Annotated in this window: 54 protein-coding genes (1 of these 54 only partly in view); 39 read left to right on the top strand and 15 right to left on the bottom strand. The window is 64.8% G+C overall.

The window, feature by feature from the left end:
- The 9 genes from PV760_RS15710 to PV760_RS15670 form a co-directional block, all read left to right on the top strand.
- Positions 1 to 643 carry the 3' portion of a tripartite tricarboxylate transporter substrate binding protein gene (locus PV760_RS15710; protein ID WP_179128445.1) on the top strand. 314 nt of this gene lie to the left of the window's left edge, so only the last 643 of its 957 coding nucleotides appear in the window; its start codon lies off the left edge, out of view; its stop codon occupies positions 641 to 643.
- A 65-nt stretch (positions 644 to 708) separates the two neighbouring features.
- A complete protein-coding gene (locus PV760_RS15705) occupies positions 709 to 1,341 on the top strand; it encodes an RraA family protein (protein WP_193590259.1) in 633 nt (210 codons plus the stop codon).
- A gap of 52 nt (positions 1,342 to 1,393) precedes the next feature.
- The gene (locus PV760_RS15700) at positions 1,394 to 2,209 is read left to right on the top strand and encodes an NAD(P)-dependent oxidoreductase (protein WP_354628212.1); all 816 of its coding nucleotides are present in this window, start codon (positions 1,394 to 1,396) and stop codon (positions 2,207 to 2,209) included.
- A 79-nt stretch (positions 2,210 to 2,288) separates the two neighbouring features.
- Positions 2,289 to 3,626 (top strand): TRAP transporter large permease subunit, encoded by a 1,338-nt coding sequence (locus tag PV760_RS15695; protein ID WP_354628211.1) that lies wholly within the window; start codon positions 2,289 to 2,291, stop codon positions 3,624 to 3,626.
- A gap of 11 nt (positions 3,627 to 3,637) precedes the next feature.
- On the top strand, positions 3,638 to 3,892 hold the full coding sequence (locus tag PV760_RS15690) for a hypothetical protein (protein ID WP_110504753.1): 255 nt from the start codon (positions 3,638 to 3,640) through the stop codon (positions 3,890 to 3,892).
- On the top strand, positions 3,889 to 4,872 hold the full coding sequence (locus PV760_RS15685; protein WP_354628210.1) for a cyclase family protein: 984 nt from the start codon (positions 3,889 to 3,891) through the stop codon (positions 4,870 to 4,872). Before PV760_RS15690 ends, PV760_RS15685 begins: the two co-directional genes overlap by 4 nt.
- A gap of 59 nt (positions 4,873 to 4,931) precedes the next feature.
- Positions 4,932 to 5,903 (top strand): NAD-dependent epimerase/dehydratase family protein, encoded by a 972-nt coding sequence (locus tag PV760_RS15680; RefSeq protein ID WP_354628209.1) that lies wholly within the window; start codon positions 4,932 to 4,934, stop codon positions 5,901 to 5,903.
- A 67-nt stretch (positions 5,904 to 5,970) separates the two neighbouring features.
- A complete protein-coding gene (locus tag PV760_RS15675; protein WP_354628208.1) occupies positions 5,971 to 7,284 on the top strand; it encodes an LssY C-terminal domain-containing protein in 1,314 nt (437 codons plus the stop codon).
- A gap of 145 nt (positions 7,285 to 7,429) precedes the next feature.
- Positions 7,430 to 8,257, top strand: a complete 828-nt coding sequence (locus PV760_RS15670; RefSeq protein WP_354628237.1) for a polyprenol monophosphomannose synthase — start codon at positions 7,430 to 7,432, stop codon at positions 8,255 to 8,257.
- 171 nt (positions 8,258 to 8,428) lie between these two features.
- On the opposite strand, the gene PV760_RS15665 is transcribed toward PV760_RS15670, so the two are convergent.
- Genes PV760_RS15665 through PV760_RS15655 form a run of 3 tightly spaced genes read right to left on the bottom strand, consistent with a single transcriptional unit; the run spans position 8,429 to position 10,603 of the window.
- Positions 8,429 to 8,833 (bottom strand): RidA family protein, encoded by a 405-nt coding sequence (locus tag PV760_RS15665; protein WP_017197328.1) that lies wholly within the window; start codon positions 8,831 to 8,833, stop codon positions 8,429 to 8,431.
- On the bottom strand, positions 8,830 to 9,591 hold the full coding sequence (locus PV760_RS15660) for an IclR family transcriptional regulator (RefSeq protein ID WP_064722441.1): 762 nt from the start codon (positions 9,589 to 9,591) through the stop codon (positions 8,830 to 8,832). Before PV760_RS15660 ends, PV760_RS15665 begins: the two co-directional genes overlap by 4 nt.
- 4 nt (positions 9,592 to 9,595) lie before the next feature.
- Positions 9,596 to 10,603, bottom strand: a complete 1,008-nt coding sequence (locus PV760_RS15655; protein WP_354628207.1) for a sugar kinase — start codon at positions 10,601 to 10,603, stop codon at positions 9,596 to 9,598.
- 168 nt (positions 10,604 to 10,771) lie between these two features.
- Between PV760_RS15655 and PV760_RS15650 the strand changes: the two genes are divergently transcribed.
- From PV760_RS15650 to PV760_RS15635, 4 genes are read left to right on the top strand one after another with little or no spacing between them, the layout of a single operon-like run.
- Complete coding sequence (locus tag PV760_RS15650) at positions 10,772 to 12,091, top strand: alanine racemase (protein WP_354628206.1); 1,320 nt, start codon at positions 10,772 to 10,774, stop codon at positions 12,089 to 12,091.
- Between the two features lie 8 nt (positions 12,092 to 12,099).
- Positions 12,100 to 13,749 (top strand): N-acyl-D-amino-acid deacylase family protein, encoded by a 1,650-nt coding sequence (locus PV760_RS15645; RefSeq protein ID WP_354628205.1) that lies wholly within the window; start codon positions 12,100 to 12,102, stop codon positions 13,747 to 13,749.
- A complete protein-coding gene (locus PV760_RS15640) occupies positions 13,746 to 14,381 on the top strand; it encodes a bifunctional 4-hydroxy-2-oxoglutarate aldolase/2-dehydro-3-deoxy-phosphogluconate aldolase (RefSeq protein ID WP_354628204.1) in 636 nt (211 codons plus the stop codon). Before PV760_RS15645 ends, PV760_RS15640 begins: the two co-directional genes overlap by 4 nt.
- Before the next feature lie 23 nt (positions 14,382 to 14,404).
- Positions 14,405 to 15,796, top strand: a complete 1,392-nt coding sequence (locus PV760_RS15635; RefSeq protein ID WP_018779372.1) for a GntP family permease — start codon at positions 14,405 to 14,407, stop codon at positions 15,794 to 15,796.
- A 286-nt stretch (positions 15,797 to 16,082) separates the two neighbouring features.
- On the opposite strand, the gene PV760_RS15630 is transcribed toward PV760_RS15635, so the two are convergent.
- From PV760_RS15630 to PV760_RS15620, 3 genes are read right to left on the bottom strand one after another with little or no spacing between them, the layout of a single operon-like run.
- Positions 16,083 to 16,589, bottom strand: coding sequence for a universal stress protein (locus PV760_RS15630; protein ID WP_354628202.1), 507 nt, complete (start codon positions 16,587 to 16,589; stop codon positions 16,083 to 16,085).
- A 4-nt stretch (positions 16,590 to 16,593) separates the two neighbouring features.
- Entirely contained in the window at positions 16,594 to 16,953 is a 360-nt protein-coding gene (locus PV760_RS15625) for a CU044_2847 family protein (protein ID WP_018779370.1), read from the bottom strand.
- A complete protein-coding gene (locus PV760_RS15620; RefSeq protein WP_354628201.1) occupies positions 16,922 to 19,396 on the bottom strand; it encodes a CHAT domain-containing protein in 2,475 nt (824 codons plus the stop codon). Before PV760_RS15620 ends, PV760_RS15625 begins: the two co-directional genes overlap by 32 nt.
- A 123-nt stretch (positions 19,397 to 19,519) precedes the next feature.
- On the opposite strand from PV760_RS15620, the gene PV760_RS15615 reads away from it, so the two are divergent.
- Complete coding sequence (locus tag PV760_RS15615; RefSeq protein WP_018779368.1) at positions 19,520 to 19,720, top strand: hypothetical protein; 201 nt, start codon at positions 19,520 to 19,522, stop codon at positions 19,718 to 19,720.
- Between the two features lie 2 nt (positions 19,721 to 19,722).
- Here the strand turns inward: PV760_RS15615 and PV760_RS15610 are convergent, their stop codons facing one another.
- A complete protein-coding gene (locus PV760_RS15610; RefSeq protein WP_354628200.1) occupies positions 19,723 to 20,757 on the bottom strand; it encodes an LLM class flavin-dependent oxidoreductase in 1,035 nt (344 codons plus the stop codon).
- 106 nt (positions 20,758 to 20,863) lie between these two features.
- Entirely contained in the window at positions 20,864 to 21,283 is a 420-nt protein-coding gene (locus PV760_RS15605; RefSeq protein ID WP_354628199.1) for a CBU_0592 family membrane protein, read from the bottom strand.
- Between the two features lie 182 nt (positions 21,284 to 21,465).
- Here PV760_RS15605 and PV760_RS15600 point away from each other — a divergent pair, with 182 nt between their 5' ends.
- Positions 21,466 to 22,389, top strand: a complete 924-nt coding sequence (locus PV760_RS15600; RefSeq protein WP_354628198.1) for a LysR family transcriptional regulator — start codon at positions 21,466 to 21,468, stop codon at positions 22,387 to 22,389.
- A 43-nt stretch (positions 22,390 to 22,432) separates the two neighbouring features.
- On the opposite strand, the gene PV760_RS15595 is transcribed toward PV760_RS15600, so the two are convergent.
- From PV760_RS15595 to PV760_RS15585, 3 genes are all read right to left on the bottom strand, one after another.
- Positions 22,433 to 23,212: an isocitrate lyase/PEP mutase family protein gene (locus PV760_RS15595; RefSeq protein ID WP_354628197.1), complete on the bottom strand. Its 780-nt coding sequence runs from the start codon at positions 23,210 to 23,212 to the stop codon at positions 22,433 to 22,435.
- A gap of 40 nt (positions 23,213 to 23,252) precedes the next feature.
- Positions 23,253 to 25,754: a glycoside hydrolase family 3 C-terminal domain-containing protein gene (locus PV760_RS15590; RefSeq protein WP_354628196.1), complete on the bottom strand. Its 2,502-nt coding sequence runs from the start codon at positions 25,752 to 25,754 to the stop codon at positions 23,253 to 23,255.
- Positions 25,755 to 25,938: 184 nt separating this feature from the next.
- Positions 25,939 to 27,156: an MFS transporter gene (locus tag PV760_RS15585; protein ID WP_354628195.1), complete on the bottom strand. Its 1,218-nt coding sequence runs from the start codon at positions 27,154 to 27,156 to the stop codon at positions 25,939 to 25,941.
- A gap of 126 nt (positions 27,157 to 27,282) precedes the next feature.
- On the opposite strand from PV760_RS15585, the gene PV760_RS15580 reads away from it, so the two are divergent.
- The 5 genes from PV760_RS15580 (at position 27,283) to PV760_RS15560 (ending at position 31,461) form a co-directional block, all read left to right on the top strand.
- Positions 27,283 to 28,161: a helix-turn-helix transcriptional regulator gene (locus PV760_RS15580; RefSeq protein ID WP_018779361.1), complete on the top strand. Its 879-nt coding sequence runs from the start codon at positions 27,283 to 27,285 to the stop codon at positions 28,159 to 28,161.
- A 17-nt stretch (positions 28,162 to 28,178) separates the two neighbouring features.
- Positions 28,179 to 28,574 carry a (R)-mandelonitrile lyase gene (locus tag PV760_RS15575; protein WP_079582304.1) on the top strand — a complete coding sequence of 132 codons (396 nt, stop codon included), beginning with the start codon at positions 28,179 to 28,181 and terminating at the stop codon, positions 28,572 to 28,574.
- A gap of 125 nt (positions 28,575 to 28,699) precedes the next feature.
- Entirely contained in the window at positions 28,700 to 29,845 is a 1,146-nt protein-coding gene (locus PV760_RS15570) for a GGDEF domain-containing protein (RefSeq protein ID WP_354628194.1), read from the top strand.
- Between the two features lie 160 nt (positions 29,846 to 30,005).
- Positions 30,006 to 31,166: a WD40/YVTN/BNR-like repeat-containing protein gene (locus PV760_RS15565; RefSeq protein ID WP_039243451.1), complete on the top strand. Its 1,161-nt coding sequence runs from the start codon at positions 30,006 to 30,008 to the stop codon at positions 31,164 to 31,166.
- Between the two features lie 7 nt (positions 31,167 to 31,173).
- Positions 31,174 to 31,461 (top strand): MoaD/ThiS family protein, encoded by a 288-nt coding sequence (locus PV760_RS15560; protein ID WP_018779357.1) that lies wholly within the window; start codon positions 31,174 to 31,176, stop codon positions 31,459 to 31,461.
- Between the two features lie 39 nt (positions 31,462 to 31,500).
- On the opposite strand, the gene PV760_RS15555 is transcribed toward PV760_RS15560, so the two are convergent.
- Positions 31,501 to 31,737, bottom strand: a complete 237-nt coding sequence (locus tag PV760_RS15555) for a hypothetical protein (protein ID WP_018779356.1) — start codon at positions 31,735 to 31,737, stop codon at positions 31,501 to 31,503.
- Between the two features lie 274 nt (positions 31,738 to 32,011).
- Here PV760_RS15555 and PV760_RS15550 point away from each other — a divergent pair, with 274 nt between their 5' ends.
- Positions 32,012 to 34,735, top strand: coding sequence for an FG-GAP-like repeat-containing protein (locus tag PV760_RS15550; protein WP_354628193.1), 2,724 nt, complete (start codon positions 32,012 to 32,014; stop codon positions 34,733 to 34,735).
- Positions 34,736 to 34,875: 140 nt separating this feature from the next.
- Here the strand turns inward: PV760_RS15550 and PV760_RS15545 are convergent, their stop codons facing one another.
- Complete coding sequence (locus PV760_RS15545; protein WP_018779355.1) at positions 34,876 to 36,195, bottom strand: MFS transporter; 1,320 nt, start codon at positions 36,193 to 36,195, stop codon at positions 34,876 to 34,878.
- 205 nt (positions 36,196 to 36,400) lie between these two features.
- Here PV760_RS15545 and PV760_RS15540 point away from each other — a divergent pair, with 205 nt between their 5' ends.
- From PV760_RS15540 to PV760_RS15485, 12 genes are all read left to right on the top strand, one after another.
- The gene (locus tag PV760_RS15540) at positions 36,401 to 37,171 is read left to right on the top strand and encodes an IclR family transcriptional regulator (protein WP_193590248.1); all 771 of its coding nucleotides are present in this window, start codon (positions 36,401 to 36,403) and stop codon (positions 37,169 to 37,171) included.
- A 224-nt stretch (positions 37,172 to 37,395) separates the two neighbouring features.
- On the top strand, positions 37,396 to 38,313 hold the full coding sequence (locus PV760_RS15535; protein WP_079582309.1) for a shikimate dehydrogenase: 918 nt from the start codon (positions 37,396 to 37,398) through the stop codon (positions 38,311 to 38,313).
- Positions 38,313 to 40,184, top strand: a complete 1,872-nt coding sequence (locus tag PV760_RS15530; protein WP_018779352.1) for a bifunctional sugar phosphate isomerase/epimerase/4-hydroxyphenylpyruvate dioxygenase family protein — start codon at positions 38,313 to 38,315, stop codon at positions 40,182 to 40,184. Before PV760_RS15535 ends, PV760_RS15530 begins: the two co-directional genes overlap by 1 nt.
- Before the next feature lie 41 nt (positions 40,185 to 40,225).
- Positions 40,226 to 41,095 (top strand): protocatechuate 3,4-dioxygenase subunit beta, encoded by an 870-nt coding sequence (pcaH, locus tag PV760_RS15525; RefSeq protein ID WP_354628192.1) that lies wholly within the window; start codon positions 40,226 to 40,228, stop codon positions 41,093 to 41,095.
- A 4-nt stretch (positions 41,096 to 41,099) separates the two neighbouring features.
- Entirely contained in the window at positions 41,100 to 41,720 is a 621-nt protein-coding gene (gene pcaG, locus PV760_RS15520; protein WP_354628191.1) for a protocatechuate 3,4-dioxygenase subunit alpha, read from the top strand.
- On the top strand, positions 41,717 to 43,138 hold the full coding sequence (locus PV760_RS15515) for a lyase family protein (RefSeq protein ID WP_354628190.1): 1,422 nt from the start codon (positions 41,717 to 41,719) through the stop codon (positions 43,136 to 43,138). The genes pcaG and PV760_RS15515 overlap by 4 nt, the downstream gene beginning before the upstream one ends.
- Positions 43,131 to 43,940, top strand: a complete 810-nt coding sequence (locus PV760_RS15510) for an alpha/beta fold hydrolase (RefSeq protein WP_079582313.1) — start codon at positions 43,131 to 43,133, stop codon at positions 43,938 to 43,940. Before PV760_RS15515 ends, PV760_RS15510 begins: the two co-directional genes overlap by 8 nt.
- Positions 43,937 to 44,389, top strand: a complete 453-nt coding sequence (gene pcaC / locus PV760_RS15505) for a 4-carboxymuconolactone decarboxylase (protein WP_354628189.1) — start codon at positions 43,937 to 43,939, stop codon at positions 44,387 to 44,389. The genes PV760_RS15510 and pcaC overlap by 4 nt, the downstream gene beginning before the upstream one ends.
- Before the next feature lie 43 nt (positions 44,390 to 44,432).
- A complete protein-coding gene (locus PV760_RS15500) occupies positions 44,433 to 45,653 on the top strand; it encodes a thiolase family protein (RefSeq protein WP_354628188.1) in 1,221 nt (406 codons plus the stop codon).
- A 4-nt stretch (positions 45,654 to 45,657) separates the two neighbouring features.
- On the top strand, positions 45,658 to 46,341 hold the full coding sequence (locus tag PV760_RS15495) for a 3-oxoacid CoA-transferase subunit A (protein WP_354628187.1): 684 nt from the start codon (positions 45,658 to 45,660) through the stop codon (positions 46,339 to 46,341).
- A 2-nt stretch (positions 46,342 to 46,343) separates the two neighbouring features.
- Entirely contained in the window at positions 46,344 to 47,012 is a 669-nt protein-coding gene (locus tag PV760_RS15490; RefSeq protein ID WP_018779344.1) for a 3-oxoacid CoA-transferase subunit B, read from the top strand.
- Positions 47,013 to 47,264: 252 nt separating this feature from the next.
- Positions 47,265 to 48,068, top strand: a complete 804-nt coding sequence (locus PV760_RS15485) for an IclR family transcriptional regulator domain-containing protein (RefSeq protein WP_354628186.1) — start codon at positions 47,265 to 47,267, stop codon at positions 48,066 to 48,068.
- Positions 48,069 to 48,127: 59 nt separating this feature from the next.
- On the opposite strand, the gene PV760_RS15480 is transcribed toward PV760_RS15485, so the two are convergent.
- Positions 48,128 to 48,472, bottom strand: coding sequence for an iron chaperone (locus PV760_RS15480; protein WP_354628185.1), 345 nt, complete (start codon positions 48,470 to 48,472; stop codon positions 48,128 to 48,130).
- Between the two features lie 40 nt (positions 48,473 to 48,512).
- Positions 48,513 to 48,911, bottom strand: coding sequence for a RidA family protein (locus PV760_RS15475; protein ID WP_018779341.1), 399 nt, complete (start codon positions 48,909 to 48,911; stop codon positions 48,513 to 48,515).
- Between the two features lie 135 nt (positions 48,912 to 49,046).
- Here PV760_RS15475 and PV760_RS15470 point away from each other — a divergent pair, with 135 nt between their 5' ends.
- The 6 genes from PV760_RS15470 to PV760_RS15445 all read left to right on the top strand — a co-directional run bounded on the left by PV760_RS15470 (position 49,047) and on the right by PV760_RS15445 (position 56,824).
- Positions 49,047 to 49,895, top strand: a complete 849-nt coding sequence (locus PV760_RS15470) for a fumarylacetoacetate hydrolase family protein (RefSeq protein WP_354628184.1) — start codon at positions 49,047 to 49,049, stop codon at positions 49,893 to 49,895.
- A gap of 35 nt (positions 49,896 to 49,930) precedes the next feature.
- Complete coding sequence (locus PV760_RS15465) at positions 49,931 to 50,413, top strand: cupin domain-containing protein (RefSeq protein ID WP_055973957.1); 483 nt, start codon at positions 49,931 to 49,933, stop codon at positions 50,411 to 50,413.
- Between the two features lie 3 nt (positions 50,414 to 50,416).
- Positions 50,417 to 51,289: an acyl-CoA thioesterase gene (locus tag PV760_RS15460; RefSeq protein WP_110504729.1), complete on the top strand. Its 873-nt coding sequence runs from the start codon at positions 50,417 to 50,419 to the stop codon at positions 51,287 to 51,289.
- Positions 51,290 to 51,360: 71 nt separating this feature from the next.
- A complete protein-coding gene (locus PV760_RS15455) occupies positions 51,361 to 53,055 on the top strand; it encodes an AMP-binding protein (RefSeq protein ID WP_354628183.1) in 1,695 nt (564 codons plus the stop codon).
- 14 nt (positions 53,056 to 53,069) lie between these two features.
- A complete protein-coding gene (locus PV760_RS15450; protein ID WP_354628182.1) occupies positions 53,070 to 55,460 on the top strand; it encodes a bifunctional salicylyl-CoA 5-hydroxylase/oxidoreductase in 2,391 nt (796 codons plus the stop codon).
- A 2-nt stretch (positions 55,461 to 55,462) separates the two neighbouring features.
- Entirely contained in the window at positions 55,463 to 56,824 is a 1,362-nt protein-coding gene (locus PV760_RS15445) for an MFS transporter (protein ID WP_354628181.1), read from the top strand.
- Positions 56,825 to 56,943 lie beyond the last annotated feature (119 nt).

Genomic DNA, 56,943 nt, shown 5'->3' with positions numbered 1-56,943 from the left:
GTACACCCGGGACAGCTTCCAGCCGCTGGGCCGCCAGGTCATCGACCCCACAGTCATCGCGGTCCAGCCTGACAGCCCATACAAGACGCTCAAGGAACTCCTCGATGCGGCCAAGGCAAAGCCCAAGTCCATGACCGCGAGCACCACAGGCCTGCAGACCGGCGAGCACTTCGCCCTCGCCCAGGTGCAGGAGACCACGGGCGCCGAGTTCGCCCCCGTTCACTTCTCCGAGGGCGCTTCCCAGGCGACCACAGCTTTCCTGGGACGGCACGTGGACATCCTGGTGGCCAACGTGAGCGACGTAACGGACTTGACCAAGCAGGGAAAAGCCAGGGTCCTTGGTGTCATGACCGCCGAACGGGCGCCGTCGTTGCCTGACGTTCCCACGTTTAAGGAATCCGGCTATGAACTCGAAGCCGGCACCGTTCGCGGCTACTCCGCACCGGCAGGTTTGCCCGATGGTGTAGCCAAAAAGCTCGAAGCAGCCCTGCAGAAAGCGATCGAGGATCCCACCGTTGTCCAGAAGATGAAGGATCTCGGCCTGCAGACCAGCTACCTGAACGGTGCAGATTACAAGCAGTTCTGGACATCGCAGGAGGACGACTTCAAGAAGGTCCTGCCCCTGGTCCAGAAGAAGGACTGAACAGAAGAGAACTTGACCGGCGGTCGGAACGGCCGGGCAAAACCCCTCCAGAAAGTAGAGACACCATGACATCTCCCGTCCTCGAAGTCCTCGACGCGGACTTCCCACGGCCCGACAGGGACGTGCTTGAACGACTGGCCAAGCTCCCGGCAGCGAATATCGGCGACGCGATGGACCGTCTTGGGGTGGCCGACTCGGCCATCCAGGCTGTCTGGCCCGGTGCACGCCTGGCCGGGCCGGCCTTCACCGTCTGGACCCGCCCGGGCGACAACCAAGGCATCCACCGGGCGCTTCAGCTGGCCCAGCCCGGCGATGTGGTTGTTGTTGCCGGCGGAGGCGACGAATCCCGGGCATTGCTGGGTGAGCTGATTGGCGAGCGGGCCATCAACCTTGGGCTGGCAGGCTTCGCCCTGGACGGCGCGGCCCGGGACGCTGAGGCACTCGGCGAGATCGGGATGCCCGTCTTCGCCCGGGCAATAACTCCGGCTGGACCTTACAAGAACGGTCCTTCCAGGCTGGGTACACCGATCTCCTTCGGCGGCGTTCCCGTCATGCCGGGGGACGTCATCATCGGTGACTCGGACGGCGTCGTCGTTGTTCCCCGCGAGCAGGCAGCCGTCGTCGCCGACGCCGCCGAGGCGGTATTTGCCGACGAAACCAACCGCCGGACCGCCATCATCGCAGACCGCCGGAAGTAGCGGACCCGCTCCTGCCGTGCCCCTCCACGAACCACTCACGAAAGACACGATCATGACAGCATGCACCGTCATCGGCCTCGGCGAAGCCGGGGCAACCTACGCGGCGGCCCTCGTTGCCGCCGGACACCAGGTAACCGGGTTCGATCCCGTCGCACCGGACACCCCGGCGGGAGTCTTCCGTGCGACCACCGCGGCAGAAGCCTGCGTCGCTGCCGATATCGTCCTGGTCCTGACAGGTGCCGCAGCCGCCCGAAGTGTCGCCGAGGAGTGTCTTCCGGTCATGGCTGAAGGCAGCTGCTACGCAGACTTCACATCGTCCTCGCCGCACGTCATGCAGGAACTGGGACAGTTGCCAACGAACGCGGACTTCGCCGACGTGGCAATCCTGGGCCCGGTACCCACGCAGGGCGTCAAGACTCCGCTGATGGTCAGCGGGCCGGGGGCAGCCGCAGTGGCGGCGCTGCTCGCACCGATGGGTGCCGCCGTCGAAATTGCCGACGGCGAACCCGGAGCGGCCATGGCACACAAACTGCTGCGCAGTGTCCTCATGAAGGGCTTTGCTTCAGTAGTGGTCGAGGCCGTCACCGCGGGACGGGCAGCCGGCCTTGAGGACTGGATCCGCGGCCAGATCGCCCAGCAGCTGGCCGGCGACGGTCAAGCCGTCATCGACCGCTTCCTGGTTGGCACCGCAAAGCATGCCCGGCGCCGGTCGAAGGAAATGCAGGACACCGCCAGCTTCCTCCAGGACGACCTGAAGGTACCTGCGGAAATGACGACGGCGGCTGCCTCGGCTTTGGAGCGGATGGCAGTCGAGCCGGCGGACGAGCCCGCGGCCGAGCCGGCGGGAAAGGCCGGGGTATTGCGCTGAAGGGGGCATCGGGAAGAATCGGAACAAGGGCAATAATGAGTAACCGACCGGCAGGCACATTCCTGGCAGGAGCATCAACATGATCGGCATTTGGGCCTTGGGGGCCTACCTTGCCGTGATCCTGCTCTGGACCACACTGTTGAAGCGCAGCGTTGGCGAGGCAATGATGATCGGCTTCCTGGTGGTGCTGCCCTTTACCGGCGCAGCCGCTGTGGAAGTGGGCTGGGCGTCGTTGGCCTCGGCAATGACGGACGAAATTGTGTACGCCACTATGGCCTTCGTCTTCATGGGATACCTCCTCGATAAAACCGGGGTACTGGATAAGCTGATCGATCTCCTGAATTCGTTGATAGGCGGCGTGAAGGGTGGCCCCGCCTGGGTTTCGACGGTGGCTTCCGCCGGTCTGGGCGGCGTGGTCCACAACCAGGCCGCCATCGCGGCGACGGTAGGTTCCGTCACCATTCCCTGGATGGAGAAGTCCAAGCTCGACAAGCCTTCGGCTGCCACCCTTGTTGCCGGCAACGCAGGCATGGGCATCACCTTTCCGTTCAGTGCCTCCATGTTCGTGCTGGTGGGATCGGCCACTGTGGGTCCGCTGCTCAACGTCAACGATCTGGTCCTGCCGCTGCTCGTCGGAGGCCTGTGGTGCTTCCTGCACCGCTTGATCGTTACGTGGTTGCTGGTCCGCAAGAGCGGGATGACGCCGCTGGACAGCGCCCACCGCCTGGCTGTCGGCACGGCGTTCGGCCGGGGCTGGGCGACCCTGCTCCTGTTCGTCGTCGTGGCGGTTCCCCTCATCATCACCTCCGGTGCGATCGCCTCCGCGTTGTCTGACTGGACTGGTGGGGACATCACAAAGACAGTCAGCGTCATCGTCTGGATTCCCGTGGTGCTGATCATCACCGGCGCATTGCTGGGACGGAGGCAATTACCGCGGAGCGGCCGGGCATGGTGGGAACTGCTGCAGTCTTCCGCTCCACGGTTCGGCGTCGTGGGGATCACTGTGGTGTTCGCTTTCGCCGGCGCCAACGCCTTGGCCGCAACAGGACTGCCCAAGCAGATGACCACTTTGCTGGGCCAAATGAACCTGCCGCTGTGGCTGCTCGCCATTCTCATCGGGCTGATCGTCATCGCTGTGGCCGCGCCGCTGTCCGCGACGGCGACCATGGCCGCCGTCGGAACCGTTGGGGTCGCTACGCTCGTGGCAGCCGGCGTTCCGGCGACTACCGCCGCCGTGGCCGTACTCATCTTTTCCTCGTGCGAAGCCGCAGTTCCGCCCGGCGGTGCCCCGCTGTATGTCGCCTGCGGGATAGCGGACGTCAATCCAATCAAGACCTTCTCCAGGCTCCTCACCCACTACGCCCTGCCGCTGCTGGGCATTGGCGTGCTGGTCATCCTGGGCTTCCTGCCCATCTAAGGAACCATCCGATGCATAAGATACGACGAACCGTCCAGACAGTCTTCGTGATCACCCTCGCAGTGCTTCTTGCGGGAGGGGTGCTGTTCGTGGCCGGCCAGGCCCTGGGACTGGTCTTCGGTCAGGGCAGTTGGCTGAAGTTCTTCAACGACTACGTCAAACCGGGGATGTCTGTCGCAGCGTCCGTCTGCGCCGTCGCAGGCTTCCTGCTGAGCTACAAGAGCAGGCAGGACACGAACCTCAAAGAGGAGGCAGGCACGCGATGACCGCATCTCCGGGCACCTATCCGACATTTGCCGAGCTGTTGCGCCGGGAAGGAAAGCTTGCCGGCACGTCATGGGAGCTTTTCCCCGAAAAGGACCGTGGCACGCCGTCGTTCATCTCACGGGAGGCGGTTCTCGCGGCAAAGGACTGCATCCGCGAGGGGGTCTCGTTCGGGCTGGACTACGCGGCTGATGACTTCGACCCCGGCATGTCGCTCAAACGGGGAGCTCCCCGGCACATCATCTACTCGGCCCACCCCGCCCACCGCGATGACTACCTGGACGGCTACTACCTTCAGGGATCCACGCAGATCGATGGTCTCAGGCATCGCCGGGCGGACGACGTTGGCTTTTACAACGGCACCCCGGATTACTCCGTCCGCGAAGGCACACCCGAACTCGGCATCCAAGGGTGGGCGGACCGGCCCATCGTCGGCCGGGGCGTGCTGGTGGACCTCGATGGCTACAGCTCGGCCCACGTCGGGCCCATTGACCACACCTCGGGCCAAGCCCTTGGACTGGACCTGATCCTCGCCGCGATCAATGCCCAGTCCCTCACCCTCAAGCCAGGCGACATCCTCATGCTCCACACGGGCTGGTGCGAATGGTTCCTCGGCCTGGCCCAGGAGGACAAACAGGAAGTCCGAACCAGCAGGAAGGCATCAGGCGTGGAGCAATCCCAGGAGTTCGTCGCCTGGGCGTGGGACAACCAAATTGCGCTGCTGGCCGCCGACAACTTCGCCTTCGAATGCCTCCCGGCCGTGGCAGGCAGCCCGTTCCTGGAGGCGGCGCCGAATGACAACGGCATGATGCACCAGCAACTCCTCGCCAAACTCGGCATGCCCCTCGGTGAGCTTTGGCGACTGGGTCCGTTGGCCCGGCACATGAGGTCCAGCGGAAACTGGGACGCCTTTGTCAGCATCAAGCCGCTCAACATCGTGGGAGGCACGGGTTCGCCGGCGAACGCCATCGCGCTGCTGTAAACCACGAAGCCGGACTACGCTGGAACTCCCGGCCCCGGAGCAAAGGCGAAGTGGACACCATGAAGACAGTTGTCATCGGAGGCAGCGGCCACATCGGCTCCTTCCTCGTTCCCAGGCTCGTCCGTGCGGGGCATGAGGTGGTCAACATCAGCCGCGGAACCAGCACGCCCTACACGGATTCACCCGAATGGCAGCAGGTCCGCCAGGTCGCTGCGGACCGTGAGCAGGAGGACCGGGCCGGCACCTTCGGTGACAGGGTCGCGGAGCTGGGTGCCGACGTCGTGGTTGACCTTGTCTGCTTCACGCTCGACTCGGCCACCGCGCTGGTGAACCGTCTCCGTGGCGAGGTGGGACATCTCCTGCACTGTGGATCCATCTGGCGGTACGGCGAGAGCTTGAAGTTGCCGTTGGCGGAGGGTTCGGATTCCGCCCTCGAACCGACTGATGAGTACGGCATCCAGAAGCGCGACATCGCCCGCATGCTGAAGGAGGAGACGGCGTCCGGCGGCCTGGTCACGACGTCGCTGCATCCCGGGCATATCGTGGGGCCGGGCTGGCATCCGGTGGGGCCGCTTGGGAATTTCGATCCCACGGTGTGGCAGAAGATCTCCGGCGGGCAGACAGTTCTCATGCCGGGAAGCGGTGCGGAAATGATGCATCACGTCCATGCCGACGACCTCGCGCAGGCCTTTGAGAAGGCCATCGACCGCCGTGATGCGGCGGCCGGCGAAGACTTCAACATCGTCGCTCCCACGGCCCTGAGCGTTCGCGGCTACGCCAGGATTGCGGCGTCCTGGTTCGGCCAGGAGCCGCATCTTGAGACGGTCGGATGGGACGAATTCCGCCGGATTAGCACACCGGAACACGCTGACACTAGCTGGGCCCACTTGTCCCGCAACCATTGCCTCACCATCGAAAAAGCCAAATCCCTCCTGGGCTACGCACCGCGCTACGAGCCCGAACAGGCCGTGCACGAGTCCCTGCGCTGGCTCGTTGACCACGGGCAACTCAAGGTCAGCAGCCCCGACTGAACCTGAACGGTATCTGTACATCCCCCGCGCGAGGCCCGAAGCTTGAAGCAAGCAAAGGGGGCTCTCTGTGTACAAGGCGCCGAGCAGGGACGTGACTGACAGCCGGCTGGACCATGCGTTCTTCATCCTGGGCGGGGCGGCTGCGGTGTGGCTGGCGTTCCTGCTGGTGGCGGAGAGCTTCCATCTGGGGTGGGGCCAGGTGTGGTTCTACTTCTTCTTCTGGGCATTTCTTGCTTATCTGCTCCTGCCCCGCCTGCACCGCATCCTGACCACTATTTACGTTCCGGGCTATTTCATCGGGCGCGCCCGGACCAGTGACGGACTCCTGGGCGATCCCGTGAACGTCGCGTTGCTCGGCCACGAGCCGCAAATCCACGCCATCATGCGCGCTGCCGGCTGGACGCAGGCGGATGACGTTACGTTCGCCAGCAGTCGCCGCATCATCAGCTCCACCATCTTCAGGCAAAGCTATTCCGAGGCGCCTGTCAGCCCGCTCTACCTGTTCGACCGGCAACAGGATTTCGCTTACCAGCAGGAAGTGGACAACAACCCCGGCAAACGCCACCACGTCCGGTTCTGGCGCTGCCCCGAAGGCTGGCTCCTGCCGGGCGGACACAAGGTGGACTGGCTTGCCGCCGGAACCTATGACCGCAGCGTCGGTTTCTCGCTCTTCACCCTCCAGATCACGCATAAGATCGAGCAGAACACGGACGTTGAGCGTGACCACATCGTGCGGACAGTTTCCGACGCAGAGCCCGCGGTGGCCGTTCACGTCATCAAGGACTTCTCTACCGGGTACCACTCCCGGAACGGCGGCGGGGATTCCATCTCCACTGACGGCGACCTGCCCATTATCGACGCGCGGTCCGTGAACGTCCGGGCCGCTCAGCCGTCCCGTCCTACCGACAGCCGTGACAGGCGGCCGGCCCCCACCATGATGGGTGCCGCGTTGGTGGTGGCCAGGTCCATCGCGGCCTTCGCCCTCGCCTTGACCCTGCTGACTTCATCCGAGGTCTTCACGGACCTCACCGCCGACGGCGACCCCCTTGACCCGCAAACCACGACGGCGGTGGTCACCTTCGTTGCCATCGCGGTGCTGTTGTTCGGCCTGGGTGAGATTTTCCTTGCCTGGCGGATTTTCCTGGGCAGCAACGGAGCCCGGGTGATCGCAATGGGCCTCAGCTCCATTTCGGTGGTTGTCCAGGCCATTGACTACTTCACCGGAAGCACCAACATCACCCTCGAAGCCGGACTCTCTGGCCTGGCCACCGACATCCTGGTTCTCCTGGCACTTTCCAGCCAGCGGGCGAGGGTCTACGCCAAACGGCAGCGAATTCCGGCCGTGCCTGCCTCGGTCGTTGGGCGCCGCGTCTCTTCCTGACCCTCTTTCAAGCCGGGAGTGCCGGGACACGCCGTCGTTTCCGGCGTGTCGGGGGCGTTTCAAGTTCAAAGCGGGTCGTGGAGGTACAGCTTTCCACGATTCTTCAGCTTGGCTCAATAGACTGGCGGTGCCCGGGAGGCTGGCGGTGCCCGGGGCCGCGCATAGCAGCATTGAGCCCCGGCAATTATCGAACACCGAATTGGGGACCCTCGTTTTGACTGCTGTTTTTCCGAAAATTACCGTCGTTGTGCCTACCTACAATGAGCGCGAGAACCTGCCGGTTCTTGTCGCCCAGCTCCAGGCACTCAGTATTCCGAATCTGCACGTGCTGGTGGTTGATGACAGCTCACCTGACGGGACCGGGATGGTGGCTGATCAATTGTCGGCGGGATCCCGGGGAACAGTGTCCGTCCTGCACCGGAAGGAAAAGGATGGACTGGGCCGGGCCTATGTGGCGGGAATGACCGAGGCGCTGGCCGGGAACTCGGAGATCATCATCCAAATGGACGCAGATCTGTCCCACCCTGTAGCTGCAATCCACACCATGCTTGAACGGATCCAGGATTCCGGGGCGGCGCTCGTGATTGGTTCGCGCTACGTCACTGGCGGCTCCACTGCGGCCGAATGGCCCTGGCACCGCAAGGCCCTTTCGGCGTGGGCCAACTTCTATGTCGGCGCAATCCTGGGGTTGAAGGTCAAGGATGCGACGGCGGGATACAAGGCGTGGACAGCTTCTGCGTTGCAACAGATCGATGTGGCGTCCATCCAAAGCGACGGATATTCATTCCAGGTGGAGATGAACTACCGGGCAGCCCGGCACGGCCTGGAGATCATGGAGGTTCCCATCCATTTTGAAGAGCGGGTGGAAGGCGCATCCAAGATGGACCTTCGCGAACAACTCGAATCCGCGCTCACCCCGTGGAAGCTCCGCTTCCAGAAGGTGGAGGCACCCGCACGGGTGACCGCCCTCTAAGGCGCCAAACTCTTAAAGCCCGACGGCGGCACCCAAGTGAGTGCCGCCGTCGGGCTTTATACCTGTGCGCGAGCGTTGGCTTCAAGCTTGAGGGATGTGCGCGAGCGTTGGCCTCAAGCTTGAGGGATGTGCGCGAGCGTTGGCTTCAAGCTTGAGGGATGTGCGCGAGCGTTACGCGGTGACTGCCAGGGCGTCGATCTCCACCAGCATGACCTCGTGCGGCAGGTCCACGAACACGGTGGTGCGGCTGGGCAGCTGGCCGCTGGGGACGTTCTCGCGGATGAACTCGCCGTAGACCTCGTTCATGGCGGCGAAGTCGTCGCGGGTGGTGAGGTAGACGCGGAACATGAGGACGTCTTCGACGGAGGATCCGCCGGCTTCCAGGATGGCCTTGACGTTCTCCAGGGTGCGGCGGGTCTGGACGCGGACGTCGCCCTCGCCGATGTACTGGTTGGTGGCGGGGTCCATGGGGCCCTGGCCCGAAACCTGGAACATGCCGCCCTTCTTGATGCCCTGGGAGAATACGTGCGCCGGGGCGGGGGCGTTTTCGGTCAGTACTACGGTCTTTTCACTCATGCTGGGTTCCTTTCGTGGCTGATCCAGCCGAGGTCGTTGGAGATGGCCTCGGTGCTGGCTTTGAGGTCGGGCAGCAGCTCAAGCAAGCCTTCATAGCTGAGCATCACTACCGGTACCGAACAAGAGGCTGCGGCAACAACGGCGCCGCTGGCGTCGCGGATGGGGGCCGCGATGCAGTGCACGAACGCTTCGTGCTCGGCGTTGTCGTGTGCCCAGCCCTGTTCCTTGACCTGCTCGAGTTCGGCCAACAAGGCCTCCGGCGAGGTCAGGGTGTTCTCGGTAACTTTCACGTAGTCCAGCCCCGCCGCGATCTTTTCCTGCCGGCTGCGCGGCATGTCGGCGAGGAGGACTTTGGACACAGCGGCCGAGTGCAGCGATGCAGTCAGGCCGATGCGCGAGTACATGCGGACGGGGTGGTGGGACTCGAACTTGTCGATGTACACCACCTCGCTTCCTTCGAAGGCGGCAAGGTGCACGGTGTGCCCGGTCTTGCCGTTGAGTTCGGCCAGATGGGGGTGGGCCACTTTGCGGATGTCCCGCTGTTCCAGCGCCAGCGAGGACAGTTCGAACAGCTTGGAGCCGAGCATGAACCGTTGGTCCTCGTCCCGCACAACCAGCCGTTTTTCTTCGAGGGCGTGGAGGAGCCGCATCACGGTGGTCTTGTGTACGGATGCCTTGGATGAGAGTTCATCCAGGGTGGCTGGCTTCGCGGCGAGTTCGCCGAGCAGGTCGATGGCCCGCAGGAGGCTTTGGCTCAAGGTGTCACGCTCCGGTTCCGGTGTTGAATTGTCCGTCTTCAACATGGATAGCAGCCCAGGCCCCATCCGAAGAATCGAGGATGGCCGCGAGGTCCTCCGCGGACGGCAGCGGCCCCCGGTCGCCGTGGACCGTCAGCGTGCAGGCAGCGGCGACATGGCCGCGGCGGAGGCTCTCTTTCTGGCCGAGTCCGAACAACATGCCGCTGAGGTACCCGGCAGCGAACGAGTCACCGGCGCCAACAGGTTCGACGACGGCGACCGACAGTGCGGGCACCTCTTCCCGGGTGCCGCTCCGGTCCAAAGAGATGGCGCTGATGGCCTCGTTCTTGATGACCAGGACCTTGGGATCGGGCATCAGGCGGCGGAGTTCGGCTTCATCAGTGGTTCCGAAGGCGTGCTCGGCTTCGTCTTTTCCGACAAGCACGACGTCGGCGAGGTTCGCCAGCCGCTGCAGGACGGAATGGTCCTGGCCTGCCCACAATACTTGGCGCCAGTTGACGTCGAAGCTGATGGTCCGGCCGTTGCGGGGCGCGGTGAGGATTGCTTCGAGGAGGGACAAGCACTCGGGGGAGAGGGCGGCGGTGATTCCGCTCAGGTGGATCAGGGCAGCGTTTTCCAGCAGGGAGGACACCGCGGGATTGGAGAGTGTTTCCCGTCCCATGGCCGACGCCGCGGATCCTTGCCGGTAGTAGAGGACTGAGCTGCCGCCGTCGGGGTCTGAATCCTGGGCCGGGACCTTCACGTAAAGGCCGGTGGGACGCTGGGAGTCGACTTCGACGCCTGAGACGCCCACTCCGTGATCCCGGAGATCGTGGAGGATGCGCGTGCCGAAGCCGTCGTGGCCCACCCGGCTGACCCAGTGGGTGTCCAGTCCCATGGCTGCCAGGCCCATGGCGACGTTGGATTCGGCGCCGCCGATCCCGCAGTGCAGCTCCGTTGCCAGGTGCAGGGGGACGGCTTGGACAGGGGTAAGCATGGCCATGGTTTCGCCGACACATACAGCTGAAAGCACTCGTTCTCCCATAGGTTCGCGCGCTTCGCAGCGGCCTTGACTCTCTATCCGCCACCATGTTAGACATATCACCAGCAGGTTTGCAACCAGCGTTGCAAAATACGCAACGCAAGAGAATCAACCCAAAACGCAGCTTCAACGCCGCAGCACCGCGAAGGGAATCAACGCGTGGACACTTCCGAAGCCATCTCGGCAACCGCCGTGGCATCCTTGGCCGAGCGCCGGCTCGACTGGCGCCACAAGGCCATCCCCGCCGCCGCCAACGGGATCACGCACGCTGAGTTCCTTGCGGCCAAGCCAACTCTGGCCGCGCTGCAGACCCCGCTGCTCACCCTCGACGCCCAGGCACTCCAGGGCAACGCCGACCATCTGGCGAAGTGGTGCGCAGACAAGGGCGTGCTGCTCGCTCCCCACGGCAAAACCACCATGTCCCCGCAGCTCTGGGCCGAGCAGCTCGACCGGGGAGCCTGGGGCATCACGCTGGCTAACTTCGCGCAGCTGCGGGTGGCCCGCGGGTTCGGCGTCCGCAACCTGCAGCTCGCCAACAGCCTCACGGATCCCCACGCCATCCAGTGGGTGGCGGAGCAGGACTCCACCATCCTGTCCTGGGTTGATTCAGTGGACACGGTCGCGCTGATCGAACGCACCTTGGCCGGCACCGACTCTGTTCTGGATGTCCTGGTTGAGCTTGGCGCACACGGTGGGCGGACCGGCGCCCGCGGTGTGGATGCCGCGCTTGAGGTTGCCCGGGCCGTTGATGCCGCGGAGCACCTTCGCCTTGTGGGCGTCGCCGGGTACGAAGGCTCGCTCGCGCACACAGCGGACGACGCCGGACTGGCCGCCGTCCGCGGGTACCTCGCCAAGATGCGGCTGCTTCACGAGGAGCTGCTCGCCGCCGGGTTGTACGGTTCCGGCTCCGTCATCATCACTGCCGGTGGCAGCGCGTACTTCGACGACGTCGTCACTGTGCTGTCCCCCTGCATCAGCACCACAGCGGAAGCGGCCCCGACTGTGTCTCATTCCTTGAAAGTGGATCTCATGATCCGCAGCGGCGCCTACATCATCCACGACGACGGTTTCTACCGCGGAATCTCGCCGTTCTCCCGCGCGGGCAACCAACCCTTCAGCCCCGGAATGTACGGCTGGGCACGGGTTGTGTCGCAACCGGAACCGGGCCTTGCACTCCTCGACGCCGGCAAGCGGGACCTTCCGTTCGACGAAGGCCTGCCCGAGCCGCAGTTCATCGGCTCAACCCTCGGCGGAGCCATGGAGGCCCTGGTCGGAGCCGAAATCACCTCGGTCAACGACCAGCACAGCTTCCTGACCTTCAACCCCGACACCACCACCGTCCGCCCCGGCGACGTCGTCCGGCTGGGCCTGTCCCATCCGTGCACCGCCTTCGACAAATGGACCGTCATCCCGGTGCTCGCGGATTCCACGCCTGGCGGCGACCAGACCGTCGTCGACCTCACCCACACCTTCTTCTAGGACCCACCATGAAGACCCTCATCAGCAATGCCACCCTGGTGGACGGAACCGGAGCGGACCGCCGCCAAGCGGACGTCCTGCTGGACGGCGCGGTGATTGCCGTTGTCGTCGACGCCGGTAGCCTCACCCCAGCGGACACGGGCGCCGAGCGTGTCATCGACGCTTCCGGTTTGGTCCTGAGCCCCGGTTTCATCGACATGCACGCGCATTCCGACCTGCAGTTGTTGGTCAACCGGGACCACTACGCCAAGCTCAGCCAAGGCGTCACCACGGAACTGTTGGGCCAGGACGGACTGTCCTATGCGCCCGTGGACGACGCCACACTGGCCGGTGTCCGGGAGAAAATTGCGGGCTGGAACGACAACCCGGCCGGCTTCGACTGGAACTGGCGGACCGTGGGCGAGTACCTCGACCGCCTCGACAGCGTAGAAGAGGGCGGCCGCATCGCCACCAACGCCGCCTACCTCGTACCCCAAGGGACCGTCCGGGCCATGGTGATGGGTTTCGCTGAAGGAGACCCCACGCCCGGGCAACAACAGCACATGCAGGACGTCATCCGCGCGGCGATGGAAGAAGGCGCCGTCGGCATGAGCTCCGGGCTGACCTACACGCCCGGTATGTACGCGCAGACCGAGGAACTTGCCGGGCTCCTCCGCACGGTGGGTGAGCTGGGCGGCTTCTACGCACCGCACCACCGCTCCTACGGCAAGGGCGCCCTGGGAGCCTACGCCGAGATGATCTCCCTCAGCCGCGATACCGGCTGCGCCCTCCACCTTTCCCACGCCACCATGAACTTCGCCGAAAACAAGGGCCGCGCCGGGGAACTCCTGGACTTGATCGACCAAGCCCTGGACCAAGGCGTGGACATCACCCTGGACACCTACCCCTACCTCCCCGGCGCCACCACGCTCTCCGCGATCCTGCCGAGTTGGGCCTCATCCGGCGGCACCGAGGCCACCCTGGCCCGGCTGGCGGACCCGGACACCCGCGCGCGCATCCGCGAAGCCGTGGAGATCTACGGCTCCGACGGCTGCCACGGCGTCGTTGCCGAGTGGGACACCCTGGAAATCAGCGGAGTGCAGAACCCGGCGCTCGCAGAACTCGTGGGAAAGACCATCAAGGACATCGCGGCCGAAGCCCGGCAGGATCCCTTCGACGTGTTCGTGCGCATCCTCACCGAAGACCGCCTCGGCACCGGCATCCTGCAACACGTCGGTCACGAGGAAAACGTCCAGACCATCATGAAGCACCGCACGCACACCGGCGGCAGCGACGGACTCCTGGTCGGCGCCAAACCACACCCCCGCGCCTGGGGCACGTTCCCGCGCTACCTCGGCCATTACTCCCGCGACCTCGGCCTGCTCAGCCTCGAAGAAACAGTCCACCACCTCACGGGCCGGCCCGCCGCCCGCCTCAAGCTCAGCGGCAGGGGACTGGTCCGCGAAGGTTACGCAGCCGACGTCGTGCTCTTCGACCCCGCAACCATCCGCGATACCGCCACGTTCGAGAATCCCCGCCAGGCCGCCGACGGCATCCACTACGTGTTCGTCAACGGCACGGCGGCGATCGACGGCGGCAAACCCACCGGCGCACGCGCCGGCCGCGCCCTCCGCAGACACAGCGACGGCCTCACCCGAGTAGGAAGCAGCACCTCATGACCCCCGAAGAATTCCTCCAGCAGCTCGAAACGGACCGCACGCTCGCTGTGGTCCGGGCGCCCTCCATTACGGACGCGGCCGACCTCTGCCGTGCCTTGGCCAGCGGCGGCATCCGCAGCGTCGAGCTGACGTTCACCACGCCGGATGCGCTCAAGCACGTCAAGCGCGCGGCCGAGACGGCAGCGGACCACGGTGCCGCCGTCGGAATCGGCACCGTCATGACCGGTGACCAAGCCCGCGCAGCGATCGACGCCGGGGCGAAGTTCCTGGTGACGCCCGGGCTCAGGCCGGAGGTCGCCGCCGTCGCTGCGGCTGCGGGAATCCCCTTCAGCCTCGGCGCCATGACCCCCACAGAGGTGGCACAGGCCCTGGACCTGGGTTCGGCCGCCGTCAAGATTTTCCCCGCCCGCCAGCTCGGTCCGGCGTACCTGAAGGACCTGCAGGGCCCATACCCGGGCATCCGCTTGCTGCCTTCGGGAGGCATCGACGCCTCCAACGCCAAGAGCTATCTCGACGCCGGTGCTGCCGCAGTCTGCTGTGGCACCAGCGTGGTCCCGCCCACAGCAGTCGCTGCCGGCGATTGGGCAGACATCGCGGCACGTGCCGCAGCCTTCACCAGCACCCTCAAGTAGGACTCACCCAGAAAGAAACGCCCATGAATGAATTTCTTGAATGGCTGCGGCACGACACCGCCGGCCTGCTCCTCCTGGCAGGCGCGGGCATCGCGTTGCTGCTGTTCCTGATCATCAAGGTCAAGCTCGAACCGTTCATCGCCCTGGTGGGGACGGGTGTGATCGTGGCCCTGGTCGGCGGGATTTCCGTGGAAGCCCTGGTGGGTTCGGCCACCAAGAGCAGCGACGCCCTCATCGAAAAGGGCTTCGCCGGCATCCTGGGCCACATCACCGTGATCATCGGCCTCGGTACCGTGCTGGGCGCCATCCTGGAACGGTCCGGCGGCGCGGAAGTGCTGCTCGGCAGGCTCGTGAAGATCTTCGGTGAAAAGGGCACCCCGCTTGCCATGGGCATCACCGGCTTCGTACTGGGTATTCCGGTGTTCTTCGATATCGGCATCTTCGTCCTGGCGCCGCTGGTCTATGTTGCCGCCATCCGCGGCGGCAAGTCCCTGGCACTGTACGCACTGCCGCTGCTGGCAGGCCTTTCCGTAACCCACGCCTTCCTGCCTCCGCACCCCGGCCCTGTTGCCGCTGCAGGCCTGTTCCACGTTGACCTTGGCTGGATCATCCTCATGGGCCTCATCTGCGGCATCCCCGCCTGGTTCGCTTCCGGCATCCTGTGGGGTACGTACATCGGCAAGCGCGTGATGGTGTCCGTTCCGGAAGACCGGATCGTTCCCGAGGCCGAGGGAGCCCGGGGCCACGAACCGTCCATCGGCCTGGTGTTGCTGGCCATCGGCCTGCCCATGATCCTCATCCTTGGCGGCACGTTCGGCAACATCTTCGCTCCTCCCGGGGCTTTCCGGGACGTCCTCCAGTTCTTCGGCAACCCGGCCATCGCATTGACCGTGGCCGTGCTGCTGGCCATGTGGCTGCTGGGCATCCGCCGCGGCATGACCTCCGCCGAGCTCAGTGAAATCACGGGATCTTCGCTGCGGCCCGTAGGCATGATTCTCCTCGTGGTCGGTGCCGGCGCGTTCTTCGGAGCAGTCCTGTCCGCCACGGGTGTTGGTAAGGCTGTTGCGGACTCGCTGTCCCAGGCCGGCCTGCCGATCATCCTGTCCGCGTTCGTCATCAGTGCGGGCATGCGCATCGCCCAAGGCTCGGCCACCGTGGCAATCGTGACCACCGGCGGCATCCTGGCACCGAGCCTGGCCACCGGGTACTCCCAGCCGCAGCTCGCCCTGATCGTGGTGGCCATTTCCTCCGGCTCCATCATCGCCAGCCACGTCAACGACGGCGGATTCTGGATCATCTCCAAGTACTTCAACATGTCCGTCAAGGACACCCTGAAGACCTGGACCGTGCTGGAAACCGTGCTGTCCATTGTGGGCTTCGGAATGGCGGCCCTGCTGTACACCTTCGTGAGGTGAACCGCCGGCACCCACGGTGGGTTCCGGCGTCGTGAGCTTCTACAGTCACGAGCCAATGTGAAACCGGATCGGCCCCGGCATGCCTGTCAAAAGGCATGCCGGGGCCGATGTGCTTTAAGGAGGTAGTGGCCGCCTCGCGCTGCCGTTAAAGCAAAGAGCTCCGGAGTGCGTTATTGGGGGATACGCACTCCGGAGCGGTCTTTGAGCAGGCGCTTTCGCTTCCTGCACTCATCACTCTACGTGCCATGGGACCCCAATGCCACCACCTCGAATAAGTACTTTCGCTTTAGTTTCTCCGGTCCCCGTCATGGCGCTTTTTCTGGGGCACAATCAGCACCGGCCGGCGCTGGTGATGGCTGAGCCAGGCCGCCACGGAACCGTTGAGGGCCTCGGAAATCCGGTGCCCCAAACCAGGTTCCGGCGAGCCCACAATGATCATGGACGCGTTGATGTCCGCCGCCAGCCGCCCCAGGGCCCGGGCGGGATCGCCGGCTAGCAGCCGCAGGGTCCAGTCGGCGCTGCCGCCATCCATGGCTTCCCCGATCATCTTGCCGAGGTCCCCCCGGACCGCATCCACCTCGGCGTCGTCCTTTTCCGGGTGCAGCGACATCCTGTGGGTTTCGCGGGAGGGATCCCACTCCACGAGGTAGCTGGCCTCGTCCACGTAGGCGCACGCCAGCGGCACGCCGAGCTGCTCGGCCAGGTTCCGGGCCGTTTGCAGCACCTCCACGTGCTGGTCGGGAAGGACGCCCACCACGAGGGGAATGGGCCCGCTGAAACTTTCCTCAGCCATACCCTTATTGTTGCGCCGCGCCGTGCTGTTGAACAGGCTTGTTCCACGTCAGCCGCACCTTGAAGTTGGATGCCGTGCTGGCCGATGCGATAAAGGCGCCCGCCTCCGCATGAAGGTCTATCCCGAACTCCACACTCAGCTCATCGGGGCGGTTTTCGAGGCTGAGCAACTCGTCAATGACGCCTTGGACCGCGGGACGGACATGCTCGAGGGCCCGTTGGAACGTCTGCTGGGCACGCGCGAAGACCCCCGAGTGATCAGCCGTGTGCTCACCACCCCGTGTCACCAGGCTGCCGGCAGTGCTCGCCACCTCCACGATCACCGTGCCGCCGTCATCCGTTGCGAACTCCACCAGGTGCGTCATTTTCAGTCCTTTCCGTTGACCGCGCACGCAGGCGGCGGGAGGCCACCAGGAAAGCCATGCCGGCCGCGCAAACCACAAAAAGCTGTATCAAGGCAAAGTAGGCGTGTGTCCGGTACCAGGATTCAAGGAACACTCCCTTGTCCTGGACCCAGACCAGCGGCACGGACAGTGTGGGCCAGAGCAGCAGCCAGCCCATAAGCCTGGATTGACTGGAACGCATGGCCAGGATGCCCGCGCACAACCCAAAACCTGCATGCACGAAGCTGAACACCACAGCTGTCAGTTCCACGCTGTAATTCAGTCCCGAAAGTCCAAAGACCGCACCTGAGACAACAACTCCGGCCATCACCAGGCGTCCGATGATGGTCCGATCCGGAAGGCCGGCGACGGCCAGCAGCAGGTATCCCAGGGGAGTCACCAAACCGTAGAGGATCCTCAGGGATGCGTCGCCGCCGCTCTCGTACCAATAGTTGTCATCGAACCACAGGAAGTAGACGGCAAAGCACACCCCAAGCCCGCCGGCCACCGCCAGGACGGCACCGCCCCAGGCAAGGGGAACCGCATTCAATGGCGCGGATGCGCCCGGCTGTGATGTCACCGGGCTTTGCCCGGCTTGGGCAGCTGCAATATTCGACGCCGGCACACCGGCCAGCGGCGCAGCGCGCGGTTGGGGCGGGGGCTGATACACGGTGGTGTACGAACCCCGGGTGCCGGCCATATCAGTTTGGGACTCCTCCGCGGAAGGGGTTTGCTTTGCCTTGGCCTTCTCGATTTCGGCACGCGCTGCCGTGGCGAGCCCGCCGGGATCCGCCGCCGAGGGGTCCACTGAAGCCAATTCACTGGAAACGTCGAGCACTGCCTGCCAGGAGCCCTGGGAGGAGTGGTACCGCAGTTCCCCCTCTAGGTCGGATACGCGTTGCTTTCGCTCGCAGTCCTGTTTGCGCGCTGCGGCCTGGGGATACTCGGGGTCGTCCAGGACCAAGGCGAAGCCGTCCGCAGCGGCCAACCAATCGCCGGATTCCTCCGCCTGGAGCGCCTCGCGGTAGATTCGTGCCAGCTCCAGCCGTCTGCGGGCCGCATCCCTTTGCGTTGCCGCGTCCCTGTAACCGGGTTCCAGAGTGAGCAGGTCCTCAAACAACTCGACGGCCTGCTCGAATCGCCGGGCACGCAATTCCGCGGTTGCCTGAACGTACAACGCCCTCAGCTGTGCCCGCTTCATCGCCTGATCGGTGTGGGCTTGTTCGGTGTTCGCAACAGCAGGGGGCGGCACCGCAGCCTGACCGCCCGACGCGGCGGCCGCCGTCGTGCTTTCACTGTAAGCCGGTGCGCGCGGCGGCCCCGTCAGTGTGAAGAGTTGCGTGGAGCCGCCCCGGACGTAGAGGGCCGGCGTGACCCATTCCAACGTGCCGTCGGGGCTGGCCATGACCGAGATGCGGCCAACGCGGGCGGCTTCGTCCACCGTGCGGCCGTTGGCTATTGCGGCGTAGAAGCCGTGGGCGAAGGCGATCGCGGCGGCGTCGCTGATGGCGAACTGCATGGCCGCCACAGCGCCTATTCCACTCCTGACCAGCGCGGCAGCCGTCCCGGAGAAGAGGTCGGTCTGGCCCATCTCACCGGAAGAACACGAATTGAGCACCACCAGCCGTGGCCTGGGGGAGGCCACGCTGAGCAGGGCCATCAAGCGGACGGCGCGGACCATGGCTGCACGTCCGTCCTGGCCCACCAGGGCGATCCGGCCCTCGTCCGTGCGGGGGTCGTAGTCGCCATGCCCGACAAAATGGACCACATGCCATGGGCCGGCGAGGAGCATCGACTGGACGTCATCCCAGGTCCCGGTTTTGGACCACACCAGTTCCACGCGGCCCTCGCTCATGGGGCCGGCCAAAGCCCGGCCCAAGTGGTCCTTCTCCGTCTCGACGTCAAGGGCAGGCAGGTCGCGCGGCGATGCGACGATGCCCAGAATCCTCAGCGGAGGTGCGACGTCCAGCGGGTTCTGGTTGTAATCGGGGGCCGGGATGTGCCGGATGAGCGGCTCTGTCTGGCAAAGGTAGGTCTCTGTCCCGGGGTCGAAGAGGGTCTCCCATGGCATCATGGCCAACTCCGGAGCCGCGAGCCGAAGCACTACGCGAAGTTGCTGGCCCGAATGCTGTGTTGCCCCAAGGCTTGCCCGGTAAGTGCCGTACACCTCACGGGTAAAGAGGGCTTGAAAGAGTTCCTGCCCCACTTCCCGAACCGCAACCTCGGCGATAGGCAACGTCCGCCGGGCGGCGACCGCGGAAGCCAGGACGGTGGCTTCTAGCTGCGGAAGCCGGTCCTGGATGCCATCTACGTCCAAGGTGAAGGCTCCGGACGCATGCCCTCCCGCCGGCGCACGGACCACGTGCACCGTATATTCACCGCGTGCAGAGCCAGCGTCGATTTCCAGCTCGATGTCACAGTCCATCGCGGGTCCCTTGTGGTTCCTACGTACAGATTGGCCCTACGACGGCCACCCCGCAAGGGGTTTCAGGCCTTGAAGCGGCAACCGACCAGGCCTACCGTTAAACCGACGGAAGGTGGTCCCGCGGTGGAAATCTACATGTGGTGGCTTGATCTGCACATGGACAGCAAGGAATGGCTGCGCGAGAACCTGCGCGTGGAAGAACTCCCCCTGCAGGTCCTGCAACATATCGCCGAGGCCGGCGGTCCCCATCCGGACAAAGTCAGCGGTGTGCTGACCACGGCCGACTGGGACTTCATCGAGACCCAGTCCGAATTCGTGGACTGAGGCTATTCCGTCGGCGCCCACCCCAGCGCCGGCCCCAACGTGCCCGCGATATCGGTGAGGATCTGCACGTAGTCCTCGTGCTCAAAGCTGAACGGCAACGCGAACGCTACCTCGTCCACTTCCTGGAAGCCCTGGTGCGCGTACAACTGTTCGGCAATCTGATCGCTGCTGCCGATGAGGTCCCGCGCGAACATCATGCGCTGCGGGCCTCGGGGCGCGCTGGTGCGCGGAGTCCGCTCATCGACATAGCGCTGGTACTTCTCCCGCTGGGCACTGGAAGCGGAATCCGTGGGGATCACCACCAGTCCTTGCGAGACGCGGGCGGTGCTGCTGCCGCCTGCTTCAGCCGCGCCACGGAAAGCGCGGATCTGCCGTTGCTGCACTGCAGCAAAATCCGGCTCTTCATCCTGGCCCGGGAACACCACGCTGCTGGTAAGCAGGTTGAAGCCGTTCTCCCCGGCCCACGTCGCCGACTTCAGGCTGGCTGCTCCATACCAAATCCGTTCACGCAGCCCGGTGGAATGGGGTTCCACGCGGTTTGAGAACTCCTCCACCACGCCCTGCTTGCCGGAAAACTCCCGCACCTTCCCGCCGGCGACCAGCCGGGCAAACCGGTCCACGCGGGCGTAGCTGAAATCTTCGGTGTCCGCGGAATCCGGGTAGAGCTCGTGTTTAACGGTGTCGTAGTGCATCGGTACGCCGACGCTGACCCCCGGATTGATGCGGCCTCCGCTGAGTAGGTCCACTGTGGCCAGGTCCTCGGCCAGGCGAAGCGGATTCTCCCAACCCAGCGGTGTCACCGCGGTGCCCAGCTCGATCTTCGAGGTCCGTTGGCTGGCCGCTGCCATCACCGCAACCGGCGACGAAATTCCGTACTGCAGGTGCCGGTGGCGCAACCAGGCACTGTCGAATCCCAAGCGCTCGCCGAGTTCGATGATCTCCAGGGTGGAGCGGTGCCCCGCAGCCGGATCCGCGGGATCGAACAGGCCGATGGTGAGGAATCCAAGCTTGCGCAGCGGACGGTCTGGGGTGGGCATGGCTTCCTTCTCTGTCGGTCGGCGCTTATTGCCCACCCTAAGCGTTGCCGCTTACGACGACGACGGGAGGTTACCTTGTGTGATGTGCCGCCAAGGGATACGCGGATTACGCGCAGTTTACGGCCTGGCTGGGGCGCGGGATGACCATCTGCGCGGCTGTGTCCGTGATGCTGTCCCGGGCGCCTGTGTCCCAGCCGCATGTGTCCCAGCCGGCTGGGTCCATGGGGGCGAGGGCCATGGGGGCGAGGGCCGGGGCGGTCATCGGTTCGGGCTCGGCGACTGCAGCCTCCGTCCGGGAGCGCATCCGCAGCAGCGCCACCGCTGAGATGAGGAACCATGCCACGTTGGTCACCACCGAGGGCCACGCTTGGTGGAGGGTGCCGTTGATGATGAACGCGCAGGAGCCAAACAGGTTCACGGCCTGGAAGGTACTGCCCGGCTTGATCCATCCCATGGACACTGTCATGTAGGCACAGAGCATCGCCGCCGCACCGGCCCAACCGGTAATTTCCCACAGCAGTTCCATCGGGGGTCCTCTCATGTCCAGGCAGCCGGAAGTGGCCGGGCGACGAATGGTTTCAGGGGTTTTTCTGCCGAATGCAGAGACCGGCCCTTCAGAGCGAAGAACGGCCTTGAACTAAATTTTGAGGGATAGCTGCCTTTAGTTCAATTGCATTATTCTGAAGCCCGTATTTAGAATCTCTGAACATGGAAATGGACCCCCGACGCCTGCTCGTCCTCCTCGCCGTCGCCCGTACCGGAGGGGTCCTCGCCGCTGCCGACGAACTGCGGATCACGCCGTCCGCGGTGTCCCAGCAACTCACCAAATTGGAGAACGAAGCGGGCCAGGCCCTGCTCCTCCGAACCCCCAAAGGTTCAGTGCTGACACCGGCCGGACTGGTCATGGCGGAGGCCGGGGAGGAAATAGAGCGGGCGTTGAACGTGGCGCGCTCGCGGATGCAGGGAGAAGCGGAGGTCGCGGGAGTTGTGCGGGTAGGTGGGTTCACCAGCTTCATGCGCACGGTGGTCATTCCGCGCCTTCCGGAGTGGCGCGTCCAGTACCCGCAACTACAGATCCAGCTGGTGGAGGACGGCTTCCCGGCGCTTATGCGTCTCTTCCGACAACGCCAGCTGGATGCCGTGGTGGTTGAGCAGGATTCGACGACCTCGGATCAACGTCCCCTGGCAGCCGGGATGGTGGAAGAACCACTGCTGGATGAGCCGTGGAAGCTGGTGGTGCCGGCGGGATCACTGCTCAGCACGGACAATCTGGACCTGAGCCGCCTGCCCCTGCCGTGGCTGGGCGTAGAGCCGTCCGCAGCCAACATTGCCGTGCTTGGCCGCCTGCGCCATTCGACGGGTGCCCACATCGAGACGATTCACCAGTACCAGGACACACTGACTGCCTTGGCGCTGGTGGCGGCCGGGGAAGGTGTTGCGATCGTGCCCACCCTGGCGCTGACAGGAGTGGTCCAGGACCAGGTGGACATCCTGGATGTGCCGGGTTTGGGGACGAGGCACATCGCGCTGCGTCGGTTCGACAGGCGAAGGCCGACGAGCCTTCCCTTGGACACGGTGGCCCGCCTCCTGCGGGAATCGGCGGCGGCGTTCGACACCCGATCGGTATCCTGACCGGTCCCGCCGCTTCACACGGACGGGACCAGCCAGTTCGCGACTAGTTCAGCGCCGGGGTGTCCGTGGGGATGACGCCGGAGCCGTACAGGTCAGAGGCCAGATCCTGAAGAGCGCGGAGGGCCACCCGCTGGGTGAACGGACCGTAGGACACCCGGGCTACGCCGAGTTCCTGGAGCTCGGCAGCAGGCAACGCTCCGGGGGCGCCGATCACGGAGAGCTTGCCGTGGCCGAGGCCCTCAACAAGCGGTTCGATGAGGTCACGGTTCAGCGCGCCCGGTACGAAAACCAGCGCTGCACCGGCGTCGAGGAAGGCCCGACCCCTGGCGATCGCGTCCTCGATGCTGTCCTTGATCGGACGGTCACCACCGCGGACGATCGCATCCGTGCGGGCGTTCAGCTGGAAGGGAATACCCTCGGCGTTGGCGGCATCGATGATCGCCTTGACGCGGGCAACCGCTTCGTCGAACGGCCGCAGGCGGTCCTCAACGTTGGCGCCCACGACTCCGATGCCAATAGCGCGCCGGATGGTTTCGGCAGGATCCTCATATCCGTCGTCGAGATCTGCAGTGACGGGGACGTCCACAGCCTTGACGATCCTCTCCACTCCGCTGAGCGCCACGTCCAAGGGCATGGTTCCGTCCTTGTAGCCAAAAGCCGCGGCGATGGAGTGCCCGGCGGTGGCGATGGCTTTTGTCTGGGGGAGGGCGGCCACCGTGGTGGCACTGACCGCATCCCAAACATTGACGACACTCAGGATTTCCGACGCTTCATGCAGGGCCTTCAGTTGTTCTGCGCGTGCAGTCGTGTTTGCTTCAGTCATGGTTTTCTCCGTCATCCTCGGTAGGGAGTTGGTGCCACGTTCAGCCTAAACGCAACGCATCCGCCCCGGCCAAGTCCACCCGGATGTCCGTCATCAAAGGTAAATCCGCACTGGATGTCCCCGCGCGGAGGTGGAAGATCCCGGGCTCCAGGGACCGGGAGCCGGCGGCGGTGTCCCAGTGCTCGAACAAACGCCGGGGAATCGTCACGGAAACCGTGTCTTCCGCTCCTGCAGGCAGCTCGGAAACGGCCGCCCCCGCGAACCACAGGGCGGGCCTTTCCACCCGGCTCTGCCCCCGGGAGAGGTAGAGCTGAACCACTTCGCGGGACGCCCGGGCGGAATGGTTCCTGAGCCGGACGGTCACAGCGACGTCCTCCTCCTGTGCCCGGGCCTCCAGCTGTGACAGGCTCCAGCTTCCGTAGCCCAGTCCGTGCCCGAAGGCGTAAGCGGGTGCGGTTTCCGCCCCGGCGCGGTAGCCGATGGCGAGCCCTTCGCGATAGACCACGTCGCCATTCTGCGGCTGCGGCGAAGGCAGACCTTCCTCACGGGACGGGAAGGTGACGGGCAGCCTGCCACCGGGCTCTGCCTCTCCGGTCAGAACGTCCGCCACAGCCCAGCCCATTTCCTGGCCGCCGAACCACGTCAGGAGGATGGCGTCCACCTGATCACGCCAGGGCAGGAGAACGGACGCCCCGGAATTGACCACCACGATGGTCTTCGCGCTCACGGCCGCCACCGCTGCCACCAGTTCGTCCTGGCGCCCCGGCAGAGCGAGCGTGGTCCGGTCGAAACCTTCAGCTTCGTCTTCCGAACCCGTGCCTGCAAAGACGATGACGCAGTCCGCATCGCGGGCCGACTCCACCGCCTCCGCGATCAGCAGGTCGGCGTCGGGTGCTGCTGAATCAAAGCCCAAACGGAGGGAGGCCACGGTCCGCTGCGCCGGCGTGTAGGTGAAGACCACCCCCACCGCCTGTCCCGGTGCCATGGCGAGGTCAATCAGCGCTTGCGGCGGCAGGGACATGCCCACCACGGCATCGGCATTAATAGGGATGAGCTCCCCATCGAACCGGGCGACGCCGTCCACGGTCACCTGCGCGTGGCCCACGCCCGCCGCGGAGAACACGTACTCGCCCGGGGTGTCGGCAGTGAGGAGGGTGCTTGCCCGGATGGCTTTGACCTCGTCCTCCGGAACGCCGTCGGGGTAGCCCATCCCGTACGTCAGTGTGTCGCAGCGGTCGCGTGTTTCGCTGCCCAGCGTGCGGCCTTCCTGGTCCAGGAATTCAATGAGGACCACGCCCTGGCCTCCCGGCGCGGAGCCGTTCGCTGCGGAAAGGGTCTTCACCAGCGTGGTGGGGCGGACCCCCTCGCTGTAATGGAACAGGGTGTCCGGCATGGCCGCGCACAGCGCCTCCAGGGGCGGCACGGTCGGGGGAGCGATGACCGCCGCGCTGCCGCCGCCGTTGGTTCTCGGCACCACAGCGGCAGGACCGACGACGGCGATCTTCCGTGCCGCCGTCGTCAACGGCAAGGCCCGGTCCTCATTGCGCAACAGCACCATGCCCTTGGCCCCGGTGTCCCGCAGAAGCCGGCGTATCCCGGACGATTCCGCGGACGGTGGCGTGGGGAGGGCGTCCCGGTCCACCAGTGGCTCAATGCCGTCGAGGGCTCCGAGCCGGGCCGCCAGCCGCAGCAGCCGGAGCACCTTGTTGTCGACGGCCGCCTCCGGGACGCGTCCTTGGCGGACTGCATCCACGAGGCCCGCAGCCCACATGGTCCTGGGGCCGGGCATCGCCAGGTCGGTACCACCCAGCGCCGTCGACTCCACAGTCCGGATGGCTCCCCAGTCGGAAACCACCAAACCGTCGAATCCCCATTCGCGCTCCAAAATCTCCGTCAGGAGGTCCGACTCAACGGCCGGGGTGCCGTTGACCCGATTGTAGGAGGACATGATGCCGAGGCCACCGGCTTTGACGATCGCTTCGAACGGGGCCAAGTAGGCCTCCCGCAATACATTCTCAGGGACCACCGAGTTCGAATTCAGCCTGTCCGTTTCGGCCTCGTTCGCGATGAAGTGTTTGGCTGTGGTGGCCGGGCCCTCGGCTTGGATTCCCCGCACCATGGCCGCCCCCATGATGGCCGTGAGGTACGGGTCCTCGCTGAACGCTTCGAAGTGGCGGCCGCCGTAAGGGGTGCGCTGAAGATTGACCACCGGGCCAAGGACGACGTCCACGCCCTTGCGCCTGGCTTCCGCGCCGATGACGCCACCCATGGCGGCCGCCACGCGAGCGTCGAACGTTGCTGCCAGCGCCGTCGCCGAAGGGATATTGATGGAGGTGTCCGCCTCGGTCCACCGCACGCCGCGGATTCCCACGGTTCCGTCGGAGAGAACAAGGGAGCGCAGCCCGATCGATTCATCGGCGTAGGTGCTCCAGTGGTCCTTGCCCGACAGCAGCCGGACCTTGGCTTCCAGGTCCAGGCGCGCAAGACGGGCCATGAGTTCCTGCTCGAGCAAGCGGGAAGGGGGAACGGGAATTGCACGCATGGGCGGCACCTTTCGCAATATGCTGCCGGCCGCTGCACGAGGGATACCAGGGGTGCGCGGCGGCATCAGGCCCGGTGGGGTTCGCGATGCATTGACCGCTGCGAGCAGGCCCACCGGATGGATTGCGTCTGCCTACGTTCGCCCCAAATTTACAACAGCTGCGGGCCGGGGCGCCAGATCGCGGCTACCGCCTGCGTGACACGCGCTTCGTCATGAACGCCAGGAACGCCGACACCAGAAGGACCACGGAACTTGCCAGGAAGGTACTTTCAAAGCCCAGCGAGTCGAACAGCACTCCGCCAACTGTGGAGCCCAAGGCAATGCATGTCTGGACCACGGCCACCATGAGCCCACCGCCCTGTTCGGCGTTGCGCGGCATCGCTTGCGCCACCCAACTCCACCAGCCCACCGGAGCGGACGTTCCCAACAGCCCCCAGAAACCCAACAGAACAACGACGACGGCGAACACGCCACCGAACGGGATCAAGGCAACTGCGACGAGGGCCATGACGACAGGGATCACCATGAGTGTCCGGTACAGGCCAGCACCCAGGAACCGGCCGATGAGCACGGTCCCGACGAATCCGGATACGCCCATGACCAGCAACACGAGGGACACCAAGGCTCCCTCCACCCCGGTCACGGTTTCCAGGAAGGGCCGCACGTAGGTGAAGAGGATGAACTGGCCCATGAAGAAGCTCCCGCATGCGGCCATGCCCCATGCGACAGTTCGGTCCTTGAAAGCCGTGAAGATGGTCAGGATGTCGCGGGCCTTGTTCCTGCTGGGCGGCGCTGCGAGGGACGGCAAGGAAATCCAGAGCCACACCACACAAACCGCCGAGACCGGCACCAGGCAGAGAAAAGCTCCCCGCCAACCAATGAACGAACCCAGGTAACTGCCAAGCGGCGCAGCAAGAACTGTGGCCAGGGCATTGCCGCCGTTGACGATCGCCAGCGCACGCGGGACCTGCGCCGGAGCGACGAGCCGCATGGCGGTGGCAGCGGACATGGACCAGAAACCGCCGATGACAACACCGATGGATGCCCGGCCCACCATGAATGGCAGGTACCCCGGGGCCAAGGCGATCAGGGCTCCGGAGGCACCCATCAACGCGGCCAACCCGATCAGCAGGGTGCGCCGGTTCATCCTGCCGGTTACCGCGGACACGGAAAGGCTGGTGAGGACGGCGAACAGCCCGGAGATCGCAATGCCCTGGCCCACCAACCCTTCGGAGACCTGGAGATCATTGGCCATGGGAGTCAGGAGACTCACGGGCATGAATTCGGAGGCCACCACGGCGAACGCTCCAAAGGACATGGCGAAGACGCCGCCCCAACGGCTCACGGGGTTCCGGTCCTCTTTGTGTGCGCCGGGCGTAGCGGCACGGGTATCTGCTGACATGGATTGGCCTCTCAGGTGAACTGGGATCCATCGGACCATGGCTTGGCGGACAGGTGGGAGGGACCGTTTATACGGGTTCCAACAGAACCTCTCACCACGGGCAACGGGGGTCGTAACGTGGAGGGCATGGACAATCGGTCGGAAGTGCGGGAGTTCCTGATGTCCCGCCGCGCACGCATCACCCCGGAGCAGGCAGGCATCGAAGCTTTCGGCATTCGACGGCGGGTCACCGGCCTGCGGCGCGATGAAGTGGCGCGGCTTGCCGGTGTCAGTATCGACTACTACATCCGGTTGGAGCGAGGAAATCTCTCCGGCGTATCGGACAGCGTCCTGGACGCCATCGCCGGGGCGCTGCAACTGGACCGCGCAGAACTCGAGCACCTCTACGACCTCGCCCGGACAGCCAACCGGGGCGGGCGCACGAAGGTCAAGAAGGCGGCCCGCACGATCGATCCCGCGCTCCAGTTTTTCCTGGATTCCATTACGGGAGCACCGGCTCTGATCTCCAACAACCGCATGGACGTGGTGGCTGCTAATGCTCTGGGTTACGCCATGTACTTCGACCTCTTCCGGAGCACGGCCGGCCCCGCGAACCACTCCCGGTTCATCTTCCTGGATCCCCGCGGACGGGATTTTTATCCCGATTGGAACCGTGCCGCGAACACCAACGTGGAGATCCTGCGCCGCCACGCGGGTCGCTTCCCCCATGACAAGGCAATCGCCGAACTCGTGGGCGAGTTGTCCATGCGGAGCGAGGAATTCCGCACCCTTTGGGCCGCGCACAATGTCCGGCGGCACCGCTCGGGAATGAAGACCTTCCAGCACCCGGTGGTCGGATCGCTGGAACTGACCTACCAGCAGCTCGAACTCGACGAGGATACCGGCCTCCACGTCACCGTCTACCCGGCCGTGCCAGGCAGTGCCAGCGAGGAAGGCTTGAAACTCCTGGCGTCCTGGGCGGCTACCGAAAACGTCGTCGAAAAGGCCACGGCCGGCACGCGCTGATTCTTGAGGAGCGAAACATGAAGTACACGAAAAGCGGCAGCCCGACAGCAGCCGGCCCGAAGGAATGGTTCACGGGAACCGTGCAGATCGACGGTATCCGGAACCCGGATGGGCAATCAGCCATCGGCTGCGCACACGTCCGGTTCGCTCCCGGTGCACGGACTGCCTGGCACCACCACCCCAAGGGACAAACCCTGTATGTCACCGACGGAATAGGTCTGGTGGCTACGCGGGACGGGGGGATACAGGAGATCCGCCCCGGCGACGTTGTCTACATCGAACCTGGCGAGGAACACTGGCACGGCGCCACCCCGGACCGGTTCATGGCACATATCGCGATGCAGGAGGCCGACGGGAACGGCCAGGTCGTGACTTGGCTGGAACACGTCACGGACGAGGACTACGGGGTCTGAGCAGCTCTTTCCGGGCATAGCCCGCCCTGCAGCTGCGGTCCTCCGCCGCGTCGTGTCCCGCCCATTCTCCTGCCGGCCCTTATGCTGGCCGGTGAATGGGGGATTCGATGTTGGATTTGTTGAGCATGAAACTTGCTCTTGCTGTTGTGACGTTAACACTGTGGGTTCTTTTCCTGGGTTCTTACCGGAGGACCCGATCGCTCTACAGCGCCTATTGGTGTGCTGCCTTGGGGTGCTGGCTTGCGGGCAACGTGGCGTACTGGCTGAAGGAAACGGACTGGGGCTGGGTAGCCAGCCCCCTGGGCAACGCTCTTACGGTCGCCGGAGCCTTCGGTGTCTGGGCGGGGTTCCGTTCCTTGCGGAACCTTGGCACGCCGTTGTGGCTGCTATTTGCGGCTCCGGCAGTAACGGCTTCGGCAACAGTCATTGAAACCGACCCCGACGGCGCGTGGCAGGGCGGGTTGGCGTACTTCGCTTTGATGGCGACCGGGATGGCGCTCGCCGCCCGGGAACTGGCCTTGCTGAAGTCGCGGGCCTCGCAAGCTCACCGGCCGCTGCTGGTTGTCGCTGCTGTCCTGGTGGCCTACTTCGGTTGCCGCATCGTGGTCTATGCCGTGGCCGGGCCGGACAGCGAGGTCCTGCAGTCCTATTTCAGCCCGGCGGTGACGTGCTTGCTGCTGATCATGCTGCTGGTCCTGGTTTCCTTCAGCATGACCGCGCTCAATAGCCACCAGCTCATCACGAGGCTCAATGAGCGGGCATCGCGCGACGGAATGACGGGCTTGTTCAATCGCCAGGCTTTCATGGAATTGGCTGAGCGGGAGCTCGCTGCCCTGCAAACGGCGGGCAGGTCTGCGGCCGTTGTCCTGGCCGACCTTGATCATTTCAAGTCCGTGAACGATACCCACGGGCATGCCGCCGGGGACGCTGCCATCCGGGCGTTTGCCGTGGCGTGCAAGGGTTCGTTGCGCAGGACCGACTTGGTGGGCCGGTACGGCGGGGAGGAATTTGTCATTTTCCTGCCGGGTGCCGACGAGGTCGCGGCGGAAGCCATCACCACCGAGATCAGCCGGCGCCTGGCCGCTGCGCCGGCACCTGACGGGCTGGAGTTTCCCACTGTCAGCTATGGGATTTCATCCACGGCAATTTCGGGCTCAACGCTGGCCCAGCTGATCCACACTGCCGATGGGGCCCTTTACCAAGCCAAAGCAGCGGGCAGGAACCGCGCGTTCAAGGCCGATGGTCCTTTGGACGCGGCCTCCGCCACCTGACATCACACAACGCGAAGGTTGCCTGAGGTACTCGTAGCTGGTGTGGCCACGGATCGGGAATCCGGTGCCGGGACCCGAATCCCAGGACCAAGCGCAAGCCCTCGTGAATTCTCCACATGGCTCCGAAAACCCATTGCCCTCCCCACCCCACGATGGTTCGATGGGACTCATGGCTACCGCAGAAAGTTATGTCCTGGCGATCGGAACCAAGAAAGGCCTGTGGCTGGCAACCAGCCCGGACCGAAAAGAATGGTCCCTCTCCGGTCCGCACTTCCTGATGAGCGAGATACCCAGCATCGGGATAGACACGCGGGACGGCAAAACACGAATCATGGTGGGGGTAAGGTCAGAGCACTGGGGACCCACCGTGGCACACTCAGACGACCTCGGCGCCACATGGACCGAGCCCGAGCAAGGCGCCATCAAATTCCCGGACGGCACCGACGCCGCCCTGGAGCGGGTGTGGCAGATCTACCCCGACGCCGACTCCCGCCCAGGCGTCGTGTGGGCCGGTTGCGAGCCGATTTCGGTGTGGAAATCCACCGACGGCGGCGAACACTTCGAGCTGAACCGCGGACTATGGGACCACCCCCACCGCAGTGAATGGGGTGCGGGCTACGGCGGCGCGGCGGCACACTCGATTGTGGTGGATCCATCCGGCGAGAAGGTCCACATCGCCATGAGCACTGGCGGCGTCTACAGATCCCTCGACGGCGGGACCTCCTGGGAGCCCCGCAACAAGGGCATTTCGGCGTACTTCATGCCGGACCCCAATCCCGAGTTCGGCCAGTGCGTCCACAAGATCGCAGCCGATGCCTCCGTGGAAGGCCGTCTGTACGCGCAGAACCACCACGGTGTGTACCGGACGGATGACAACGGCGAGAATTGGGATTCCATCGCCGAAGGGCTGCCAGCCGATTTCGGATTCGTCATGCTCACCCATCCGCGCCGGGAAGGGACGGCCTGGGTCATCCCGCTCAAGGCTGACGGTGAACGCATCCCGCCTGGCAGCAAGCTCAGCGTCCACCGAACCGACGATGCCGGTAACACCTGGAAGGAACTGCACACGGGCCTGCCGGATCACGAATACAACGCGGTGCTCCGGGATGCGGCATCCGTGGATACTGCCGAACCCGTGGGTGTGTACTTCGGAACCCGCGGTGGTTCCGTTTACGCCAGCGCCGACGAGGGCGAGACCTTCAATGAAGTGGTCTCGCACTTGCCGGACGTGCTGTGCGTTCGTGCGGCCGTCGTTGTTGGCAGCGACGCCGGAGCCACCGCCGTCGAGCAATCAGCAGCCAGCGCTCCGGTACCTGGTTAGGTCCGTTGTGGCTGACTTTACGGTCCTGTTGCCTGGTGTCCTGCAGCCGCTCGTCGGCGGACAGTCCTGTCTGACTGCGTCCGCCGACGGTGCTGTGACCGTTGGACAGCTCTTGGACTCGGTGACCGGAGATTATCCGGTCCTGGCCAGGCGTTTGCGTGATGAAACCGGGGCACTGCGCCGTTTCGTGAATATTTACGTTAACGGTGACGAGGTCCGGCGGTTGAATGGTCTTGAAACGGAAGTTGCGGCGGGCCAGGAGGTCTTGATAGTCCAGTCCGTGGCCGGCGGCTGAGGGTGAAGGGCGTCCAGCCTGGTCTCCAGCAGAGACTGTTCAGGCGACGCGCCAAACACTGCATTCGTCGGTATTGATGGCTTTCCTCATCCCGGAGGCGTAATCCATGATCCAGACGACGCCGATCCCTGGCGCCGTTTCCTGGACGCGTCCGCGGCGTATGACCACGTCGTCGTAGGCGGGCCCAACCGACAGGCGGGCCTCGATCTCGTCTCCGCGGTGGAGCTGGCTGATCGCGCGTATTCGTGTTGTTTGAGTGGTTACTTCCTTCAGCATGGTGTCCTCCTGGCTGGAGCTGGTGCCTGCACTTGCCGGCTATTCCAGTGTGGAGGGGCAATGTTGCCACGGTATTTCGGCGTGGTTAGGGTCCGGTTAGCATTCCGGGATGGTTGCGTTTCCGCCCGTGCGCGGGCGCCGCCGCGACGGACGGCCACAAGACGCGCCCGCCTGAAGTCCGGCGCCTCCGCAGGCCAGTGCCGACGCGGTTGTAGCCTGATCTCGGTTACTGAGATTTACAGCAACCACAGGCTCCGTCCTCCCGGGAGAACCAATGGGTGTTTTACGGCGATCGCTCGCGCTGTCCACAGGCTTGGTGGTTTTTGCCGCCGGCCTGTTTTTTGTCCAGGCTCCTGCCACGGCAGTACCACTTCCCGGGCCCGATAATCCGAACGTCCAATTCGTTGAGGGCACACCGCACTCGGAGCATGTTTTCGAGGCGCCGCTCCCGGAAACCAAGCAGCCCACCAAGGGTCAGTCCGACGTCGACTCGCTGCTCCGTGACGGAGCTGCGGCAGCCGGTCCGGGCGGCACCATCAACGTCCGGCTGGTCACCGCGAAACTGGCGGACAACACCAACCCGGTTTCCATGACGGACGCTGAAAAGGCTGTGGTGTCCACCAGCAACTACTGGAAAGCCATGACGGCCAACAAGCTGTCCATGACGGTGGCCAGCAAAGTCGCCGGCCACCAATCCAAGGCCCGCTCCACGGACAGTTACAGCACCATCATCTCCACGATCACGGGGGAGTTGAACTGGTCGGCCAGCCCTTACACAGCGCTGGTCATCTTCATTCCGACGTCCACGTTGTCCGGCAACGCCTTGGGCGCCGGGTACAGCAGCGGCAGTTACAGCGGCCGGGTGCTCCTGCCCCAGATCAGCAGCTTCACCAACAACGTGATGAGCCACGAGTTCGGCCACGTCATAGGCCTGATGCACGCAGATGCCCTGCAGTGCGGCAGCGGAGTGTCCGACGTCGGGGTCAACAGCAACGGCCAGTTCACCGATCCGTCCTGCTACATCCGCGAGTACGGCGACACCACCGACATCATGGGAGCTGCCCAGTACGCGACGCCGGTTGTGAGTTCCACGTTCTGGGACTATGCGGGCCTGGGCCGCGGGGATGAGATCCGGGACGTGGGCATCGCAACGGGTTCCAAGAGCTACACGCTCAAGCCGTGGGGAGGCACCGAAGCCCAGCGGGCGATCAAATTCACCGATCCCGTCAGCAAAGAGGTCTATTACCTGGAGCTGCGGGAACCTGCCGGCTATGACAATTACCTGGGAACAGCCGGCAAACCCGGAAACATGGGCGTGAAGATCGTCCAGCGCGGCGGCGCCACCATCGCTTCTTCCCTGATTCTGATGCCCTCCACCAAGCCTTTCTCCGACCCGTGGTACGCCAGCAACCACGCCTGGCAGGCAGGGAGCACCTTCACCACGTACACCGGTACGCAGGTGACCATGAATTCGGTGTCGTCGACGTCGGCCACCATCACCATCACTGCCGACCCGCGGCTCACCGCCAAGGTCCGCTTTTCTACGGGGGATTTCGACGGCGATGGACTCGCCGATGTCTTCTCCCGCGAGCCCGACGGCTCCCTGATGCTCTATGCCGGGTTGCCCGGCAACAGGCTGGATAATCCGCGTCAGGTGGGCTTCGGGTGGAATATTTTCGATGCCATCACCGGCTTTTCGGATTTCGATGGAGACGGACGAAGCGACATCCTGGCGCGCACCAGCGACGGTGTCCTCTGGCTATACCCGGGCGACGGAAACGGCGGTTTCCTCGCCAAGCGGCAAATCGGATCCGGCTGGCAGGGCTTCACGAACATCATTGGCGTGGGCGATTTCGACGGCGATGCCCGCCTCGACGTCATGGCGACCAAGCCGGATGGCACTCTCTGGCTTTACCCAGGAGATGGCCAGGGCGGCTTCCGTGCCTGGTCGCAGATCGGATCGGGTTGGAACGGCTTCACCAGCATCACTTCCGATGGCTCCTTCGGGCTTCTGGCGCGGGCAAGCGACGGCACCCTCTACCTGTACCCCGGCAACGGCTGGGGTGGTTTCGTGCCGCGCGTCGCAATCGGCAGCGGTTGGAACGCGGTGGGCGACATCGTGAGCGGACAGGACTTCACGGGTGATAAGAAGTCCGATGTCCTGACGGTGACCTCCGGGGGGTCCATGCGGCTCTACCCGGGCAGCGGTTCGGGCTTTGCCGAACGCTTGGTCATCGGTGCCGGTTGGAACCAGTTCAGCCAGGTCTGGGAGGCGGGAGATTTCGACGGAGATGCAGTCGCCGACATCCTGGCCCGCGGTACTGACGGCGCGTTGTGGCTCTATCCGGGGAACGGTTCCGGCGGCTTCCTGCCCCGCGTCCAGGTGGGGTCGGGGTGGAATGCTTTCAATACTGTCCTGAGTGCCGGAGATTTCGACGGCGATGGCCACCCGGACCTGGTCGCACGGACAGCCGGCGGAGCGCTGTGGTTGTACCCGACAGACGGCCGGGGCCAGTTCCTGGCCCGCAAGCAGATCGGTGTCGGCTGGCAGGGTTTCACTGAACTTCTCGCTCCGGGCGATTTCTCGGGTGACGGCAAAGCGGACCTTGTGGCACGCGCCGCCAACGGCAGCTTGTGGCTTTACCCGGGTAACGGTTCGGGCGGCTTCCTGCCGTGGAAGCAGATCGGCACGGGGTGGGACATTTTTGACTCGGTAGTGCAGGGTGGGGACTTCAACGGCGATGGCCGGGAGGACATCATGGCCCGGGGCACTGACGGGGCGTTGTGGCTGTATCCGGGCAATGGCAGCGGCGGATTCCTGGCCCGCGTTGCCTTGGGTTCCGGCTGGAACACTTTCAGCTCGTTCGCGGCCTTGGGGACAGGCTTCACCGGAACGGGAAATCCGTCAGTTGTGGGTGTTGGCGGAAACGGGGAGCTCTTCCTGTACACAGGAACCGGTCAGGGGAGCTTTCAGTCCGTGCTGCTGGATCCACGGTAGGCCTGGGATGTTCTTTGCTGCTTGCCTTGGCTGAACGCTGAGGCCGGGGCAGCGAAAAGCCCGGCATGTCAGGAGACGTGCCGGGCTTTCCCCGTTCCGAAGCTCCGGCAACAGGGCTGGAGCGCCGGAGAGGTGACGTTCTAGCGCAGGCCGAGTTCCGCCGTCGGGACCTTTGCCGATTCGCGCGCCGTGGAGGCCGAGACGATGGCGATGAGGCAGACGATGGCCGTGAAGATGGACACGGGAACCCATCCACCGGGCTTGGTGCCACCGATGGCGGTCACGATGGTCGGGGCGAAACCTGCGGCGAGGAAGCCGAGCTGCGTGCCGATGGCCAGCCCGGAGAAGCGGACCTTGGTGCTGAACATTTCACCGTAGAACGACGGCCAGACGGCGTTGGCGGCAGCGTAGCCAAGGGAGAAGTACACGACGGCGGCCAGGAACATCAGCGGCGTGGAACCGGACTCGAAGCTCAGGAAGAAGACCGGCGTCATGATGGCGCTGGCCACTGCTCCGTAGATGAACACGGGCTTGCGGCCGATGCGGTCTGCCAGCGTGCCGAAGAGCGGCTGGGTTCCCAGAGCCACGAGGTTGGCCACAACCACCAGCCATAGGGTGATGGTGCTGTTCACATGCGCAACGTCCTGGGCGTACTTGATGGCCAGGGTGCCGAAGACCGTGCTGACTGCGGCAATGAACGCGCAGCAGATCACGCGGAGGACGTCCTGCCAGTGGTGCTTGAGGAGGTCGGCGATGGGGAGCTTGGCAATCTGGTTGTTCTTCTGTGCCTCAGCGAATGCGGGTGGCTCGTGCAGGGTGCGGCGGATGAAGAAGGCAACCAGCACCACTACTGCGCTGAGCCAGAACGGAATACGCCAGCCGATGCCGTACTTGATGTCATCCGGCAGTGCCACCACGGGAATGAACACGAGCGCTGCCAGGATCTGGCCGCCCTGCGTTCCCGTCAAGGTCCATGAGGTGAAGAAGGAGCGGCGGTTGTCCGGGGCGTGCTCCAGGGTCATGGATGACGCGCCGGCCTGCTCGCCCGCTGCCGACAAACCCTGGCAGAGCCGGGCAAGTACCAGGAGGATCGGGGCACCCCAGCCGATGGTTTTGAAGTCGGGTAGGCAGCCGATCACGAAGGTCGAGGCGCCCATGAGCACCAGGGTGAACATGAGGACCTTCTGCCGGCCGATCCGGTCGCCGAAGTGACCCAGGAACGCAGCGCCGATGGGCCGTGCAAGGTAGGCGAAGCCGAACGTGGCAAAGGACATGACGGCCGCATTGGTGTCTGCGTCCGGGAAGAAGACGTGCGGGAAAATCAAGGCCGCGGCAGATCCGAAGATGAAGAAGTCGTAGTACTCCACGGCGCTGCCCAGGAAGCTGGCGAGGGCAGCCTTCTTCGGAGTCCCGGTGGTTTCGGTGATGCCTGGCGTCGCTGACGGCATTGTTTGGCTCATTGGGTGTTCCTTCTGTGACGACGATGTCGCGAATAGAGCTTCAGCGGGAGACCCAAGCGAGGTGCGGCCGGTCAATCCCTTAGCTAGTAACCACATGGTGAGAGCTACTTGCGTAATACAGCAATGATCCCTGTGAGTATGGTCACTTGTCAAGAGGTGTAATCACCATCTAGAAATAGCTCTCACTATGTGAGAGCATCGGGTTATGAGTGTGAAAGAGGACACAAAGACCGACATGGTCGGCAAAGCCCTGGGCCTGCTGGTCCTGCTGGGAAACGAGCCGAAGGGTGCAAGTGCGGCGGATCTGGCCAGAAGCGCCGGACTGCCTTTCAGTACCACCTACCGGCTGCTGGGCTCGTTGACCCGCGACGGATTCGTTGACTACGAACCCGATGGCCGCCGCTACCACCTGGGCCTGCGCGTCTTCCAGCTCGGACAACGCGTCTCCAACCACCACGGCTTCGCTGCCACAGCGCTGCCGGTCCTGCAGCGGGTCACCGACAGTACGCATGAGGCCACCATCCTCTCGGTCCGCGACGGCGACCACCACCTCACAGTCAACAAGGTGGACGGGCCCAAGACGTTCCGCGTCACCAGTGACCCCGGACATCTGGGAGCGTTGCACACGACGTCGGTGGGCAAGGCCCTGGTTGCGTTCGAGGATGAGCCCGAGCGAAAACGCCTGATCGAGGAACTTCCCCTGGATCCGCTCACTGAGCATTCCATTACTGATCGGGATGCCTTTAGGGCGGAAATTGAACAGGTGCGCCGGCAGGGCTACGCCGTGATGGACGAGGAAAACGAGATCGGCATGCGTGCCGTCGCTGTCCCGGTCCTCAACTCCCAGGGCCACGCGTTCGCTTCGCTGGCCACTGCCGTTCCGGTTTTCCGACTCAGCATGGAGGAACTCATCGCCCATGTGCCCACCCTGCAGGAGGCCGCGGCTGAACTAGCGGCCCGCCTGCCGCAGCGCTGAGCTTCGTTGCGAGGCCCGTTCTGCGCGCTAAACGCGACTCTTGGCGCGCAAAGCAGGCCCCGCAACGCATAAACCAGCCCGACACAACGCATCTGGCACGTCATTTGTTCGCGATAAGAACAAGCGTGCGGAATATGAACACTTGTAGTAATCTGGATAACACCCGGCCGTCGACGCCCCAGAAAACGTCAATGGCCGCGGTGCTGAAGTCAAAGGAGCTTAGGATGAGCAACCGAGCCGAGTCCGTTCTGGTGGGCCTCGTTGGCGAAGGGGTCATGCCCTCGCTCACGCCGCCCATGCATGAACGCGAAGCCGATGTGCAGGGCCTTCGCTTGCTGTACCGCCCCATCGACCTGCTGGAGCTGGCCTTGCCGGCCGCCGCCGTCGGGGACCTCCTCACCGCAGCCGCCCGCATGGGCTTCAACGGCCTTAACATCACTCACCCGTGCAAGCAGCTGGTGCTTGGGCACCTTGATGAAATTTCCGACGACGCCGCGCGCCTGGGTGCCGTCAATACGGTCCTGATCCAGGACGGCCGGTTCATCGGACACAACACGGACTTCTCCGGCTTTGGTTCGGCCTTGAGGGATGGACTTCCGGACGCCACCTTGGGCCGCGTCGTCCAGCTTGGCGCCGGCGGGGCCGGTTCTGCCGTCGCCTACGCGCTCCTCAAGGCCGGTGTCACCACCCTGGACTTGGTGGACGTGGATCCTGCCCGGGCCGTGGAACGTGCCGACGAACTCAGCGGACTCTTCCCCGCGGCCACCGTCACCCCGCGCAGCACGGACGAACTCCCGCAGATCATGCCCCTCGCAGACGGCCTGGTGCACTGCACCCCGATCGGCATGGCCGCCCACCCCGGACTGCCGCTGGACCTGGGACTCGTGGAGCCGAGGCACTGGGTGGCGGACATCGTCTACCGCCCCATCGAAACGCAACTGGTCCGCGAAGCACGGGCCAAGGGCTGCAAAGTCCTCGACGGCGGCCGCATGGCAGTCGGTCAGGCGGCCGACGCCTTCAAACTCTTCACCGGACGGGACGCCGACCGCAACCGCATGCGGGAGCACTTCCTGGAGCTGATCGCCCTGGAAGACGCCGCAACCGCGCTCTCCGCCGGCACCCTCGCAAAGGCGGCCCACTGATGCGCACCGGAATCGCCACAGTCTGCCTGTCGGGCACCTTGAAGGAAAAGATGCAGGCCTGCGCCATCGCGGGCTTCGACGGCATCGAGATCTTCGAGCAGGACCTCGTCACGTCCCCGCTGAGTCCCGAGGACATCCGGAAGATGGCCGCCGACCTCGGCCTGGGCCTGGATCTCTACCAGCCGTTCCGGGATTTCGACGGCGTGACTCCGGACCTGCTGAAGGCCAACCTCAAGCGGGCCGAGGCCAAGTTCAAGCTCATGTCGCGTCTGGGCATGGACACCATCCTGGTCTGCTCCAACGTGGCCACGGCCACCATCGATGACGACCAGCTGCGGGCCGAACAGCTGGCAGCGCTCGCCGGACTGGCAGGAGACCACGGGGTCAAGGTTGCCTACGAGGCCTTGGCCTGGGGCAAGTACGTCAACGACTACGAGCACGCCTACCGCCTGGTGGAAATGGTGGACCATCCGAACCTCGGCACCTGCCTGGACTCCTTCCACATCCTTTCCCGCGACTGGGACACCGCCCCGATCGAGGACATTAACGCGGAGAAGATCTTCTTCGTGCAGGTTGCCGACGCCCCCAAGCTCTCCATGGACGTGCTCTCCTGGAGCCGCCACTACCGGGTCTTCCCCGGGGAGGGACAGTTCGAGCTCGCCAAGTTCATGGGCCACGTCGTCCGTGCGGGTTACACCGGGCCGGTATCGCTCGAGGTCTTCAATGACGTCTTCCGCCAGTCGGACGTGGAACGGACCGCAGTGGATGCCATGCGCTCACTCATCTGGCTGGAAGAACAGAGCGCAAAGTGGCTGGCCGGCACGTCCGCGGAAGCCGGAACGGAAGCAGCAGCCGCGTCCCGCCGTCGTTATCCCATGGAACTTGCCACGCTGCCCAAGGTCAACGAACCAGCCGGCTTCAACTTCGCCGAGGTCAAAGCCGACGACACCGCGCAGCTCGAGAAGCTCCTGGGGCAGCTCGGCTTCGGATTCGAGGGACGCCACCGCACCAAGGACGTCCAGCTCTGGACCATGGGCCAGGCACGCGTCATCATCAACGAGCAAGCGGCCTCGCACTCGGAACCGGCCATCGCAGCCCTGGGGTTCGACGTCGACTCTCCAGTGATTGCCTCCGCCCGCGCCCAGCAACTCAAGGCGCCCGTAGTGGCGCGCAAGGTCCAGGCCGACGAGGAAGTCTTCCAAGGCATCTCCGCCCCGGACTCCACCGAGATCTTCCTGTGCCAAGGCAGCCCTGACGGAACCGCAGCCTGGACGCACGAGTTCGGCGAAGGCCTGGAACACGTTCCCAGCGGGCAGAACGCGGTCATTGACCACGTGAACCTCGCCCAGCCGTGGCAGCACTTTGACGAAGCCGTCCTCTTCTACACCAGCGCATTGGCACTGGAACCGCTGCCGTTCGCAGAGGTCCCGAGCCCCAGCGGCCTGGTGCGCTCGCAGGTCATGGAAACCAGCACCGGCGCGGTGCGGCTGGTGCTGAACCTGGCGCCGGCCCAGCAAGCGCAGAACGCCCGCAAAACGTACCAGGAACACATCGCCTTCGCCGTGGACGACCTCGTGGCCACGGCGCGGTCCGCCCGGGACCGCGGCCTTGAGTTCCTGCAGATTCCGGCCAACTATTACGAGGACCTGGACGCACGGTTCGATCTTGAACCGGGCTTCCTGGCCACCCTCCAGGAGCTCAACCTCCTGTATGACCGGGACGCCAACGGCGAATTCCTCCACTTCTACACGGCCACAGTAGGCAGTGTGTTTTTTGAAATGGTGGAGCGCCGTGGCAGCTACAACGGCTACGGAGCCCCGAATGCCCCAGTCCGCCATGCCGTCCAATACGACTCACTTCACCGGGCATAGCTGCCCGAACCTCACAAAGAATCCATAGAAAGGAGCCGGTTGTGCCGCAAGACAACACTGCACAAGCTCTAGAATCCGAGGAACTCGTGTCGCCAGCAGAGCCGCATGCCGCGCACGATGCCAAGAAGGTTGAGACGCAGGCGGACCTCAGCGCTGAGATCAAGGCCATCGGGGATCGTTACGCCCAGGCACTGAAGGACGGCAAAGGACCTGAAACCATGCCGCGGCTGGACTATGCGCCCTACCGCAGCAGCATCCTGCGCCACCCCACCAAGAGCCTGCACCACGCGGACCCGGAGACCATCGAGCTCTACTCGCCGGCCTTCGGACACCAGGACGTGCACGCACTGGAATCGGACCTGACCATCCAGCACAACGGCGAGCCGCAGGGTGAGCGCATCATCGTCGCCGGCCGCGTGCTGGACGGCGACGGCCGCCCGGTGGCCGGCCAGCTCGTGGAGATCTGGCAGGCCAACGCATCGGGCCGCTACATCCACAAGCGCGACCAGCACCCCGCACCGCTCGACCCGAACTTCACCGGCGTCGGACGCTGCATTACCGGCGCCGACGGCTCGTACTCCTTCACCACCATCAAACCCGGCGCCTACCCGTGGAAGAACCACCTGAACGCCTGGCGTCCGGCGCACATCCACTTCTCCATGTTCGGCTCGGAGTTCACGCAGCGCATCGTCACCCAGATGTACTTCCCGGGTGACCAATTGTTCCCGTTGGACCCCATCTACCAATCGATCGTGGACCAGGACGCCCGCGACCGCCTGGTGGCACAGCACGACCACGAGCTGACCAGCCCCGAGTGGGCCCTCGGCTACAAGTGGGACATCATCCTGACCGGTTCCAAGCGGACCTGGACGGAAAACGAAGCATACGGCGACGCCGGGGACGAGGAGTAAGCACATGAGCAAGCTGACACCCACACCGGGCCAGACCGTGGGCCCCTTCTACGGCTACGCCCTCCCCTTCACCAAGGACAACGAGCTCCTGGCCCCGGGCAGCCCCGGCAGCATCCGCCTTCAAGGCACGGTGTACGACGGCGCGGGCAACCCCATCCCGGACGCCATCCTTGAGATCTGGCAGCCGGATACCGAAGGCAACATCGTCCAGCGCACCGGCTCCCTGGTCCGTGACGGCTACACGTTCACCGGCTGGGGCCGGGGCTCCGTGGGCAACTCCGGCGTGTACACGTTCACCACGGTCAACCCGGGTCCCACCAAGCCCGGAACGGCAGCGTTCATCTCGGTGGCCGTTTTCGCCCGCGGCCTCATGAACCGCCTCTTCACCCGCGTGTACCTGCCGGAAAACGAGGAAGCACTGGCCAATGATCCTTTGCTGAGCTCCCTGGATCCGGAACGCCGCAAGACGCTCATCGCCCGTCGCGACCCCGACGGTGGCCTCACCTGGGACATCCGCCTGCAGGGTGGCGACGAGACCGTGTTCCTGGACTTCCAGCAAGACGGTTCGCTCGACAACAGCGTCGGCAACAGCGGGGACTCGCCGGCAAGGGAAAACCTGGCATGATCGACGGCGACTTCGGCCTCCTCAGCCCCGTCTCGGCGTCGCCCTCCGTGGCCGCGCTGACGGGCGACCGTGCCGTGATCGCGGCAATCCTCGACGTCGAAGCCGCCTGGGCGGCTGTCCTTGAGGAAGCCGGGCTTGCCCCGGCGGGATCCGCCGCTGTGGTGGCCGAAGCCGCCAACCCCGCGTCCTACGACGTCGCGGATATCGCTGAACGGGCCCAAGGCGGAGGCAACCCGGTGATTCCGTTGCTCGGCGACCTCCGCGCCCGGGTCCGCGGGCTGGACACCGCCGGCATCGGTGCGGGCAAGGCGGTCCACGCCTCGCTCACCAGCCAGGACGTCCTCGACTCCGCCCTCATGCTGCTCGCCTCCAGGACCATCGCGGCGCTGCTGGCCGAAGTCAAGGGCACGACGACGGCGCTCGCTACCTTGGCGGAACAGCATGCGGAAACGCTGTGCGTGGGCAGGAGCCTGACGCAGCATGCGCTTCCGTACTCGTTCGGGCTCAGGGCTGCGCAGTGGTTCCAGGGCGTGGCCGCTGCGGCTGCGCGCCTGGAGTCGTTGGAGTTGACCGTGCAGTTCGGCGGGGCCGGCGGAACCTTGGCCTCCGGGACCAGGCTGGCCGCGGGCTCCGGTTCAACGCCCTTTACACTGGCCGATTCGTGGGCGGCTGCGCTGGGGTTGGCCCCGGCGGCGGCTCCCTGGCACACCAACCGCCTGGTGGTGACGGCCCTCGGTGACGGGCTTGCGGCACTGGTCGATTCCTTCGGGAAGATCGCCGCCGACCTGCTGTTCCTGAGCCGTCCGGAGGTTGCCGAACTTGGTGAGCCGTTGGCTGCCGGACGCGGGGTGTCTTCGGCCATGCCGCAGAAGCAGAATCCGGTGCTCTCCGTGCTGATCCGCAGCGCAGCGTTGCAGGCTCCCGGCCTCGCATCTCAGCTGCACCTGGCCGCGGCCACTTTCAATGACGAACGCCCGGACGGCGCCTGGCACAGCGAGTGGCCTGCACTGCGTCGCCTGTTGGGCCTGGCGATGGGCGCTGCTTCCCACCTCCGCGAACTCACCGAGGGTCTCCGTGTCTTCCCGGAAGCGATGCGCAGGAACCTGCAGTTGTCGGGCCCGCTGCTCCTCAGCGAAGGTGTGTCGGCCGCCGTCGCCCCCCTGCTGGGCGAGGACGGAAAGCAGAAGCTGCAGGCTGTCGTCGACCGGACCCTTGCGGCTCCGGCAACCGAACAGGGGGACACGTACCGCAAGCTCCTCCGTGAAACCGTTCCATCCAACAAGCTCTCCGACGCCGGGCTTGAGGCACTGCTGGATCCGGCAAGCTACCTGGGCGAGGCACAGGAAATCAGCCGTCGGATCCTCGCCGCCTACCCCGGCTTCACCGGATCCCCTGCGAAAGGAGCCCCTCGTGGCTAAGCCAACCATCAAGGCCGTGTTGCTGTCCCCGAAACGTGAACTCGGCGCGAAACCGCTCCTGGTGGTCGGCCCGTCGCTGGGTACCTCCACCGTTCTGTGGTCCGAAACCGCCGCGCTCCTGGGCGACGAATACGACGTCATCGGCTGGGACCTGCCCGGCCACGGCATCTCGCCGGCCGCCGCCGAAGGTTTCGACGTCGCGGACCTGGCGGACGCCGTCGTCGACCTTGTGGACTCTGTCACCGGAAACACGGCGGCGACGTTCCACTATGCGGGTGTCTCCCTGGGCGGGGCCACCGGCCTGCAGCTCGGCATCAAGCACGGCGACCGCCTCCGCAGCTTGTCCGTCCAGTGCTCCGGGCCGAAGCTCGGCACTCCGGAGGGCTGGCTGGACCGTGCGGAAACCGTGCGCTCCCTGGGTACTCCGGTGATGATCCAGGGTTCCGCTGAGCGCTGGTTCGGCCACGGATTCATGGAGCGCCAGCCGGAGATCAGCAGCCGCCTGCTGCACGCACTCCGCGACGCCGACAGGTTCAGCTATTCGTTCTGCTGCGAAGCCCTGGCCCGCTTGGACGTCCGCGATCAGCTCGGCAGCATCGCCGTCCCCACGCAGGTGATTGCCGGTGAAGAGGACCAGGTCGCACCGCCGTCGATGGCTGAAGAGCTCGTCAACAGCATCGTCGCCGGTGGCGGCACTGCTGAGGCCGTGACGCTCGACGGCGTCGGGCACCTCGCGCCCGCAGAGGCACCGAAAGTCGTGGCATCGCTGATGCGCACCTTCATGAAGGAGAACGGACGATGAGCCCTACGGCTTCCGAAAGCAACGACGCGGCTCGCAACGGTGCCGTGCAGGCGGACGCCACCGCGCAGGATATCTACGACGCCGGCATGGTGGTCCGCCGCGAAGTGCTCGGGGACGCGCACGTGGACCGGGCGAATGCCGGCAAGGATTCCTTCACCGAGGACTACCAGGACATGATCACCAGGATTGCCTGGGGTGGCATCTGGACGCGGCCTGGCCTGAGCCGGCAAATGCGTTCCGCCGTAACCCTCACGGCGCTGGTGGCGCACGGTCACTGGGAAGAGCTGGCCATGCACGTCCGGGCAGCCCTCAACAACGGCCTGAGCAGGGACGAAATCAAGGAAATTCTGCTGCAGACCGCCATTTATTGCAGTGTGCCGTCGGCCAACTCGGCCTTCAAGACGGCCCAAAAAGTATTCGCCGAAATCGACGCCACCGAACCCAGCTGACCCCAGGTCCCCTGATTGGTCAGGCAGAAACGAAGGAAACACCATGAACCAGGCTTTTGTGTACGACGCCGTGCGCACGACCTTTGGCAAGTTCGGCTCCGGCCTTGCCGCTGTCCGTCCCGATGACCTTGCCGCGCACGTGGTCCGCGAGTCCGTGAAGCGGGCACCCGGGCTGGATGTTGAGCGGATCGACGAGGTCGTGTTCGGCAACGCCAACGGCGCCGGCGAGGAAAACCGCAACGTGGCCCGCATGGCCACCCTGTTGGCCGGCCTGCCCGTGTCCATTCCGGGCACCACGGTCAACCGTTTGTGTGGCTCGTCCCTGGACGCGGCCATCATCGCATCGCGCCAGATCAATGCCGGCGACGCCGACCTCATGCTGGTGGGCGGTGCCGAGTCCATGTCCCGTGCGCCGTGGGTGCTGCCCAAGACGTCCAAGCCCTACCCGGCCGGTGACATGACCCTGGCATCCACCACGCTTGGTTGGCGTTTGGTAAACCCGGCCATGAACAAGGACTGGACCATCTCCCTGGGCGAAGCCACCGAACGACTGCGCGAGAAGTACGGGATCACCCGGGAACGGCAGGACGCTTTTGCGGCGGACTCGCACAACCTGGCCGACGCCGCGTGGAACGAAGGCTTCTACGATTCTTTGGTCACGGCGGTTCCGGGCACTGATCTCGTCCGGGACGAGGGCATCCGTGCCGGTTCTTCCGCTGAGAAGCTTGCGGGTTTGAAGACCGTGTTCCGCCCTGAGTCTGACGGGCCCGACGGCGGTACGGTCACCGCCGGGAACGCCTCACCTTTGTCCGATGGTGCTTCGGCTGCGTGGATCGGTTCGGAAGCCGCTGCGGGGATTCTTGGTTTGGATCCCTTGGCCCGTATTGCCGGCCGTGGCGCGCATGGCAACGATCCCCAGTTCTTCGGGTTCGCCCCGGTGGAGGCCGCGAACAAGGCCCTGGCGAAGGCGGGCATCGGCTGGGACCAGGTGGGCGCCGTCGAACTTAACGAAGCGTTCGCCGCGCAATCGCTGGCGTGCGTTGACGCGTGGGGAATCGACCCCGGAATCGTGAACCGCCACGGCGGTGCGATCGCGATGGGCCACCCGCTCGGCGCCTCCGGTACCCGCATCCTCGGCACGCTCGCGCGGTCCTTGCAGGCTTCCGGTCAGCGCTGGGGCGTCGCGGCGATCTGCATCGGCGTCGGTCAAGGCCTGGCCGTGGTGCTGGAAAACGTAACTGCCGGAGTTTCAGAAGGAGTCTAGGGCGATGTTGAATTTCATTGACAATGTTGGCGAGGCTGTCGCCGGCATCAAGGACGGGTCCACGGTGATGATCGGCGGGTTCGGCAATGCCGGGCAGCCGTTCGAACTCATTGATGCCCTGATGGATTGTGGCGCGAAGGACCTGACCGTGGTGAACAACAACGCCGGCCAGGGCGATCAGGGCCTGGCGTTGCTGATCAAGGAAGGCCGGGTCCGCAAGATGATCTGTTCCTTCCCGCGGCAGTCCGATTCCTGGCACTTCGACGCCAAGTTCCATGCCGGTGAGATCGAGCTGGAGCTCGTGCCGCAGGGCAACCTGGCCGAGCGTATCCGAGCCGCCGGCGCCGGGATTGGCGGGTTCTTCACCCCCACCGGCTACGGCACCACCTTGGCTGAAGGCAAGGAAACCCGGTTGCTGGACGGGAAGTGGCAGGTATTTGAGACCCCGATCCACGCCGACGTCGCGCTGATCAAGGCGCTCAAGGCCGACGGCAAGGGCAACCTCGTCTACCGCAAGACCGCCCGGAACTTCGGCCCGATCATGGCCGCCGCAGCCAAGCACACCATTGTGCAGGTCTCGGAGATCGTCCCCACCGGTTCGCTGGATCCGGAGAACGTGGTGACACCTGGTATTTACGTCAACAGCGTGGTCCGCGTCGGCGGTTCCCGAGCAGAGCAGGTGGCCTGAACATGAGCACCCAAACAAGCATCCAAACCTCCGAAAAGCCGCTGGGCCGCGACGAACTCGCCCAGCTGGTGGCCCGCGACATCGCTCCCGGTTCGTTCGTGAACCTGGGCATTGGCCAGCCGACGCTCGTGTCCAACTACCTCACCGAGGAACAGAACATCACGCTCCACACGGAGAACGGGATGCTCGGCATGGGCCCGGCAGCTGTTGGCGAGGAGATTGACGGCGATTTGATCAACGCCGGCAAAATCCCCGTCACCGAACTTCCCGGAGCTTCGTACTTCCACCACGCCGACTCGTTTGCGATCATGCGCGGCGGGCACCTGGACATCTGCGTCCTCGGGGCCTTCCAAGTCTCCGCCACCGGCGACCTCGCCAACTGGCACACCGGGGCCCCGGACGCTATTCCCGCCGTGGGTGGCGCGATGGACCTCGCCACCGGCGCCAAGGATGTCTTCGTGATGATGACCCTGCTGACCCGCGAGGGCGTGTCCAAGCTCGTGGAGAAGTGCACGTACCCGCTGACCGGCGTCGGCTGCGTGACCCGCGTCTACACGGACAAGGCAGTGTTCCTCACAGGACCCGACGGCGTCACCGTCCGCGAGACCTTCGGCTGCACCTTCGACGAGATCCAGGAACTCGTGCCCCTTCCGCTGAAAAAGGCAGAGTAGGCCCCGCAAGTTTGGGCTCCCCCGCGTTGTGAGGCCCGCTCTACGCGCTATCGCCTTGGCATGGCGCGCAGAGTAGGCCCCGCAAGTTTGGGCTCTCCGTTGTGGGGCCCGCTTTGCGGGCTATCCCCTTGGCATGGCGCGCAGAGTAGGCCCCGCAAATCTGGGCTCTGCGTTGTGAGGCCCGCTTTGCATGTTATTTTTCCCGCTTAGGGCGCAAAGCGGACCCCGCAACGCCACCTAGGATTGGTAACCATGACCGACTCCGCAGTTACCCCGCAGGCCAGCGACCAGTACGTCCAGTCGCTGGCCCGGGGCCTCGCCGTGATCCGGGCGTTCGACGCAAACAACCCCGTCATGACGTTGAGCGAAGTCGCAGCCCGCACGGACCTGACCCGCGCTACGGCTCGCCGGTTCCTGCATACCCTGGTTGAGCTCGGCTACGTCCGCACCGACGGAAAGACCTTTGCGCTCACGGCCAAAGTGCTGCAGCTCGGCTACTCGTACCTCTCCGCCCTGTCCCTGCCGCAACTCGCCCAGCCCCACTTGGAGCAGCTCAGCCTGAAACTTGGGGAATCCACGTCGGCCGCAGTCCTCGACGGGAAGGACATTTTCTACGTGGCGCGGGTCGCCACCAAACGCATCATGAACGTCGGAATCACGGTCGGCACGCGCTTCCCCGCCTACGCGACATCCATGGGCCGGGTGCTGCTTGCCGGACTTCCGCAGGCCAAGCTCGAGGCATACCTGACGACGGCGGAACTCACCCCGCTCACGCCGCGAACCGTCGCCAGCGTGCCCGACTTGAGGGCCGCCGTCGAGCGTGTCCGTCAGCAGGGCTGGTGCCTGCTTGACCAGGAGCTGGAACTCGGGCTGATGTCCATCGCTGCCCCGGTCTGGAACCACAACAACGGGGACAACGTGGCCGCGATCAACGTGTCCCTGCAGGCCCAGGCCGTTGCGGCGCAGCCGGATCCGGACCAGTACCTGGAGGAAGTGCGGCAGCAGGTGGTGGCGACCGCCGACGCCATTTCCCAGGACGTCTCGGCCAAGCACTGAGTTTTTTGTACAGCTAATGCCCGCAAGCTGGCCTCATAAGGGCATTAGCTGTACAAAAACTACTTCCGGATCGCCGCGAGCCGTGCTTCCAGAATCCGCCGCACCATGGAGTCGGGCAGGGGGTTGTCCGCGGAGAACCTCAATGTTCCCGGCGACCACGAGTACCCGCCAAGCTCCTCCGACATTTCGGGGAGGATCTGGCCGCTGAACGGGTACAGCGCCAAGTGCTTCTTCGTTTCGAGCACGCTCACGAAGCCCTTGCCATCCACCAGCAACGCGGGCATCCCATAACTGGTGCCTTCCTCGGCGTCAGGGGCAAGCTCCCGCGCGATCCCGACGATCCGTTCCAACGGACCCCGGTTGCCCGCGCTGACAGTGTCCAGGTATTCGGTGACAGTTCCCATAGGGACATGCTTCACCACGGGAACCCGCCAGGCCAGAGCCTTAGCGCTCCGGGATGACCGCGATGCCCTGGATCTCGATCAACGCTTCCTTCTGCCACAGGCGCGTGACGCCGATGCCGGCCATGGCCGGGTACTGCGAGCCCGCCATTTCACGCCACAGCCGTCCGATTTCCCGGCCGTTGGCCATGTAGTCGTCAACGTCGGTGAGGTAGATGGTCACGTTGACCAGATCCTCAGGTTCGCCGCCGGCCTCGCGCAGGGTGGTGAGCACGTTGGTGAACGCCTGTTTGAACTGCTCCACAATCCCGCCGGGAACGATGTTCATGTTCTTGTCCAACGCTGTCTGCCCGCCCAGGAAGACCGTGTTGCCGGCCAGGATTCCGTGCGCGTAGCCGGATGGTTTGGCCAGTGACTCCGGGTTGATTGTTGTGTGACTCATGCTGTTCCTCCTCGGTTGTGGCAACTGCAAAAACTTTTGAAAAGCCCCTGTGCAGATCATTTCCGCCGTGCTACGTTGAGCATATGTGACGATCGTAAAAAAGTCGACACATCCAGAATCTCGAAGGGAAAAGCAATGAAACTCGCCACTTTGCGCACGGCCAACGGAGGAACGACGGCGGCCATCGCCACCGGCGACGACGCCTGGCTCGCGCTTCCGGCCAGCGACGTCGGCGCACTCCTGGGCCGGTCGGACTGGCGGGCTCTCGTGGAGGAAACGCAGGCATCCGGAGCTCCGGTCATCACCGGCGCCGACCCTGCCCCGTTGCTTCCCCGCGCCGGCAAAGTCATCTGCTGCGGCTTGAACTACGGCGACCACATCCAGGAAATGGGCAGGGAGCTTCCCGAATACCCCACCTTGTTCGCCAAGTACGCGGACACCCTGATCGGCGCCAACGACGCCGTGGAAGTCCACGGCAGTGGCCGCGTCGACTGGGAAGCCGAGCTCGCCGTCGTCGTGGGTTCCGAGCTGTACCGGGCGGACGAGGACCAGGCCCGCGAAGCCATCGCCGGGTACACCGTTGCCAACGACGTCTCCATGCGCGACTGGCAGAACCGGACCCTGCAGTGGTTCCAAGGCAAGGCCTGGGACCGCACTACCCCGGTGGGGCCGGTCATGCTGACCGCGGACGAGGCCGGGGAGTTTTTTGACGTCCGCGGCTACGTCAACGGCGAGCTCGTGCAGCAGGGAAACACCAGCACCCTGGTATTCGGACCGGCGCAACTGCTGTCCTACATCTCCCGGTTCACTGTCCTGCGCCCCGGCGACCTCGTGCTCACCGGAACGCCCGGGGGAGTGGGCATGGGCATGACTCCGCCCCGCTTCCTGAAGGACGGGGATGTCCTCACCACCGAAATCGACGGGATCGGCCGGCTGGAAAACCTGTTCCGGATCCATGCCGACGTCGCAGTCCCCGCGTCATAACAAACGTCCCGAAACCCACACAAAGGAGAAACCCCATGAGCCAGACAACCACTGAATACGTCCTCGACGGCGACAACTCCATCTACGCCCAGCCTGACGGCAAGGTTGTCCCGGTTGTTACCCGCGCCGGTGCAGAAGACACCAACACCGCACAGTCCGGCGATTGCATCCGCGTGTCAGGCGTCAGCATCCAGCACACCCCGGCGACCAAGATCTGGTTCGGCCAGGTATCCAACACCCCGGGGTACCGTTCACTGCCGCACCACCACGGTGAGGCCGAAACCGGCGGCTATGTGCTCCGGGGCCACGGCCGGATCTACTTCGGCGAGAACTACTCGGAGTTCCTGGACATGAAGGCCGGCGACTGGGTCTTCGTGCCCCCGTTCATGCCCCACGTCGAGGCCAACATGTCCGTCACGGAAGACCTCGTGTGGCTGACCGCCCGCACCCCGGAAAACCTCGTGGTCAACCTTGAGGACGTTCCGGACGAGACCCTCGCCGACTACCGCAGGGCATAGGCCATGATCACTGGAACCCTGACCTCGGAGACCTTCCTCCGCGCCGTCCAGCTGACCCCGGCAACGCCGGAGGTTTTCGACGAAGCGTATGAAGCAACCACGCAGTACGTACCGTGGCCAAAAGCCTATGGTGGAGACATGGTGGCCCAAGCCGCAGCAGCCATGATGCGCTCGGTGGACGCTGACAGGACATTGCACTCGATGCACAGCTACTTCATGCGTCCGGTGGATATAGGTTCCAGTGTCCGCTACGAAGTCGAGCGCCTTCGGGACGGCCGCGGATACTCCACGCGGACAGTCCGCGGCTTCCAGAACGGCAAGCCGGTGTACGCCGCGATGGGTTCCTTCCAGGTTCCCGAGAACGGTCCGGACTTCCAGCCTGAGGCGCCTGCCGCCGTCGAGCCTGAATCCCTGCGTTCAGCGGCGGAAGCGCTTGAAGCGGCCGACGGCGCGGCGGCGGAGTACTGGTCGACGGGGCGCAGCTTCGACATGCGCCATATTCCCGGTCCGGTATATATCGAATTGGAGGGCGGCATGGTCCCCCAGCAGGCCATCTGGGTCAAAGCCTTCGATGCCTTGCCGGACGACGCCGACCTCCACCGCACAGCCCTTGCCTACGTCTGCGACTACACGATCCTGGAGCCGCTTCTCCGGGTCAATGGATTGAACTGGTCCAGCCCCGGCCTCGCAACGGCGAGCTTGGACCACTCCATGTGGTTCCACCGCGACGGCCGTGCCGACGAATGGGTGCTGTATGCCCAGGAAGCCGTATCCGGCCAGAGCAACAGGGGCCTGGCCATGGGCCGGTTCTTCGACCGGCAAGGCAGGCTCCTGGCAACAGTCGCCCAGGAAGGCATGATCCGCGCGGGTTCCTGACCGGCCCGCAACCCGCACGCCCCAAAACGCCCATCCCCAGCTTCAACGACGCACCACTGAAAGGAACGGCCATGAGCATGTTGCCATCGGCCCACGTGGACACGTTCACCCGCGACCACCTGCCGCCCGCCGATACCTGGCCGGCGCTCGAATTCACCCTCCCCGAACTCCAATACCCGGACCGGCTCAACGCTGCCACCGTGCTGATCGACGACGCTGTCGAGCAATACGGTGCCGACCGTCCCGCCCTCCGCACTCCAGACGGCGTTGTCTGGAGCTACGGCGAGCTGCAAACCCGTTCCAACCAGGTGGCCCAGGTCCTCACCGAAGACCTCGGCGTGGTTCCCGGCAACCGCGTGCTGCTGCGCGGCCCCAACAACCCGTGGATCGTCGCGGCCTGGCTCGGCGTCCTGAAGGCCGGCGCCGTGGTGGTCACCACCATGCCCATGCTGCGCTCCACCGAGGTCGCCACCCTGATCGGACTTACGAAGCCGGTGGTTGCGATTTCCGACCACCGCTTCGTGGACGAGCTGGCGATCGCGGCAGGGGACGATGTCACTGTCCTGGCGTACGGATCGACCACCGGTAACGCGGACGACGACGGCGACCTCACCTCCCGTTGCGGGCGCAAGAGCGGGGAGTTCGCCGCTGTGGACACGGCCGCGGACGACGTTGCCCTGCTGGGACCGACCTCGGGTACAACCGGTGTGCCCAAGGTGACCATGCATTTCCACCGCGACATCCTGGCCAACGCCGACACGTTTGCCCGGTACATCCTGCAACCCACGGCTGACGATGTCTTTGCGGGCTCACCTCCGCTTGCGTTCACGTTCGGACTCGGGGGCCTGGTGGTCTTCCCGCTCCGCTTCGGCGCGTCATCCCTCCTCACCGAGAAAGCCGGACCGGTGGAACTGGCAGAGCACGCAGCCGCAGCCGGTGCCACCATCCTGTTCACCGCCCCCACGGCGTACCGGGCCATCCTGAAGGAGAAGCGCGGAGATCTCCTGCGCAGCCTGCGGATTGCCGTCTCTGCCGGGGAGCACCTTTCCAAGGAGACCTGGGAAGCCGTCCGTGAAGCCACAGGCCTGCGCCTGGTCAATGGAATCGGCGCCACGGAGATGCTGCACGTGTTCATCTCCGCTGCCGGGGACGATATCCGCCCAGGAACCACGGGGCGTGCTGTGCCGGGGTTCAGGGCCACCATCCTGGACAACGACGGCAACGAACTCGGCGCGGGCAACATCGGCCGCCTGGCAGTCATCGGGCCCACCGGGTGCCGCTACCTGGATGATCCCCGGCAGGCGAACTACGTGGTGCGAGGCTGGAACGTCACCGGGGATACCTTTGCCATGGATGCCGACGGGTACTTCACCTACCAGGCCCGCTCGGACAACATGATCGTCTCCTCCGGGTACAACATCGGCGGGCCGGAGGTTGAATCGGCCATAGACCAGCACCCGGATGTCGTGGAAAACGCAGTCATCGGCATCCCGGACGAGGAACGCGGCAGCATCGTCTGCGCTTTCGTTGTCCTGCGCGACGGAGTCACCGGCGACGCCGCCAAGCGCAAGGAAATCCAGGACTTCGTGAAGCAGACCATCGCGCCCTACAAGTACCCCCGGGACGTCCGCTTCGTCACCGGACTCCCGCGCAATCCCAGCGGCAAACTCCAGCACTTCAAGCTCCGCGAAGGAGTCCTTGCACAGGACGCCGGGAGCGCGAGCCAAACCCCGCAACTTACCCCTGCCGGCCAGAGCCAGGCCTGAAAAGGAGCATCACCATGAAGATCGCAATCGTTGGAGGCGGCCCGGGTGGCCTGTACTTCGCAGCACTGATGAAGCAGCTGGACCCGTCCCACGACATCACCCTCTGGGAACGCAACGCTGCCAGCGACACCTTCGGATTCGGCGTCGTGTTTTCCGATGAGACCCTCGGCGGCATCGGCAACGCCGACCCCGTGGTGGCCGAATACATGAGCCGTCGGTTCGCCCGCTGGTCCGACATCGACATCCACTTCCGGGGCGAGATGAAAACGGTGGGTGGGCAGGGGTTTGCGGCAATGAGCCGCAAGGAACTCCTTGAGTTGCTCCAGCGCCGCTGCATCGAACTGAACGTGGATGTCCGGTTCAGCACCCTGGCGCCGCCGGTGGAGGAACTCGAGGCCAATTACGATCTTGTCCTGGCCGCCGACGGAATCAACTCCCAGATCCGCGCCCGGTATGCGGAGTCCTTCAAACCGAACCTGGATCCGCGGACCAACAAGTTCATGTGGCTCGGCACCAACCAGGTCTTTGAGGCCTTCAAGTTCTTCGTGAAGGAAACCGAGTGGGGCGTCATGCAGATCCACGGCTACCCCTACTCGGATGAGGGCTCCACGTTCATTGTGGAAATGCACCAGGACGTGTGGCACGCAGCGGGCTTCGACGAGACCGCCAACGAGGTTTTCCCGCCGGGTGTCTCGGACGAAAAGGCCATCGCCAAAATCCGCGACATCTTCGCCGACGAACTGGACGGCTACGAGGTCCTGAGCAACAACTCCAAGTGGATCAACTTCACCACGGTCCGCAACGAGAGCTGGCGCCACAACAACGTGGTCCTGCTGGGCGACGCTGCCCACACGGCCCACTTCTCCATCGGCTCCGGCACCAAGCTGGCCATGGAGGACTCCCTGGCCCTGGCTGCGTGCCTGCACGAGCACCCCACGGTGGAGCAAGCACTGGAAGCCTACGAGGCCGAACGCCGGCCCGTGGTGGCGTCGACCCAGCGTGCAGCCCAGGCTTCCCTTGAATGGTTCGAGCGCATCGGCCAGTACAAGGACCAGGATCCCACCCAGTTCGCGTTCAACCTGCTCACCCGCAGCCGCCGCATCACTCAGGAGAACCTGCGCTTGCGGGATCCCGGATTCGCCGAGGCCGTGGAGCGTAACTTCGCTGAATCCCAGGGCCTTCGCGAGGTTGCCCCGGCCATGTTCCAGCCGTTCCGCATCGGAGGGCTGGAGCTCAAGAACCGCATCATCGTCTCCCCGATGGACATGTACTCCGCTATTGACGGGGTCCCGGGCGACTTCCACAAGGTCCACCTGGGGTCCAAGGCGCTGGGCGGCGCGGGGCTGGTCATGACCGAGATGGTGTGCGTTTCCGAAACGGGCCGCATCACCCCCGGCTGCACCGGCCTGTACACCGATGGCCAGCGTGACAGCTGGAAGGAAATCGTGGACTTCGTTCACAGCCGCTCCACCGCCAAGATCGGCGCACAGCTGGGCCACTCCGGCCGCAAGGGCTCCACCAAGCTCATGTGGGAGGGCATCGACCAGCCGCTCGAGTCCGGAAACTGGACCGCCGTCGGACCTTCCGCCCTGCCGTACAGCGCCGAAAACCAGACCCCGGTGGAATTGGACCGTGCCGGCATGGATGCCATCAAGGCGGAGTTCGTTGCCTCCACCGTCCGTGCCGAGGAGGCAGGTTTCGACCTTCTGGAGATCCACGCGGCCCACGGCTACCTGCTCTCCTCCTTCCTTTCGCCGGTTTCCAACAAGCGGACCGACGAATACGGCGGCAGCTTGGAGAACCGGCTGCGGTTCCCGTTGGAAGTGTTCGACGCCGTTCGCGCGGCCTGGCCTGCCGGCAAGCCTTTGACGGTACGCATCTCAGCGACCGACTGGATCGAGGGTGGCAACACGTCTGACGATTCCGTGGAGATCGCCCGGGCTTTTGTCGCCCACGGCGCTGCCGGCCTGGACGTCTCCACGGGCCAGGTGGCCAAGGAAGAGAAGCCTGCCTTCGGCCGCAGCTACCAGACGCCGTTCGCTGACCGTATCCGCCAGGAAGTGGCCGCTCCGGCAGGTGTGGCGGTGATCGCCGTCGGCGCTATCTCAAGCTACGACGACGTCAACTCGATCCTCCTTGCCGGCCGTGCGGACCTCATCGCCCTGGGCCGCACGCACCTGTACGATCCGCAGTGGACCCTGCATGCCGCCGCTGAGCAGGAGTACCAGGGGCCCGGCGCCCAGTGGATCCCGCAATTCCGGGCGGGACGCCGCAAGCCACCGAGCTCGCGCACTGACGCCGTCCGTCCCCGCCTTTCGTTGCTGAAGGAAGCGGACATCGACGAGGCCACCACGCACCTCCGGTGGACCCCGGCGTCGGCTGCTGCATCGGTTTTGGTGAAGTAGCCGTGGCTACCGCACCAGTCAACGACTGGAACGTGCCTAAGAAGACCACCGGCTTGGTGTTGTTCTGCTGCTGGCTCGCGATCCTCGCCGAAGGCTATGACGTCGGCGTCCTCGGCGCTGTCCTTCCCGCGCTTGCGGAGTACAAGGAATGGAACCTGTCGCCGCTTGCCCTGGGCGGCCTGGGGTCATATGCCTTGATCGGCATGCTTATTGGCGCCCTGTTCATCGGCACGCTCAGCGACCTCGTAGGCCGCAAGAAGATGCTCCTGGCATCCATGGTGATCTTCACGATCACCCAAGCCGGCGCGGCCTGGGCGCCTACCCCTGAACTGTTCGGGCTGTTCAGGCTTATCGGCGGTCTCGGCATGGGTGGTGTCATCCCGGTGGCGGCTGCACTGACCATCGAGTACTCAGCCCCGAACAAGCGGTCATTCAACTATGGCCTCATGTACTCCGGCTATTCCCTGGGCATTGTCGCAGCTGCCCTGGCTGCATTGTTTGTCCTGCCCCTGGGTGGCTGGCGTGCCGTGATTGCCATTGGAGCGGCACCGATTGTCCTGCTCCCGGTCATCTGGAAATTCCTGCCCGAATCGCTGGAATACCTGGAGACAAAGGGCCGCCGCTCCGAGGCGAAGGCCTTGGCCGCTACTCTTCAGATCGCCGACTACCGGCCTGTTGTCCCGGCGGCCCCGGTTGCCAACGGCGGGCCCGCGGATCCTTGGTGGAAGACCATCACCACCATGTTCTCCAGGAAGTACCTGCGCTCCACGGTGTTCTTCTGGATCTCGCTGTTCTGCGGCCTGGTGCTGGTGTACGGGCTGAATACCTGGTTGCCGAGCATCATGAAGAAGGCCGGCTACGACCTCGGCTCGTCCCTGACGTTCCTGTTGGTCTTCAGCCTCGCCTCTGCCATCGGTGGCCTGCTCCTTGGCCGCGCGGCTGACAAGTACGGCAAGAAGCTCATCCTGATGGTGTTCTACATCCTGGGCGGCCTGGGCATCATGCTGCTGGTCTTCCCCAACACCATGGTGGTGAATCTGCTGTTCGTGGCGTTCGCCGGCGTCGGTTCGATCTCGACGTCGCTGGTCCTCACCGGCTACATTGCCGACTACTACCCTGCCAAGGTCCGTGGAACAGCCACGGGCTGGGCGCTGAGCTTTGCCCGGCTGGGTGCCATTTCCGGGCCCCTGATCGGCGGCTGGATTGCAGGCTCCAAGTTGCCCTTCGAGGCGAATTTCGCGATCTTTGCCGGCATCGCGGTCTTGGCGGCCGGGGCGGTGGCGATGATTCCCAAGCCGCAGCCTGAGGTGCCGGTCGCCGCCGTCGACGTCGATCCCGACGACGTCACCGTCAGCACCGTCTAGGAAACAGCCCCGCGAGGTGGCAGTTAATGACAATTGGGAACCGGCGTCTTCAGGTGGCTAGTGCAACACCCCTGTAGTTGGAGGGGTGTCATGGTCAAGAAGTTGCCGTGGTCGGTTCG

It is taken from the genome of Paenarthrobacter sp. CC6, assembly GCF_040560085.1.
In the GTDB taxonomy this organism is placed as follows: domain Bacteria; phylum Actinomycetota; class Actinomycetes; order Actinomycetales; family Micrococcaceae; genus Arthrobacter; species Arthrobacter nicotinovorans.
This window is presented reverse-complemented; position numbering and strand designations above follow the sequence as displayed.

Coding starts and splice junctions, on each gene's coding strand:
- PV760_RS15705 (WP_193590259.1), top strand. CDS start 709: ATGACATCTCCCGTCCTCGAAGTCCTCGACGCGGACTTCCCACGGCCC.
- PV760_RS15700 (WP_354628212.1), top strand. CDS start 1,394: ATGACAGCATGCACCGTCATCGGCCTCGGCGAAGCCGGGGCAACCTAC.
- PV760_RS15695 (WP_354628211.1), top strand. CDS start 2,289: ATGATCGGCATTTGGGCCTTGGGGGCCTACCTTGCCGTGATCCTGCTC.
- PV760_RS15690 (WP_110504753.1), top strand. CDS start 3,638: ATGCATAAGATACGACGAACCGTCCAGACAGTCTTCGTGATCACCCTC.
- PV760_RS15685 (WP_354628210.1), top strand. CDS start 3,889: ATGACCGCATCTCCGGGCACCTATCCGACATTTGCCGAGCTGTTGCGC.
- PV760_RS15680 (WP_354628209.1), top strand. CDS start 4,932: ATGAAGACAGTTGTCATCGGAGGCAGCGGCCACATCGGCTCCTTCCTC.
- PV760_RS15665 (WP_017197328.1), bottom strand. CDS start 8,833: ATGAGTGAAAAGACCGTAGTACTGACCGAAAACGCCCCCGCCCCGGCG.
- PV760_RS15645 (WP_354628205.1), top strand. CDS start 12,100: ATGAAGACCCTCATCAGCAATGCCACCCTGGTGGACGGAACCGGAGCG.
- PV760_RS15640 (WP_354628204.1), top strand. CDS start 13,746: ATGACCCCCGAAGAATTCCTCCAGCAGCTCGAAACGGACCGCACGCTC.
- PV760_RS15635 (WP_018779372.1), top strand. CDS start 14,405: ATGAATGAATTTCTTGAATGGCTGCGGCACGACACCGCCGGCCTGCTC.
- PV760_RS15630 (WP_354628202.1), bottom strand. CDS start 16,589: ATGGCTGAGGAAAGTTTCAGCGGGCCCATTCCCCTCGTGGTGGGCGTC.
- PV760_RS15625 (WP_018779370.1), bottom strand. CDS start 16,953: ATGACGCACCTGGTGGAGTTCGCAACGGATGACGGCGGCACGGTGATC.
- PV760_RS15620 (WP_354628201.1), bottom strand. CDS start 19,396: ATGGACTGTGACATCGAGCTGGAAATCGACGCTGGCTCTGCACGCGGT.
- PV760_RS15610 (WP_354628200.1), bottom strand. CDS start 20,757: ATGCCCACCCCAGACCGTCCGCTGCGCAAGCTTGGATTCCTCACCATC.
- PV760_RS15605 (WP_354628199.1), bottom strand. CDS start 21,283: ATGGAACTGCTGTGGGAAATTACCGGTTGGGCCGGTGCGGCGGCGATG.
- PV760_RS15600 (WP_354628198.1), top strand. CDS start 21,466: ATGGAAATGGACCCCCGACGCCTGCTCGTCCTCCTCGCCGTCGCCCGT.
- PV760_RS15595 (WP_354628197.1), bottom strand. CDS start 23,212: ATGACTGAAGCAAACACGACTGCACGCGCAGAACAACTGAAGGCCCTG.
- PV760_RS15590 (WP_354628196.1), bottom strand. CDS start 25,754: ATGCGTGCAATTCCCGTTCCCCCTTCCCGCTTGCTCGAGCAGGAACTC.
- PV760_RS15585 (WP_354628195.1), bottom strand. CDS start 27,156: ATGTCAGCAGATACCCGTGCCGCTACGCCCGGCGCACACAAAGAGGAC.
- PV760_RS15580 (WP_018779361.1), top strand. CDS start 27,283: ATGGACAATCGGTCGGAAGTGCGGGAGTTCCTGATGTCCCGCCGCGCA.
- PV760_RS15575 (WP_079582304.1), top strand. CDS start 28,179: ATGAAGTACACGAAAAGCGGCAGCCCGACAGCAGCCGGCCCGAAGGAA.
- PV760_RS15570 (WP_354628194.1), top strand. CDS start 28,700: ATGAAACTTGCTCTTGCTGTTGTGACGTTAACACTGTGGGTTCTTTTC.
- PV760_RS15565 (WP_039243451.1), top strand. CDS start 30,006: ATGGGACTCATGGCTACCGCAGAAAGTTATGTCCTGGCGATCGGAACC.
- PV760_RS15555 (WP_018779356.1), bottom strand. CDS start 31,737: ATGCTGAAGGAAGTAACCACTCAAACAACACGAATACGCGCGATCAGC.
- PV760_RS15550 (WP_354628193.1), top strand. CDS start 32,012: ATGGGTGTTTTACGGCGATCGCTCGCGCTGTCCACAGGCTTGGTGGTT.
- PV760_RS15545 (WP_018779355.1), bottom strand. CDS start 36,195: ATGAGCCAAACAATGCCGTCAGCGACGCCAGGCATCACCGAAACCACC.
- PV760_RS15540 (WP_193590248.1), top strand. CDS start 36,401: ATGAGTGTGAAAGAGGACACAAAGACCGACATGGTCGGCAAAGCCCTG.
- PV760_RS15535 (WP_079582309.1), top strand. CDS start 37,396: ATGAGCAACCGAGCCGAGTCCGTTCTGGTGGGCCTCGTTGGCGAAGGG.
- PV760_RS15530 (WP_018779352.1), top strand. CDS start 38,313: ATGCGCACCGGAATCGCCACAGTCTGCCTGTCGGGCACCTTGAAGGAA.
- pcaG (WP_354628191.1), top strand. CDS start 41,100: ATGAGCAAGCTGACACCCACACCGGGCCAGACCGTGGGCCCCTTCTAC.
- PV760_RS15515 (WP_354628190.1), top strand. CDS start 41,717: ATGATCGACGGCGACTTCGGCCTCCTCAGCCCCGTCTCGGCGTCGCCC.
- pcaC (WP_354628189.1), top strand. CDS start 43,937: ATGAGCCCTACGGCTTCCGAAAGCAACGACGCGGCTCGCAACGGTGCC.
- PV760_RS15500 (WP_354628188.1), top strand. CDS start 44,433: ATGAACCAGGCTTTTGTGTACGACGCCGTGCGCACGACCTTTGGCAAG.
- PV760_RS15495 (WP_354628187.1), top strand. CDS start 45,658: ATGTTGAATTTCATTGACAATGTTGGCGAGGCTGTCGCCGGCATCAAG.
- PV760_RS15490 (WP_018779344.1), top strand. CDS start 46,344: ATGAGCACCCAAACAAGCATCCAAACCTCCGAAAAGCCGCTGGGCCGC.
- PV760_RS15485 (WP_354628186.1), top strand. CDS start 47,265: ATGACCGACTCCGCAGTTACCCCGCAGGCCAGCGACCAGTACGTCCAG.
- PV760_RS15480 (WP_354628185.1), bottom strand. CDS start 48,472: ATGGGAACTGTCACCGAATACCTGGACACTGTCAGCGCGGGCAACCGG.
- PV760_RS15475 (WP_018779341.1), bottom strand. CDS start 48,911: ATGAGTCACACAACAATCAACCCGGAGTCACTGGCCAAACCATCCGGC.
- PV760_RS15470 (WP_354628184.1), top strand. CDS start 49,047: ATGAAACTCGCCACTTTGCGCACGGCCAACGGAGGAACGACGGCGGCC.
- PV760_RS15465 (WP_055973957.1), top strand. CDS start 49,931: ATGAGCCAGACAACCACTGAATACGTCCTCGACGGCGACAACTCCATC.
- PV760_RS15460 (WP_110504729.1), top strand. CDS start 50,417: ATGATCACTGGAACCCTGACCTCGGAGACCTTCCTCCGCGCCGTCCAG.
- PV760_RS15455 (WP_354628183.1), top strand. CDS start 51,361: ATGAGCATGTTGCCATCGGCCCACGTGGACACGTTCACCCGCGACCAC.
- PV760_RS15450 (WP_354628182.1), top strand. CDS start 53,070: ATGAAGATCGCAATCGTTGGAGGCGGCCCGGGTGGCCTGTACTTCGCA.